Below are 57671 nucleotides of genomic sequence, written 5' to 3' on the forward strand. Positions count from 1 at the left end.
GCGCGAGGATCAGGATGCGTTTGCACTCGCTTCGCACCAGAAGGCGATTGCCGCCATTGCTGCCGGCGAGTTCCGCGACGAGATCACTCCGTACGAGATCCTCTCGCACCAGCCCGACCTGGCCGGCAATGTCATCGCACTGCGCAAGCGCCTGGTCGACACCGACGAAGGCCCGCGCCCGGACAGCTCGCTGGAAGGCCTGGCCAAGCTGCGCCCGGTGTTCCGCAATGGCCAGTTCGGCGGCAGCGTCACCGCCGGCAATTCCTCGCAGATGAGCGATGGCGCCGGTGCGGTGCTGCTGGCCTCGGAACAGGCGATCAAGGATTACGGCCTGACCCCACTGGCGCGTTTTGTCAGCTTCTCGGTGGCCGGCGTGCGTCCGGAAGTGATGGGTATCGGCCCGATCGCGGCAATCCCCAAGGCGCTCAAGCAGGCCGGCCTGACCAAGGACCAGCTCGACTGGATCGAGCTCAACGAAGCCTTCGCCGCGCAGGCACTGGCGGTGATCCGCGACAGCGAACTGGATCCGTCCAAGGTCAACCCGCTCGGCGGCGCCATCGCCCTGGGCCACCCGCTGGGCGCCACCGGTGCGATCCGTGCCGCCACCCTGGTGCACGGCCTGCGCCGTCGCCAGCAGAAGTACGGCATGGTCACCATGTGCATCGGCACCGGCATGGGCGCGGCCGGCATCATCGAAGCGCTTTAAGTCACGGATCGCGAGATCGGCTGCCAAGCCGATCTCGCAACGCTGACGCGGCTGTCAGTCAACCAAGGCGTGCGCAAGCACGCCTTCTTTATGCGCCAGTGCGGGCGGTCGTCAGCGGATGCAAGCGGAACCATGCATCCGTTGCACGCCCGATAGGCACGCTGGCCGAGCGTCACATTTGAGCAGGGCTCCCGATCGGCGCATTGACTGCCGCCCGGCGGCGTCTGCGGCAAGAACGCCCAAAACGTGCCAGCCGTTCGATAGCCAGCGTGGCGCGCACGCAATGCCAACGCATCCCGGTCTTCGCTTCACTCTCGCGAGCGCACAGCGGACGCAAGCCTAGCGCGCCACCAGCCACTGACCGGTACGCGCACCGGCAAACACCAGCGCCAGTCCGGCCACCAGCGTGATGGCCAGATACACGCCGATCATCGCGGACCGATCCGTGCGTGCAAACACCAGGCATTCCATCATCAGCGAAGAGAACGTGGTCAGCCCGCCGATCACGCCGACGATCAGCAAGGCCCGTAGCGGCCAGCTCGACGGGCCGCGCGCATCCAGCCAGACCAGCAGCACGCCGGCGACGAACGAACCGAGCAGATTCACCGTCAACGTGCCCCACGGAAATCCGTTGCCGAAGCGCTGCAGGAATGACGCGCCAATGGCAAAGCGCAGGCCGGAACCCAGCGCACCGCCGGTCATCGCCAACAGCAATTGCTGCCACCACACCGGTGCGTTCATGCGCGCACTCGGCAGGCGGCCGAAGGGGTTTTCAACGAAGTGTCGTGCATGGTCAGCAGCATCCAGTTCCTGAGCGAGAAAAGATGCCGGGGCACAGACCTGCCGCCCCGGCGGGGGTGGGCAGGCATCATCAGCGCGCAAGGTGCGTGCGGTTCAAGGAGGAATGCCATCTCCTGCACAGCCGATTATGCCGTGGGCTTGCCGACCTTGTCAGCCCGTGCCTGTTCGCGCGCGGCGCGCAGACGGTCGAGCTTTTCCTTGAGCTTGATCTCCAGTCCGCGCGGCACCGGGTTGTAGTAGACCCGCTCGCCCATCGCATCCGGAAAGCCGGTCTGGTCCAGCGCGATCCCGCCTTCGGCATCGTGGTCGTACTGATAGTCCTGCCCGTAGCCGAGCGTCTTCATCAGCTTGGTCGGCGCATTGCGCAGGTGCAGCGGCACCTCCTGCGTGCCGGTGGCGCGCACCTCGGCCTTGGCCTGATTGAAGGCGGCATAGCCGGCATTGGACTTGGCGGTACTGGCCAGGTACAGCACCAATTGTGCGAACGCCAGTTCGCCTTCAGGGCTGCCCAGACGCTCGTAGATGTCCCAGGCTTCCAGCGCCATGCTCTGCGCGCGCGGATCGGCCAGGCCGATGTCTTCGATCGCCATGCGGGTCAGCCGGCGTGCCAGGTATGCCGGGTCGCAGCCGCCGTCGAGCATGCGCGTGAGCCAGTACAGCGCGGCATCGGGATTGGAACTGCGCACCGATTTGTGCAGCGCCGAGATCTGGTCGTAGAACTGCTCGCCGTTCTTGTCGAACCGACGCGTGCGGTCGGCCAGCACCTGCAGCAGCGTCTGCGGGGTGATCTGGCCACCCTCGCCGCCTGCCAGTTCCGCGGCAATCTCCAGCAGGGTCAACGCGCGGCGCACGTCGCCGTCGGCGGCGCTGGCAATTTCCAGCAGCGAGGCATCGCTGACCTGGAGCGTTTCCTGCCCCAGCCCGCGCTCTGGATCATGCAGGGCACGTTGCAAGGCCTCGACGATGTCCTGCGGCGAAACGCCCTCCAGCACGTGCACGCGACAGCGCGACAACAATGCCGAATTCAATTCGAACGAGGGATTTTCGGTCGTCGCACCGACGAACAGGATCGTGCCACGCTCGATATGCGGCAGGAATGCATCCTGCTGCGCCTTGTTGAAGCGGTGCACCTCATCGACGAACAACACCGTGCGGCGTCCGCTGGCGAAACGCTGCGCGGCCTCGGCCAGGACCTGCCGCACCTCCGGCAAACCCGACAGCACCGCCGAGATCGCCTTGAATTCGGCATCGGCGTAATGCGCCAGCAGCAGTGCCAGGGTGGTCTTGCCGCAGCCGGGCGGGCCCCACAGGATCATCGAATGCACGCGACCGGATTCCACCGCGCGTCGCAATGCGCTGTCGGGCGCGAGCAGTCGCTTCTGCCCGACCATCTCGTCGAGGGTGCGCGGACGCATGCGCTCGGCCAGCGGGCGCAGATGCTCGCCGTCTACGCTGAGCAGATCGGCTTCGGGAGCGATGGGGAGCTTGGTTCGTGCCACGCGGCATTGTATCGCGTCAGCCAGCGACCTTCTGCGAAGAACGCCATTGGCTGTGCGGATGCTGCAGGCGACGGCTTAGTGCGCGTCGCCGACCACGTCCACGTCCTTGCCCGGCGTGTAGCGGAAGGTGTCGGCAGCGAATGCCGGATTGCGCTTCCAGCCGCTGAAGCTGATCGCAGTGCGCTGGCCGACCGCGTCCACCACTTCCATCCTGGCCAGGCCATCCTTGCCGAACCCCAGCGAGGCCATCTGGAAGCTGGCCTCGGTGTCGACCTTGGGCGTCAGCGACAGCCACTGCAGTCCGTCACGTGGCGCGGCCTCTTCGCTGACGTCGTACTGCTTGTCCAGGCGCGCCGGGTCGATCAACGCGACCAGGGGGCTGTTCTGTTCTTCGCTGCCCTGCGCGCGCACGGTCACCTGCTCCAGATCCGGGTCGAACACCCAGACCTTCTTGCCGTCGGCCACGATCAATTGCCGGTAGGGCTTGGCGTACTCCCAACGGAACTGGCGCGGCGCCGACAATGCCACCCGCCCGCTCGCGCGCTCCTTGACCCGACCATTGGCATCGGAAACCTGCTGGCTGAACTGCCCGTCCAGGCCTTTGAGGCCGCGCGTGAACGTATCCAGCTCCTGGCGCGCGCCGGCGAACGCGGTGCCGGCAAACAGAGCGGTGGCGAGGACGGCATAACGGAGCTGGCGATGCATCGCAGTTTCCAGAAAGGGAATGCGTCAATTCTGGTACTTCGTAGATGAATGGGCGAGCGCTATCGCGTGATGCGTTCAGATCGCGGCGGCGGCCGGTCAGTCCATTCCCTGTGCGGTCTGCACCCTGGACAGATCGCCATACACGATCTGCCCGCGAAAACCGCGCCGTACCTGCTGGTAGAGCTCGCGAAACGCGCGGTAATCCTGCGGCTGACACAGCGCCTGCGGCCCACGCACTGCAGCGCGCTGCAACCGGTGCACCGCCGTCACCGTCTGGCCCTGGCGCGTCCACTCGACCGCATACTCGCCAGCGGCATTGCGAAAGCGGCTGCTGCGCGGGATCGCGATGATCGGCACCGTCGCCGGAAAGCTCACCACATAGGTCTCTTCGCGCACGCTGTCGTTGCAGTAGAACGGGGTCAGGTTGTCTTCGGCCGAGGTGGTCGTGTAGATGCCACGGGTGGATTCAGCGCCGGGCATATCCGGCAAGGTCATGCCGCCGACCACCGAAAAATCCACTGCATCGTCGGCCTGGAACGCGTAGCGATAGTTGAACGGCGCATCCAGGTCCAGCGGGTCGCCCTGGATCAGCAGATCGCCGGTGCCATCGAAGCCGGACTGCGCAATGATCGACTCCTCGATGCGATTGCGGTTTTGCGCATTGAGCTGCACGAACATCGCCCGCAGCCCCACCTCGCCGGTCTGCCCGCTGTCGAGCGTGGTCAGGCCGTGCAGCCCACCCTCGTGGGTAAAGCGGTACTCGGTACGCGCGACATAGCGATTGACCTTGCGGTCGTTGGGCGGGGTATGCGTGACCTTGCCGTCCAGCGTATGCACCACCGGCGCGCCGAGATCGCCGGCCGGCAACTGGCCGAAGCGCGCATAGGGGTTGGTCGAATCCACATACAGGTCGAACGCCGGGATGTAGGTGATGGCGTGGTTGAAGCGGCCAAGCACCGGAATCGGCGGCAGTGTCGGCCCGCCTTCGGCACCGATCAGCACCGGCGTGCTGGCGATGCCTTTGGCCGCCAGCAAGGCTTCCAGGATCACGGTGTGGTCCTTGCAGTCGCCATAGTGGTTGGCCAGGATGCTGTCGGCGCTATTGGGCTCCAGCCCGCCGTTGCCCAGGTACACCGCCACGTAGCGGATATTGCGCGCCACCCACGCGTACAACGCGGCGGCCTGCGCGCGCGGCGCGTCGATACCGCGGGTCACTTCGTCGGCCAGCGCCTGGATCGCCGGCGTCACCGCGGCAGCGCGGCCGCCCTTGACGTGATAGGCCAGGCCCATCTGCGACCAGCTGTCGAAGGTGCTGGCCATCAGGGTGGGGCTGAATTCCCAGGTCGCCGCACTCCAGTTCTGGTTCTTCATCGGCGCGGTGCGCTGATAGCGCCACTCCCAGCGCGCCTGGTCGCCGCGCACCACCGGCCTGGTCCCGCCCTGCAGCCCGCGCACCGACAAATGCATCGGCAATGCCTTCGGCGCCACCAGGGTGACCACCGCATCGTCGTATTGCGCGAACACGCTGAAGGTTTCCCACAGGCTGAAGTACCCGGGGAAGTACGGCGTGTTCTGCGCCCGCCGCACGCGATAGACGATGCGCGCACCCGGCGCCAGATTCGGGAACACCACCACCTTGACCTTGCGGTCGGCATACATCGCCGCCGCGGCGCTGGAATAGCTTTCCTGGGTGTAGATCTTGTCGGGCGCCACGTCCTGGCGCAGTCCTTCGGCGGTGACGGTGTAGGCCTGCAGCACCTCCAGGGTCTCCATCTTCTCGCTGTAGCTCAGCCGCACCTGGCTGAACTGCTCCACCGCCGATTTGGTCTTCAGCAGGATCTCGTACTCGTCGGTTTCCACGCTGCTGGCGTCGGCACGCACTTCGTAGTCGGCGCGATAGCGCACGAAGCTGTAGTTGGTGTCGGCCTGCGCGCGCGCCGCAGCGGCAGCAGGGGCGGGCTGTTGCTGGGCCTGGGCCTGGGCCTGGGCCTGGGCCAGCAACGGCAATGAGATCAGCAGCAGGAGCAGCAACACGGAACGACGCAGCATGGGCCTTGAATCGCGGCGGACCGGAGCGGCCCTCGTGCAACAGGGTAGCCGGTGCACGCCGCAGCGTCAGGCACCGGCCTCCAACATCACCGCATCCCTGCGCGCGGGCACGCACAGGCAGCCCGGATCAGCGTGGAATCCCGCTCTGCCACCGGCAGGCGGACACGCGCCGCGTTGCCGGCCGCCGGTTACTTGGGCGGCGGCGGCGCCAGCACGGTGCGGTCGCCATTGTGCTCGGGTTGGCTGACCACGCCGGCCGCTTCCATCGCTTCGATCAGGCGTGCAGCGCGGTTGTAGCCGATCTTCAAGCGCCGCTGCACGCCGGAGATCGAGGCGCGCCGGGTTTCGGTGACGATACGCAAGGCTTCGTCGTACAAGGGGTCGGACTCGTCGCCGCCACCACCGCTGCTCTCAGGCAAGCCGGTCGCACCAACTACGGTGCCGTCGCCCATGGTCTGCACTTCGTCCAGCACGCCGTCGACATACGACACCGGCCCGCTGGCCTTGAGGTGCTCGACCACCCGATGCACTTCCTCGTCGCTGACGAAGGCGCCATGCACGCGGTCCGGCAGCGCCGTGCCCGGCGGCAGGTACAGCATGTCGCCGTTGCCCAGCAGCGCTTCGGCGCCGGACTGATCCAGGATGGTGCGCGAGTCGATCTTGGAGCTGACCTGGAACGCCACGCGGGTCGGGATATTGGCCTTGATCAGGCCGGTGATCACGTCCACCGACGGCCGCTGCGTGGCCAGGATCAGATGGATGCCGGCCGCACGCGCCTTCTGCGCCAGGCGCGCGATCAGCTCCTCGACCTTCTTGCCGACGATCATCATCATGTCGGCGAATTCGTCGATGAAGATCACGATGAACGGCAGCGTTTCCAACGGCCGCGGCGCTTCGCCCAGTTCGGGGTTGGGCTTGAACAACGGGTCCATCATCGGCTGGCCGGCGTCGATGGCGTCCTTGATCTTCTTGTTGAAGCCGGCCAGGTTGCGCACGCCCACCGCGCTCATCAGCTTGTAGCGGCGCTCCATCTCGGCCACGCACCAGCGCAGGCCGTTGGCGGCCTCCTTCATGTCGGTGACCACCGGCGCCAGCAGATGCGGGATGCCCTGGTAGACGCTCAGTTCCAGCATCTTCGGGTCGATCATCAGCATCCGCAGTTCCTTGTGCGAAGCCTTGAACAGCAGGCTCAGCACCATCGCGTTGACCGCCACCGACTTGCCCGAGCCGGTGGTACCGGCCACCAGCAAATGCGGCATGCGCGCCAGGTCGGCGACGGTCGGGCGTCCGGCGATGTCCTTGCCCAGGGCAAGCGTCAGCGGGCTGGCCGACTTGTCGTATTCCTTGGAGCGCAGCAGTTCGGACAGGAAGATCATCTCGCGGCTGACATTGGGGATCTCCAGGCCGATCACCGACTTGCCCGGGATCACATCCACCACGCGCACCGACTTGACCGACAGCCCGCGCGCGATGTCCTTGTCCAGCGAGCTGATCTGGCTGACCTTGATGCCCGGCGCCGGCTCGATCTCGAAACGGGTGATCACCGGGCCCGGATAGGCCCCGACCACCTGCGCCTCGATGCGGAAGTCCTTGAGCTTGAACTCGATCTGCCGCGACAACGTCTCCAGCGTCTCTTCCGAATAGCCCTTGGCCTGCGGCTTGGGATCGTCCAGCAGCGCGAGCGGCGGCAGGTCGGAACCGTCCGTGCTGACGCCCTGGAACATCGGGATCTGGGTATCGCGCTTGGCGCGCTCGCTCTTTTCCACCACCGGTGCCGGCGGCGGCTCGATCTTGACCGGCTCGCGCTTGGCCTGCTTGACCGCATCGACCTTGCGCACTTCCTCGCGCTCTTCGCGCATCACGCGGGTCTGCTGCCACTCGCTGGCCTGGTGGGTCTTGCGCTGCATCAACGGCCCCAGCGCCAGCACCCAGGTGCCGATACGCTCCATCACCGCAAACCACGACAGGCCGGTGGCCAGGGTGATCGACACCAGCAGCAGCACCAGCACGAACAGGTTGGCACCCAGCGCCCCGAACCCGGCGCTCAGCGAATTGCTGACCAAGCGCCCAAGGATCCCACCGGCCCCGGCCACATCGCCGTTGAACAGGCGCAGATGCAGGAAGCCGGTCGAGGCGATCAAGAACCCGACCATGCCGACCAGCCGCAATGCCGGCCCCAGATCGGCTTCGGCCTGCCCTTCCTTGTCCATGCCGAACAAGGCGATCCAGGCCACCGCTCCCAGTACCACCGGCAGCAGGAAGGCCACATAACCGAACAGCTGCAGCAGTACGTCGGCCGTCCAGGCGCCGACGCGGCCGCCCATGTTGTGCACCGGCGCGACCACGCTGCCGGTCTGCGACCAGCCGGGATCGGCGCTCGAATAGGTGAACAGGCTGGCCAGCAGATACAGCAGCAGCGGCGCCACCGCGATCAATGCCAGATCGCGCCAGAGCTTTTGCCGACGCGGATTGTCCGCCACCGCTGTCTTGCGCGAGGACGTCTTGCCCTCAGCGGGCTTGCTGCGTTCGGGAACCTGCTTTGCCACCTGTAGCCAGACCTTAGAAAAATGCTGTTAGTGGTTGATAATAAACGACCGAGGCCGCGGTTTCAGCTGTTGTATCAGCGTCGCCTGCCCGGGCACGCGCCGGTCAACAAAAAACGCCGCACGAGGCGGCGTCGATTACGCGTACGGGGTGGACCATGCCATCTGCGGTTCAAGCAGTTCCATCGCGCCGCCTTGATTCACCGGGTGGGGACCGCCACTCTATGCCGCCACAGGGGCGCGAATTCAGTCGCCTGCCCTGCCAATTCCTAGACCGCGAGTATACATGAGCGCCTCTTCTGCCAGTCCCGCCAAGCATTCCCGCCTGCTGATCCTGGGCTCCGGCCCGGCCGGCTGGACCGCCGCGGTCTACGCCGCCCGCGCCAACCTCAAGCCGGTGGTGATCACCGGCCTGCAGCAAGGCGGCCAGCTGATGACCACCACCGAAGTCGACAACTGGCCGGGCGACCCCCACGGCCTGATGGGCCCGGACCTGATGAGCCGCATGCAGGCCCATGCCGAGCGCTTCGAGACCGAGGTGATCTTCGACCACATCCACACCGCCGACCTGTCACAGCGCCCGTTCCGGCTGATCGGTGACGGTGCCGAGTACACCTGCGACGCACTGATCATCTCCACCGGCGCCACCGCCAAGTACCTGGGCATCCCCAGCGAGGAAGCCTTCAAGGGCCGCGGTGTGTCTGCCTGCGCCACCTGCGACGGGTTCTTCTACAAGGACCAGGACGTGGTGGTGGTCGGCGGCGGCAACACGGCAGTCGAGGAAGCGCTGTACCTGTCCAACATCGCCCGCAAGGTCTACCTGGTCCACCGCCGCGACACCCTGCGCGCCGAAAAGATCATGCAGGACAAGCTGTTCGCCAAGGTCGCCGCCGGCAAGATCGAGACAGTCTGGCACCACGCCATCGACGAAGTGCTGGGCAACGATGCCGGCGTCACCGGCGTACGGGTCAAGTCCACCCTCGACGGCAGCACCCGCGAGATCGTCGCGCACGGCTTCTTCGTCGCCATCGGCCATCACCCCAACACCCAGCTGTTCGACGGCCAGCTGGCGATGAACAACGGCTACCTGGAGATCCGCTCCGGCCTCAACGGGGCAGCGACCGAGACCTCGGTGGCCGGCGTGTTCGCTGCCGGCGACGTTGCCGACCAGCACTACCGCCAGGCGATCACCTCGGCCGGTTTCGGCTGCATGGCCGCACTGGATGCCGAGCGCTATCTCGACAAGAGCGCCTGAGGTGGCCGCTGACCGCCGGCCGCGCCGCGCGGGCAGCGCCGATGCCGGCGGGCCGGGCGCATGAGCGTCACCGCCCGCTGGTGCCGCCGGCTGGACGAGCTCCCGGCCGGTGCCTGGGACGCGCTGCACGACGGCGCGCACCCGTTCATTTCCTATGCTTTCCTGGAGGGCCTTGAACGGGAGGGCTGCCTGCGCCCCGACTGGGGCTGGAATCCGCTGCACCTGACGCTATGGGACGGCGACACGCTGGTCGCTGCGGCGCCGGGGTACCTGAAGAACAACTCGCACGGCGAGTTCGTATTCGACCACGCCTGGGCGCATGCGTATGCGCGTTATGGCCAGGAGTACTTCCCCAAGTGGCTGTGCGGGGTTCCCTACTCGCCGGTGACCGGCCCGCGCCTGCTGGGGGCACCGCGATGGCGCCCGCAGTTGCTCGCGGCGATGCGCGAGCTGGTGGAGCGCAGCGGGCTGTCGTCGGCGCATGTGAACTTCTACCCGGCCGACGAAGATGCGGCCTTCGATAGCGACTGGCTGGAGCGCAACGACCTGCAGTACCACTGGCATAACGCCAGCGACTGGAGCGACTTCGAAACCTTCCTGGCCGCGATGGACCACAAACGGCGCAAGAACATCCGCCAGGAGCGCGCCAAGGTGCAGCGGGCCGGTGTGCAGCTGCGCGTGGTCCATGGCGATGAAGCCAGCGCTGCCGACCTGGAAGCGATGTATGGCTTCTATCTCAAGACCTTCAACGAATACGGCAACTCGCCTGCGCTGACGCCGGAATTCCTGCGTCATCTGGCCCGGCACCTGCCGCGCCAGCTGGTGATGTTTCTGGCCGAGCTGGACGGGCGCCCGATCGCCGGCGCGCTGTGCCTGCGCGGGCGCGACACGCTGTACGGGCGTTACTGGGGCGGCGAAGCCCTGCCTGGGCTGCATTTTGAAACCTGCTACTACCAGGGCATCGACTACTGCCTGCGCGAAGGCCTGACCCGCTTCGAGCCGGGCGCGCAGGGCGAGCACAAGATCGCACGCGGCTTTCTGCCCACCCTGGTCCGCAGCCGTCACTGGATTGCCGACCCCGGCTTCCGCGAGCCGCTGGCGCACTGGTGCGCCGACGAACGCCGGGCGGTCGCCCGGCACGCACGCGAGCTGTCCGAGCACAGCCCGTTCCGCGATTGAACCCGCGCGGCAGCCAGGCCGGCTGCACCCGCCCTGATCGCAGGCTGGCCTCTTGCAGGCGACACGCGACGCGCCCCGTCCAAGGACAGTCGTCAGCCCGGTAAGAACTGCACGCCCGGCAGCGCGTGCTCGTGCACGCATGCCGCGGCGCGTATCGAGGACGCAGTGCAGCGTGCCGGGGACTGCGTGCCCCGGGTGCGCCATGGACGACAGGCTCTACACTGCGCGCATGTCCCGCGCCCTTCCCTACCTGCTGGCGACCGATCCGGCCGCGCCCTTCCCGCCGGCCGAACAGGCCTTTCGCGAGCCGGACGGCCTGCTTGCCATCGGCGGCGACCTGTCGCCGCAACGCCTGCTCAAGGCCTATGCCGGTGGCGTGTTCCCCTGGTTCTCGGACGGCCAGCCGATCCTGTGGTGGAGCCCGGACCCGCGCACGGTGTTTCGTACCGATGGCGTACGCCTGTCCTCGCGCTTCCGGCGCCAGTTGCGCGGCAGCCGCTGGATGCTGCGCGCCGATACCGCCTTCGCACAGGTGATCGCGGCCTGCGCGTCGATTCCGCGCGCCGGCCAGGACGGCACCTGGATCACCACCACGATGCAGCAGGCCTACCTCGAACTGCATCGGCTGGGCCATGCGCATTCGCTGGAAGTGTTCGATGGCCCACGCCTGGTCGGCGGTATCTACGGAGTGGCGATCGGCCAGATGTTCTTCGGCGAGAGCATGTTCAGTGCCGTCAGCGGCGGCTCCAAGGTGGCGCTGGCGGCGCTGGCCGCGCATCTGCACGCCTGCGGTTGGCCATTGCTCGATGCGCAGGTGGAAAATCCGCACCTGATGCGCCTGGGCGCGCAGCGCCTGCCACGTGCAGACTTCCTGCAGCAGGTACGGCTGCAGGTCGGCCAGACTGCGCTGCCGGGCAGCTGGTCCGAGCGCTACGGCGAGCGGCCTGCCAGCGCGCTTGCTGAAGTCCGCTTAACATAAAATTTGCACCGCGGGGAGATGGAGCGTAAAATGCTGTCCCTTACGGCCCTCCCGGGCCAGCCGTGATTGCACAGGATTACATGTCGAAAGACGACTCCATTGAATTCGAAGGCAGCGTCAGCGAGACGCTTCCCAACACCACGTTCCGGGTCAAGCTGGAAAACGGGCATGAAATCATCGCCCACATCTCCGGCCGCATGCGCAAGAACTACATCCGCATCCTGACCGGCGACCGGGTCAAAGTTGAAATGACTCCGTACGACCTGACCAAGGGTCGTATTACCTACCGCATGAAGTAAGCGGTTCTGGTGTGAGACGCGAGGCGGCCAATGGCCGCTTTTTGTCGTGGCCGGGATCTGGGCAGTTGGCAGACGTGGCTGGCCGATGTCGTCGGCTTGCCCTGCCGTCGCTGGTGTCATCGGCGTTTGTGCCCAGCCGATCCATTGCCTCGGTTCCGAGGTGTGCGGTTGTCGCTGGTGGTTTGCCGCTCCTCCGCGATCGCCGCGGCTGTGCGCCCTTCCGGCTGTGCGTCTCCAGGGACATAAAAAAACCGCTCCTTCGAGCGGTTTTTTCAATTCAGGACTGCAGAGCGATCAGTCGACGGTCGCCGGCAGCAGACGCTCCGGTTCCGGATGCGCCTCCACCACCAGCTCGCCGTCCTTGACGTCGATATTGACCCGACCGCCTTCCACCAGCTTGCCGAACAACAGCTCGTCGGCCAGCGGGCGCTTGATCTTCTCCTGGATCACTCGCGACATCGGGCGCGCACCCATCAGCGGATCGAAGCCGTGCTGGGCCAGCCAGTCGCGCGCAGTCGGCGTGGCCGACAACGACACGTGCTTTTCCTGCAACAGCATTTCCAGCTCGATGATGAACTTGTCCACCACGCGCAGGATGTGGTCAAAGCCCAGCGGCTGGAACTGCACGATCGCATCCAGGCGGTTACGGAACTCGGGCGTGAACCCGCGACGGATCGATTCCATCGCATCGGTGGAGTGATCCTGCTTGGTGAAGCCGATCGACCGCCGCGAGGCCTGGGTGGCGCCGGCATTGGTCGTCATCACCAGGATCACGTTCTTGAAGTTCGCCTCGCGCCCGTTGGTGTCGGTGAGGATGCCGCGATCCATGACCTGCAACAGGATGTTGAAGATGTCCGGATGCGCCTTCTCCACCTCGTCCAGCAGCAGCACGCAGTGCGGCGTCTTGACGATCTTCTCGGTCAGCAGGCCACCCTGGTCGAAACCGACATAGCCAGGAGGCGCGCCGATCAGGCGGCTGATCGAATGCGCTTCCATGTATTCGGACATGTCGAAGCGCACCAGCTCGATCCCCAATTGCAGCGCGAGCTGCTTGGTGACCTCGGTCTTGCCGACACCGGTGGGACCGGCAAACAGGAAGTTGCCGATCGGCTTCTCCGGATTGGCCAGGCCCGAGCGCGCGAGCTTGATCGAGCCGGCCAGCGTCTCGATCGCCGGGTTCTGGCCGAAGATCACCATCTTCAGATTGCGCTCCAGATGCTGCAGCACGTCCTTGTCGGTCGCGCTGACCTGCTTGGCCGGAATCCGCGCCATCTTGGCGACGATGGTCTCGATCTCCTCGATATCGATCAGCTCCTTGCGCTTGCCCTCGGGCAGCAGGCGCTGACGCGCACCGGCTTCGTCGATCACATCGATCGCCTTGTCCGGCAGCAGACGGTCGCCGATATGCTTAACCGACAGGTCCACGGCGGCCTGCAGCGCATCGTCGGCATAGGTCACGCCGTGGTGCGCTTCGTACTTGGGCTTGAGGCCCTGCAGGATTTCGAACGTCTCGCCCACGGTCGGCTCGACGATGTCGATCTTCTGGAAGCGACGCGCCAGCGCACGGTCCTTTTCGAAGATGCCGCGGTATTCCTGGAACGTGGTCGAGCCGATGCAGCGCAGCTCGCCCGACGACAGCGCAGGCTTAATCAGATTGGAGGCGTCCATCGTGCCGCCCGACGCCGACCCGGCACCGATGATGGTGTGGATCTCGTCGATGAACAGCACCGCATTGGGCACCTTCTTCAGCGCCGCCAGCACGCCCTTGAGGCGCTTCTCGAAGTCGCCGCGGTACTTGGTACCGGCCACCAGCGCGCCCAGGTCCAGCGAGAAGATCACTGCGTCGGCCAGCACTTCCGGCACGTCGTTGTCGACGATGCGCTTGGCCAGCCCCTCGGCAATGGCGGTCTTGCCGACACCGGCCTCGCCCACGTACAGCGGATTGTTCTTGCGGCGGCGGCACAGCACCTGGATGGTGCGCTCGATTTCGTCACCACGGCCGACCAGCGGGTCGATCTTGCCGTTGCGAGCCTGCTCGTTGAGATTGGTGGCGAACTCGGCCAGCGCATCGCCCTTGGCCTCGCCCTCCCCGCCCTCGCTCTTGGGCTCGCCATCGGAGGTGGACGGCTGCTCGCCGTCCTCACCCAGCTTGGCGATGCCATGCGAGAGGTAGTTGACGATATCCAGACGGGTGATGTCCTGCTGGTTCAGGAAATACACCGCGTGCGAATCCTTCTCGCCAAAGATCGCCACCAGCACATTGGCGCCGGTGACTTCCTTCTTGCCCGAGGATTGCACGTGATAGACCGCACGCTGCAGCACGCGCTGGAAGCCCAGCGTGGGCTGGGTGTCGCGGCCATCGTCTTCGGCCAGGCGCGAGACCGAGGCCTCGATCGCCTGCTCCAGATCGTTGTGCAGACGCACCTGGTCAGCGCCGCAGGCCTTGAGGACGGCCTGGGCGGACGGGTTGTCCAGCAGCGAGAGCAGCAGGTGCTCAACGGTCATGAACTCGTGACGCGCCTCGCGTGCTCGCTTGTAGCACTGGCCGATGGTTTGCTCTAGGTCTTTGCTGAACATTGGTAACTCCGAACGGCTGTTGCCAACAATATGCGGCTTTTGTTGGGATTTACCACAACCCTATCGGATAGGCATGTTCAGACGGCGTTAGCATGTGATTGCAGCCACAGTGTTGCGCTGCTGGAATGATCCAATCGATCCGTCAGGCCTGTTCCATCGTGCACAGCAGCGGATGCTGGTTCATGCGCGAGAATTCGTTGACCTGCGCGACCTTGGACTCGGCGACTTCGCGGCTGTAGACCCCGCAAACGCCACGTCCGCGGGTATGGACATGCAGCATGACCTGCGTGGCCCGCTCCAGATCGAGGTTGAAAAACTGCTGCAGCACCGTCACCACGAAGTCCATCGGGGTGTAGTCGTCGTTCAGCAGAAGCACCTGATAACGCGGCGGTGGCGCCACTTCAGGCTTGCTGGCTTCGACCGTGAGGCCGTGATCGTGTTCGTGTGAGGTCTTACGAGGCATCCGGGCATTATACGGTTCATCGCCGCACGCATTGGACGATTTACGCCGCGCCCCGCACAATTTGTCTCCGATTCCATGGCTGGCCCTTGATGACCGATTCCCTGACCGCGCCCTTGCTGGTGCCGTCGTTCACCGCCGACTTGTCCAGCTCCATGCGCGAAGCAGGGTCCAACGGCCGTCTGGGCCGGCGTCACGCCCTGACCCTCGCCGGCAAGGCGAGCAACCCTTCGATCGAGCAGGACCTGCAGCGATGAGCGCCTCCGGACAACGCTGGCATCCGGATGTCACCGTGGCCACCGTGGTGGTGCGCGACGGGCGCTTCCTGCAGGTCGAAGAGCACATCGGTGACCGGCTGCTGTTGAACCAGCCTGCCGGACACCTGGAACCGGACGAAAGCCTGCTCGACGCGGCGGTGCGCGAGACCCTGGAAGAGACCGGCTGGGATGTGCGCCCGACCCACTTCATCGGCACCTACCAGTGGGTCGCCCCGAGCGGCCAGTGCTTCCTGCGGTTTGCGTTTGTCGCCGAGGCCCTGACCCACCATCCCGAGCGCAGCCTGGACACCGGCGTGGTGCGTGCCTTGTGGATGACGCCGGAAGAATTGCGCAGCGCCACCGAGCGGATGCGCAGCCCGTTGGTGTGGGAGGTGGTGGCCGATTACTTGGCCGGCCAGCGCCATCCGTTGGCATTGGTGCGGCACGTCGCATGAGTACGCCGCGCATCGTGGTCGGTGTCTCCGGCGGCGTAGATTCGTCGGTGGCGGCCTGGCGGCTGGCCCAGCAAGGCGAGTCGCTCGCCGGACTGTTCATGCAGAACTGGGCCGACGATGGCAGCGGCGATTGCCGCGCCGAGGACGACCGCCGCGATGCGGTGGCGGTGTGCGGGGTGCTGGGCATTGCGTTCCATTTCCGCGATTTTTCCGGCGAATACTGGAGCGGCGTGTTCGAGCACTTCCTGGCCGAATACGCGGCCGGGCGCACGCCCAACCCCGATGTGCTGTGCAACCGCGAGGTCAAGTTCAAGCATTTCCTGGATGCGGCCCAGGCGCTGGGCGCCGAGCGCATCGCCACCGGCCACTACGCCCGGGTGGCGCACAGCGGCGGGCGCTGGCGCCTGCTGCGCGGCGCCGACCGCGGCAAGGACCAGAGTTATTTCCTGCATCAGCTGGGACAGACCCAGCTGGCCGCGACGCTGTTTCCGATCGGCGACCTGGAAAAAAGCACGCTGCGCCGGATCGCCCAGGATGCCGGCCTGCCGACGCATGCCAAGAAGGATTCCACCGGCATCTGCTTCATCGGCGAGCGCGATTTCCGCGAGTTCCTGGGCCGTTACCTGCCCGCGCGCACCGGCGAGATCCGCGACCCGCAGGGGCAACGCATCGCCGAGCATCCGGGGGTGTTCTATTTCACCCTGGGGCAGCGCGAAGGCCTGAACATCGGCGGCGTGCGTGGACGCGCCGCCGCGCCGTGGTACGTGGTCGGCAAGGATGTGGCGAGCAATGTGCTGTATGTGGACCAGGACCGTGACAGCCCGCTGCTGCAATCACGCTGGCTGCAGTCCGAGCAGGCCCATTGGGTCACCGGCGCGCCGCCGGCGCGCAGCTTCGCTTGCACCGCACAGACCCGTTACCGACAGCCCGACGAGCCGTGCACGGTGCAGGTGCAGGACGATGGCAGCGTGCAGGTGCGTTTCGAGCGGCCGCAGCGGGCGGTAACGCCCGGGCAGTCGCTGGTGTTGTACGACGGCGAGGAATGCCTGGGCGGCGCGGTCATTGCCGCCACCGATGCGCCGCTGGAACGCCAATTGGCGGGATCTTCTTTTTCACCTGAGGTAGTGGCTTGATGAGTTCTTCCATGGATCACCGCGTACTGGCGCTTGCCGGTGTCGCCCAGGCCTTGCAACAGGTGCGGCGGATCGCCGAAACCGGGCACTCGGAGGCTGCGACGGTGCGTACCGCCATGGACAGCGTGTTCCGGGTGGATGCGGCCTCGCCGGAGGCCGTGTACGGCTCGCCGGCGGACCTGGCACCGGGCCTGCGGCTGCTGCATAACTATTTCCACAATCAGGGCCAGGACGAGGTCCTGCCGCGGCTGGCGTTGGCGGTGCTGCAGCTGGAGCGCCGCTTCGTGCGCGACACCACCACCGTCGCCACGGTCTCCAAGGGCATCGAGGCGGCCGCGCGTCAGGCACAGAGCCTGGGCGACAGCGGCCATCCGGACGTGTTGAATTCGCTCGGCGGGCTGTATGCGCAGACCATCAGCCACCTGCGCCCCAAGGTCATGGTGCAGGGCAATCCGCATTACCTGGGCCAGGCCGGCGTGGTTGCGGAAATCCGCGCGTTGCTGCTGGCCGCTGTCCGCTCGGCGGTGTTGTGGCGGCAGATGGGTGGCAGCCTGTGGGATTTCCTGTTCGCCAAGCGCGCAATGATCGAGGCGGTGGACCGCGCGCTGCGCTAACCACCTGACAATTCGGGTTGCCACATGCGCCAGCGGTCGCTGGCGCGTGTCAACATCGGTTGAACGGGCGAGACGATGTGGCGATCGTCGCTAAAGACACAGGGGGGACGGCCGATACAGCAACCGTGACTCTGCCGAGAACGCCCATGTATTCACGTCCACTTATCCGTCTGGCCGCCCCTTTGGCCCTGACCTTGCTGTTTCCCTTCGCTGTCGGATTCGACTGGCCCGCTTCGGTGCGCTGGGCGATCCTGGCGACCATGACGCTCAGCTGGCTCGGTTTCGCTGCCTGGGTGACCTACTCCCAGTTCCGGCGTAATCCGGACCAGACCCGCATCCTGCGCGAGCAGGACCAGCTGCTCAACGAACTGCGTACGTTCGTCAGCAACGAAGTCGACGGTTCGCGCTCGGAAGTCGAGCGTGCCCGCGAACTGATCCGCCAGGCCGTGTCCGGTCTTGGTGGCAGCTTCGAAGCGATGAACCGCAAGTCGCGTCAGCAAAGCCAGGCATTGGCCCGCATCGTCGACCGTGCCGGTGACGACGGCAGCGCCGGTGTCGACGTCGCCCGCTTCGCCCAGCACGCCAGCTCCCGGATGGAGCAGCTGGTGGAAGCGCTGGAACAGGTGAGCGGCCAGAGTACCAATACGGTGCACCACATCGATGAGATGGCCCAGCACCTGGATGGCATCTTCGCGCTGCTGGAAGACGTCAAGTCGATCGCCGACCAGACCAACCTGCTGGCCCTGAACGCCGCCATCGAAGCAGCACGTGCCGGTGAAGCCGGTCGCGGCTTCGCGGTGGTCGCCGACGAGGTGCGCAATCTGTCCGAGCGTTCCACCACCTTCAACGAACAGATCCGCAAGCTGGCACACAGCTCCAAGGAATCGATCGCCAAGGTCCGTGAAACGGTCTCGCAGCTGGCCTCGCGTCACATGGATCGCTCCCGCGAAGCCCGGCATGAATCGGCGGCGATGCTGGAGAATGTCGCGCAGATCAACGCCTCGTTGGGCGACGGCATGCGCGAAATCTCCGAATGCGCGCGTTCCATCGACGGTAGCGTGGCCGAAGCGGTGCGTGCCCTGCAGTTCGAGGACATCGCCACGCAGACGCTGAGCGGTATCCATACCCACCTGGATCGTCTCACCGCGATCAACCGTGAAGCGGTGGCGCTGCAGGAACTTCTGCATCGTAACGGCGGCGTGTACGACAGCGATCTGGTCGCCGCGCTGCAGAAGGTGTCCACCCGCCTGCGCGATATGCGTGTGGAGTGGGAGCGCCCGCCGCACAAGCCGGTGGCGCAGCAAGGCATGGGTGCCGGTACGGTCGAACTGTTCTAAGACCGCTACCACGCACTGCCTGATTCCGACATTCCCCGGCCTTCCGGGGATTTGTCGTTCCGCAACAACCTGGTATTCCGCTCATGACGCTACTTGCCCCGCCCACCGATGCATCCACCGCCGTGCTCGAATCAGCCGCGCTGGCGGCTGCACATGCCCAGCGTATTGCGCAAAGCGACGCTGCCCGGCCTGCGCTGCGCAGCGTGCGCATGCCGGCCGCGCTGGAACGGCTGGAGCATGCCGCCCGTGCGGAAGTGCAGGCAATGCAGAACCCTCGCCGCAGTTGCAGCGAAGAAGACCTGCTGTTTGCGACCGTGGCCTGGGATCTGGGTCTGGATGGCGCCGCTGTCGGCGTGTCTGGAGCCTGACATCTGTGCGACGGCGGGGCGTGCCTCGGCAGGCGCCCCGCCGGTTGTTTCCACTGCCCGACCTGTGGCGCTGGTACGCCAGCCGTGCCACCAGGCGTGGCTCCGAGCATGGGCGACCATTCGATTGCAGCACCAGGGTGACCTCTCCCCTGCCCGTCTGCTCGACGACCTCTAAGAATCCCACGAAACAATGTCCCGCTTCGCTCGGCTGATCTACGGCCTGGCTGCAAGGCGCTTGCCCGCTCCCGGTCGCGAGACACGCCGCGAATCCATCGCTCCAGGCTCGTATGCGGTATCCATGCCGCAGGTTTCGAGGTAGTGAGCGGGCTACACCGAGACGCCCCTGCTGCTCGCAGCTGCCGCATGTGCCTTCGGTAGTTTGGCGCGTGATAGCTCAGGTGTAGAGCGCCTGGCGCTGTGGCTTGGCTGCAGGGCCCTTGTCTGCCCACCATGCGGGACACGCCATGACTCCGTTCCTGAAGTCGCTTCAGCGACATCCATGCCGCACAAGGTCCCCGCGATGGTAAGCGGGCTGCACCGGCACGACGCAGCTCCTGCTCTGAATTGCAGCGTGTGCCTTTCCGGTAGTCCGGTAGGTGAGGTTTAGAGCGCCTAGCTTTGTGGCTTGGTTGCAGGGCCCTTGCCCGCCCACCGTCGCGGGACACGCCGTGAATCCGTCCATGGAGGCTCTGGCGCGGCATCCATGCCGCTCAAGGTCCCGCGACGGTAGGCGGACAAGGACCAGTCGGGATGGTCGGTGTGCATGGCTGCAAGCGGGGCACAAGGTTGCTTTTTGTATAGCCGGGGGTTGGGCCATCTTCCCAACGAAAGCCGAGCAGCGGGCGAGCTTTTAAAGTAACCGCTTGGTGTGGCGTCCTCACCGGTTGCGGAACCCTTGGCGGCATGGATGCCGCCATGGAGCCTCCGCGGACGGATTCACGGCGTGTCCCGCAAGTGACGAAGGCATCACGCCCTCGACTCATCGAGCTTTTGACTTGCGTATGCGGACAGTCAGACGATTGAACAGCCGGACGACGCCAGGCGCTGCGACAGGTTGCGTCAGCCGGCAATGACCAGGCGTGCACCGAGGCGCATGCCGGCTTCGGCCTCGCGCAGCCACTGCGCCATGTCGCGCGGCGACAGCGGCCGCGAATAGAAGTAGCCCTGGATTTCGTCGCAGCCCTGCTGGCGCAGCAGTGCATCTTCCTGCACCGTCTCCACCCCTTCGGCCACCACCTGCATGCCGAGCGCATGGCCCAGATGCACGATGGCCTGGGTCACTTCGGCGGTGTTGGCGTCGTCGAGCATCCCCTGGACGAAGCTACGGTCGATCTTCAGGCGCTGCACCGGAAAGCGGTTGAGGTAATGCAGGTTGGAGAAGCCGGTACCGAAGTCGTCCACCGCCAACAGCACGCCATTCTGTTCGAACAGCTCGAAACAGCGGCGCAGCGCATCCGAATCGCGGATCAATGCCGATTCGGTCAATTCCAGTTCCAGGCGCGAGGGCGACCAGCCGTTGTCGCGGCAGATTTCCAGTACACGCTCGGCAAAGCCGCGCTCGCGCAGCTGCACCGCGGACACATTGACGGCGATGCGGCTGAAATTGAGCCCGGCGCGATCCCAGACCACGGCCTGGCGGCAGGCTTCGCCGATCACCCATTCGCCCAGGCGCACGATCTCGCCGCACTCCTCGGCAATGGGAATGAACTCGACCGGGCTGCACTGGCCATGACCGGGGCGATTCCAGCGCATCAGCGCTTCGATCGCAGGCGAGGATTCGCCCACCGTATTGACCAGCGGCTGGTAGACTAGGGTGAACTCTTCGCGCTCCAGCGCGCCTTGCAGTGCGTGTTCCAACTCCAGGCGGCGCTGCGCGCGCATCAGCACGTCCTGGCTGTAGTAATGGAAGGTGTTGCGGCCCGATTCCTTGGCTGCATACATCGCCGCATCGGCGGCGCGCAACAGGCTGTCGAAATCCGACAGGCCTTCGCCCTGCAGCGCGATGCCGATGCTGGCACCGAGCTTGAGGGTGACGTGGTCCTTGCGCAGCGGCTCGCCAAGGGCGCTGATCAACTTGCGCGCAACATGGCCGGCGTCTTCCGGTTCGGAGAGATCGCGCAGCAGCACGATGAATTCGTCGTCGCTGAAGCGACCGAACAGGTCGCTGTTGCGCAGATGCTGATGCAGGCGCGCAGAGGCCAGCTTGAGCAGGTTGTCGCCGGTGGCGTGACCGAACGAATCGTTGATGCTCTTAAAGCCATCCAGATCGATCAGCAGCATTGCCAGTACCTGGCCACGCTCGTGCGCCTCGCGAATCGCGTTCTCCGCCTGCTCGCGCAGCAGGAAACGGTTGGGCAGACCGGTCAGGCGATCGTAGTGGGCCAGCAGCTCGATGCGCTCGTTGGCCTCGCGTTCGCGGGTGACGTCACGGAACAAGGCGACGAAACGCGGCGGCAGGCCTTCGCGGCGGTCCAGCTCGATCAGCACCTGTACCCAGATCCGCTGGCCGGAATTGCGGTAGAAACACAGTTCCAGCTGTTCGGGCAGGCCACCGTCGGAGATACGCAGCAGCGCCGCCTCGAAGGCGTCGCGCGAATCCTGCGTGTACAGCGACAGCGCCTGCTCCAGGGTGATGTTTTCCTTGCGCAGGCCGTGGATGCGGTAGCACTCCTCGGTCCATTGCATGCGCCGGGTGTCGACCTCGATCTCGCAGCCGCCGATCTTGCCCAGCGCGGACACGCGGTTGAGCAGCTCGGTGCGCCAGCGGATCAATGCATCGGTCTGGCGCTGCTCGGTGACGTTCTGCAACTGGCCCAGCAGGCGCACCATGGCGCCATTGCCGTCGAACACCGGCTGCGCCCAGACCCGCAGGTGATGCGGATTGATGCTGGCAGGCCCGTTGATCTCCAGCTCGAAATGCACCGGTACGCCTTCGTGCTTGATCTTGCGCCAGGCACTGCGCAGATGTGCAACCGATGGCCGCCCCAGCAGACGCAGGATGTCGCGGATGCCCTGCAGGCGCAGTTCGGTCATGCCGAGCTGCTGCAGGAAATCCGGCGACACCCACAGCGCGTCCTTGAGCGTGTCCCAGCTCCAGCTGCCCATGCTGGCGATGCGCTGGGCCTCTTCGAGCTGGGCCTGCTGCTCGCGCAGCTGCTGCTCGAGCAATTTCTGGTGGTGCACGTCGGTATGCGTGCCGACCATGCGCAACGGGCGGCCGTCGGCTGTCCGCGAGACCACCCGGCCGCGGTCGAGGATCCAGCGCCATTGGCCATCGTGCTGGCGCAGGCGGAATTCGGCCGTATAGGTATCGGTGCGCCCGTCCAGGTGCGCCTGCACGGCAGCACTGACCTGCGCGTGGTCGTCCGGATGGATCAGCCCGGACAACGCGGTGAGATTGTTCGGTAGCGGCTGCTCGGAGTAACCGAGCATGCGGGTCCAGCGCTCGGAGCGGTAGACCACATCGGCCGGAATATCCCAGTCCCACAGTCCGTGATCGGCGCTGTCCAGGCCCATTTCCCAGCGGCTGGTGCCGTCGGCGCCCATCGGCTCGGGAATGCTCAGGGTGAAGGCCATGACCTGGCCATGCTCATCGCAGACCGCGCGGAGCCAGCCTTCCAGGCGCCCGCCGCCGGCCCCCGGCAGCACGCAGGCGGTCATGCCGCCGCTGCTGGCCACCTGGGCGCGACTGCTTTCCAAGACTTCCACGTAGGCGCCAAGGGTGGCCGGCAATCCCAGCGATTGCGCAACACGGTTGGCCGCCAGAGGCTGACCATGCGCATCCAACAACACCACCGCCGAGGTCAGCGGGTGCTGCAGCATGCTTGCAATGACGCCTGAGTCCACTCTGGAACACTCCGAAGAATCGACCCCTGCCTTCGGAGTCGCAATGGATAACGGCCGTTTCCTGGATTAGTTGAGGCGCGTGTTTCGGGCTCGACCGAACCGGGCCGAGTTACGGCTAAGATGGTTGCATCGCCAGCACCAAAGGTCGTCCGCGGACCCATGCCCCATCCTGTCGCCGCGCCCGCGTTTTCGTCCGCTCCCGTGTCCCGTCTTCGCCTCGCCGAGCGTCTGCAGCAAGGTCTGTGGACCTTGACTGGGCTGTATTTGCTGGTCGGCGTGATCTGGCTGCTGCTGGGCAACCGGCTGCTGCACCTGGCCGGCGCCGCCATGCCGGAGCGCTGGTCGGACGCGAGCTTTCTGCTGCTGTCCAGCGTGGTGATCCATCTGGTGCTGCGCCGTTTCGTGGCGCTGATCGTGGAAGAGCACGCACAACTGGCGCAGTCGGAGGCAGTGCTGCAGGCCAAGTTCCTGGCCTTGCCCAGCCCGGCCCTAGTCTACGACCTGGCCACGCTGCGCATCCTGGATGCCAACCCGGCGGCGCTGGAGTTCTTCGGCTGGGAGCGCGACGAATTTCTGCAGCAGACGCTGCAGGCGATCTGGCCCAACGCCGATGGCGCGCGCCTGGAGGAAATCATCACCCAGATCCGCGCCAAGGGCGACGCCACCTGCACCTTGCACGAGGATCTGCTGACCCGCAGCGGCTCGCGCCATGTCGAGATCCGCAGCAACCAGCTGCATCTGGCCAGCGGCCCCGCCCGCCTGGTGGTCACCGTGGACCGTAGCGAAGAACGCCAGGCGCAGCATTTGCGCGACGAGGCGCTGCAGCGGCTGGAAGAAGCGCAAGGCATCGCGCGGCTGGGCTCGTGGCAGCTGGATTGCGCAACCGGGTTGGGACGCTACTCGCCGGCGGTGTATCGCCTGCTCGGCCGCAGCGTGCCGATGCATCGGCGCGACCACCGGCTGGAAGAACTGTTGACCGCCTCGGACACCGCCACCCAGACGCGGATCGAACGCATGATCGAGGACATGTGCACCGGCGGCGAAGTGCAGATCGATGTGCTGCTACCGCTGACCGGCGGCGACTCGCAGCCGCGCACCGTCCATCTGCGCGCCGAGAGCGTGGCCAGCCCGAACGGCACCCGGCATATCCACGGCACGCTGCAGGACGTCAGCGAACGCGAGCAATCGCGCCGGTTGCTGCGCGAGCGCGAGGAGCAGTTCCGCGAGCTGGTCAGGGTACTGCCGGATGGCGTGCTGATCCTGGCCGACGAGCACGTGATGTATGCCAATGCCGCCGGGTCGGTGCAGTTCGGTTTCCAGGGCGAAACCATACTGGGCGAACCGCTGCAGACCCTGGTGAGCGACAGCGACCTGCCGGTGGTGCGCGAGTACCTGCGCGCGGGCAGCGATCGCAACGAGCCGGTGTCCAGCGCACGGGCGATGCGCCGTCGCGATGGAAGCACCTTCTATGCCGGGCTGTCGGCCGGTGACATCCGCTATGGCGGACGCAGCTGCAAGTTGCTGGTGGTGCGCGACCTGAGCGAACCCGAACGCATGCGCGATGCGCTGGCCGAGAGCAATGCCGAGCTGCAGGCGATGGCCAAGCGCCTGTTCTCGCTGCAGGAGGACGAACGCCGCGCGATCTCGCGCGATCTGCACGACGACATCGGCCAGGCCATCACCGCGATGAAGCTGTCCGCACATGCCGCACTGGACGAACCGGACCCGGACGCGCGCCGCGAGGACCTGCTGGAAGTGGTGTCGCTGGCCGACAGCACCGTGACCAAGCTGCGCAACCTGTCGATGCTGTTGCGTCCGCCGCAGCTGGATGCCCTGGGTCTGGAAGCGGCCTTGCGCTGGCAGGCCTCGATGTTGTTTCGCGCATCGCCGGTGCGGTTGGAGCTGGACATCCAGGCACTGGACGTGCGGCCGGGCAACGAGATCGAGCAAGCATGTTTCCGGATTGCGCAGGAAAGCCTGACCAATGCGCTGCGGCACGCCTGCGCAGGCGAAGTGCGCATGCGCCTGCACTCGATCGACAGCGAGAGCTTTCGCCTGGAAGTCAGCGATGACGGCGATGGCTTCGAACCGGAAGGCCCGCGCGGGCTCGGGCTGATCGTGATGCGTGAGCGTGCGCAAACCGTCGGCGGTGCGCTCGCGATAGAATCAGCCCCCGGAGCAGGCACGCGCGTGACGTTGCGCCTGCCCTATCACCCGGTCGGCGAGTCCGTCCACGACGATGGTGGACGTTAAGTCATGTGGAGCCCCGTAATCCCGCCCGGCCTGGAAATCATCAAGCCCACCCGCCTGGGCGCGGGCAATCCCGAACTGCTGCATCTGGTGGACGCTGCCGCCTCCGGCGGTCCGCCGTTGATGGTGTTCCATATCGATATCGACCACTTCGCCTCGATCAACGAGAACATGAGCGCCGAGGTCGGCGATCAGGCGCTGACGCTGGTCGCGCGCCGGCTGCAAGACTTCCTCGGTGCGCGTGGCAAGTTGTGGCGCCACGGCAGCGATGAGATGGTGGTGGTGGCGGTGCGGCGCGAAGACACCCCGCTGCCGGAAGATTTTGCCGAAGAGATCCGCCAGCAGCTGGAGCTGCCGTTGTCGGTGCTGCCGTACACCTTGTTCATGACCGGCAAGGTCGGCATCAGCCTGTGCCCCGAACACTCCACCTCGCTGTCGATCCTGCTCGACTACGCTGAGGAAGCCAGCTACCAGGCCGCACGCGAAGGCGGCAATACGGTGCGGCTGTATACCCGCAACTCGACCACCAACGCGCATAGCGAAAGCATCATCGCGCGACAGATCGTCGATGCGATCCCGCATGGCGAACTGCGCCTGCGCTACCAGCCGCTGGTGAGCGCGCGCGATGGCCGTATCGTCGGCATGGAGGCGCTGTTGCGCTGGCAATCGCCCACCCTGGGCATGCTGGTGCCGGAACGCTTCATGCGCACCGCCGAGCGCCTGGGCGTGATCGTGCAGATCGGCGAATGGGTGCTGCAGAACGCGGTGCGTCAGGCGCGGCTCTGGCGCGACCAGGGCTTCGACGATTTCAGCATCGCGGTGAACGTGTCCACGCTGCAGTTGCTGCGGCCGGGCTTCTTCAACGAAGTGATGGCGATGCTGCAGACCGCCGGCGTGCCGGCGCAGTTCGTGACGCTGGAGATCAACGAAAGCGCGTTGACCAACAACGTCAACTTCGTCCACGAGACGATGGCCAACCTGCGCAACGAAGGCATCAGCCTGAGCCTGGACAACTTCGGTACCGGCGATTCCAGCCTGAGTGCGCTGGTGCGCTATCCGGTGGACCGGCTGAAGATCGACCGCAGCTTCATCAAGAGCGCGCCGGCCGGCAGCCGCGAGGCGGCGATCGCGCGCGCGATCATCGCGATGGGTCACCAGCTCGGCATGACGGTGATCGCCAATGGCGTGGAATCGCAGGCGCAACTGGGCTTTTTGCGTCGCAACGATTGCGACATCTTCCAGGGCTATCTGTTCGGCGAACCGATGTCGGCCGAGTCGGCCGGCATGGCGCTACGCCGCCGCTATCTGCGCCCGGAATCGTTCGCCGAAAGCCGCCCGGACCGTACGCTGCTGCTGCTGGACGACGAAGAAAACGTGTTGCGCTCGCTGGTGCGCCTGTTCCGCCGCGATGGCTACCGCATCCTGGCCGCCGGCAACGTGCGCGACGCCTTCGACCTGCTCGCCACCAACGACGTGCAGGTGATCCTGTCGGACCAGCGCATGAGCGACATGAGCGGCACCGAGTTCCTGGGCCGGGTCAAGATGCTCTACCCAGACACGGTGCGCCTGGTGCTGTCCGGCTATACCGACCTGGCCACCGTCACCGAAGCGATCAACCGCGGCGCGATCTACCGCTTCCTGACCAAGCCCTGGAACGACGACGAGCTGCGCGAGCACATTCGCCAGGCCTTCCGGACGCACGATGAGCTGCGTAACGGCCGGGAATAGGGATTCGGGATTGGGGATTGGTAAAAGCAAAAGCCAGCAGCGATATTCCTGAGCCGCAATCGGAGATTCGCTGAGCAAGGCAGACGGCAAGAGCGTGGCAAAACCGCCCTTGCGAATCCCTAATCCCGACTCCCCAATCCCAGCGCGAAGCGCTGCGGCAAGAGCGCGGCAAAACCGCTCTTGCCAATCCCCAATCCCGACTCCCCAATCCCAACGGGCAGCGCTACCGCGGCTGCCGCACCGGCAATACGATCCTGAAACTGGCGCCCTGCCCCGGGACGCTTTCGACATCGATGCGGCCGTGGTGCTTGTTGATGATGCCGTAGGAAATCGACAGGCCCAGGCCGGTGCCGCTGCCGACCGGCTTGGTGGTGAAGAACGGGTCGAAGATGCGTTGCAGCAGGTCCGGGGCAATACCGGCGCCGCTGTCCTGGAACTGGATCCAGACGTTTTCGGCCTCGTCGCGGCCGGTGGTGACGGTGATCGTGCCGCGCTCGACAATTGCCTGGCCGGCGTTGAGCAGCATGTTCATGTAGACCTGGTTGAGCTCGGACGGCAGGCATTCCACCAATGGCAGCTCGGCGTAGTTGCGCTCCAGCGTCACCTTGTATTTGAGCTCGTTCCAGATGATGTTGATCGTGGATTCGAGCCCGGCATGCAGGTCGACCATCTTCCACGACTCGGAACGGTCCGAATACGAGAAGTCCTTGAGGTCGCGCACGATGCGGGTGACCCGCTCGATGCCTTCGCGCGACTCGGCCATCAACTGCGGCAGGTCGCGGCTGATGAAGTCGATGTCGGCGCGGTTGCGGATCTCGTCGATCTCCGGGATCAACGCCTTCGGATCCGGCGCCTGCAGCGCGCGCTCGTAGGCTTCGATCAGCGTGAACAGGCTGCGCAGGTATTCCTGCAGGCTGCCCAGATTGGAATGCACGTAACCGATCGGGTTGTTGATTTCGTGCGCCACGCCGGCGGCCAGCTGGCCGATGGAGGCCATCTTTTCCGATTGCAGCAGCTTGTCCTGGGCACCGTTCAGACGTAGATAGGCCTGGCGCAGTTCGGCGTGGCGCTGCTGCAGCTCGCGCTCGTAATCCTGCTGGCCTTCGATGTTGTGGAACAGCGCCAGAAAGTGTCCGACGCCCTGTTCTTCGTTGTAGTACAGATGCGCAATGACCACGCGATCGGCAACCGGCAGGCTGCCGGTCCAGCTGCCCTTGCTGCGCGCCTGATTCAGCGCATCCGAGGGCAGCACCTGGGAGATCCGCTCGCCGAGATTGCGGTCGTCGGCGGGATCTTCCCTGCACAGGCTCTGGCGTGCGATGGCGTTGGCCAGGATCAGCTGCCCGTCTGCGCGGAACAGCAACACACCCTCAAGCATCTGGTCGCCGAAAGCGCGCAGCATGGCCGAGGACGGTAATAAGGCTTGATTGAGAAAAAACTTGGCAGTCACGGGACAGGGCGGCGTAGAGGACGCTTCAATATACGCCGAACCGCCCAGGCCCCGTATTGCGCGGCGCCACGCTCCTGCACACCGGGCCCGTCAAGGCTGCACCACCACGCCGCCGGCGCGGCCTGTGCGTGCGCTCGGGCACGCTGTGGCGCGTCAGGCCACGGCCAGCGAACGACCGCCGCGCAGCACGCTCGACTGGCCCTTGGCATCGTAGGACGGCGCACTCTCGGTGCGGCCCAGATGACGCAACGCCCAGTTCACCTCGCGACGCCGGCGTGCCAGCAGCGCGCCGTTGGCGCGGTTGGCTTCGGCCAGTTCGCGCAGCCGCTCTTCTTCGCCCTGGGGCATTGCCGCTTCCAGCGCGCGCAGCGCCGACAGCTTGTCCTGCGTGTGCCGCATCAACCCATCGATGTCGTTCTCGAGTAATGCCTGGCGTTCGCCGGCCAGCGCATCGCTGAGACGTTGCAGGAACTCGTTCACATTCATCCTTTGGGTCGGGAATTAACCCGCCAGTTGCTGATTCAGATCCATCATGCGGCTGGCGATGGCATCCGGATTGATGGAATAGCTGCCGTTCTGCAACGCATCCTTCACGGCCTGGACGCGACCGGTGTCGATCGCCGAGGACTGCGACAGCGTGCGCTGCAAGTTCTGCAGGTTGGTCGCCTCACCGGTCAGCTTGACGCTGTCGGTCGGCGGCAATGCGGCGATCGGGGACGCGCGGTCTTCACCGGCCGAAGCGATCTTGCTGCTCGTGGCCGCGGTGCGAAGGGTGGCAGCGGTCGGTAGATTGCCTTCGATTTTCTGTGTCATGTCAGGAACTCCTCTACAGGTCGTAGGGGATAACGGCATGCCAAAAAAAAACTTTATAGCGAATTTCTATCTGGAGACCAAAACGGTCCCGCTCGCTTCGACAATCCCCTGCACCACCCGGCGCGACGAGGAATTTTCCACCGACACCCGCTCGTTCTCACCGGCATCGGACAGCGCGCGACCGCTCATGCGCACCTCCAGACCGCCGTTGCGCGACACCAGCGGGACCGTGTCGCCGCGCCGGACCAGCCGCTGGGTGACCAGATCGTTGGCCGAGAGCAGCGAACCGGCCGGCAGGATGCGCCGAGCGCTCTTGCCCACTGCGGCCACCGGATCGGCCAGCACCGCGCCGACGATGCGTGCGGCGTCACGCTTCTCGATACTGATATCGGCCAGCGAAATGACTTCTCCAGCGCTGATGCCGCGGCGCAGCACCAACACGTCCTGATTGCGGCGCACCTTCAGCGGCACGAACAGGCGCCAGCCAGCCGGCTGCGGACAGGCCACTTCCACCGTATTGGTGCCGGTCGGCTGCGCCTGCAGCGCAATCGGGCAGGCCGGCATGCGCAAGCCCGGATCGAGCGTGGCCTCGGCCTCGGCATCCGGGCCAACGGTGGCCAGTGCCGCAGCGCGGATGGAATCGACAGACTGATAGCTCTGGGCCCAGGCCGGAGCGGCAGCCAACAAGATGACAAGTAGGAGCAGGCGCATGGGACCAGATCCGGAGGAAGACGGAATAGGCAGTGCAAGTGGCGTGCCTGTTTTTTGCCGGGATTGGGGAGTCGGGATTGGGGATTGGTAAAAGCGGCTTGGCGGGCGATTCATTTATCCCGTTGGCGATGCCCTTACCGGCATCTATCTGACCAACTGTCGCTGAAGCTTTCAGGCACGCAGAGGTAGCTGCAGCGGCCTGACCAACTCGCTCATGCACCTTTGAGCCAATCCCCAATCCCAGTTCCCCCGATCCAGGCGCTTCTGCGAATCCCCAATCCCGACTCCCGAATCCCGACAGCGCCCCCGACCAACCATAAAGCCCTCAAGTTTCCAGCTGGCGCTGTCGATATCTGCCCCATGACCCACGATCTGCTCAACCGCATCGACCAGCGCACGCGTCTGGCTGGCCACAATCGACTGGCCCTGCTGCTGTTCCGGCTGGGCGGGCGCCAGCTTTTTGGCGTGAATGTCTTCAAGGTGCAGGAAGTGCTGCGCCGCCCGGAGTTGTTCCAGGTGCCCGGCCTGCCGACCGAGTTCGCCGGCGTTGCCGACGTGCGCGGGCGTTCGGTACCGGTGCTGGACCTGGGCCTGGCGATCGGCCACCCGGAGCGCGATGCGCACTCGGAGAACGGCCCCGGTTACCTGGTGGTGGCCGAATTCAACCGCTCGGTCCAGGGCTTTCTGGTCAGCGGCGTGGAGCGCATCGTCAATATCGCGGTGGAAGATATCCATCCGCCGCCGGAGCTGGGCGCCGAAGCCACTTATTTGACGGCGGTGACGCGGTTCCAGGGCGAGCTGATCCAGGTCATCGACGTGGAGAGCGTACTGGCCGACATCGCCAAGGTCAGCAAGGACGTGCAGCTGGATCCTTCGCTGCAGCTGGTCGCCTATGACCGGCAGTTCCAGGTGCTGGTGGTGGATGACTCGCGCGTGGCGCGTCAGCAGATCCGCAGCGTGCTCGACCAGCTCGGCGTGGCGGCGACCTTGTTGTCCGACGGCCGCCAGGCGCTGGACCACCTCTTGCAGGTGGCTGCATCAGGCGAGAATCCGGCCGACCGCTATGCAATGGTCATCTCCGACATCGAGATGCCGGCCATGGACGGCTACACGCTGACGACGGAAATCCGGCGCACGCCGGGGTTGCAGGGCCTGTACGTGCTGCTGCACACCTCCTTGTCGGGCGTGTTCAACAACGCCATGGTCGAACAGGTCGGCGCCAATGCCTTCGTGGCCAAGTACAGCGCGCACGAACTGGCCGATTACGTGCTGGCCCGCCTGAAAGTGGTCGCCGAAGCGGCCTGAGCAGGCCACAAAGCGGCGGCCTGGTCGGAGCCGACAATAGCGATGAGCGCCGCGCTGCAAAGGTGCGGCGTCATGGAAGATCGCGCGGTTGGGGTCGGTGGGTCGACACCTATTGAGATGACACCCCCGACTTGAAGTGACACCCCCGACGCCGGGCAGCGCTCAGGGTCATGCGGGGCCTTCCAGCCTGGCGCGCCTGAGTAAGCCAACGCTGCGACTTACACAGGTCCACCCTGTATCCCGGACGGCCAAGCTGCCGTTCGTCGGCGGCGCCAATAAGTCTCCAAGTTCTCCGACCCGCACCACCCCGATTGGCACAAACATTGCTTTCTCCCTGGTAACACTTCGCGGGAGAGCACCGTGTCCAATTCCATCTCGTCCTTTCTAGGCATCCACGGCGATGCCCTGCCGCTGCGCGAGCAGCGCATGAAGCTCATTGCCAGCAACCTGAGCAATGTGGACACCCCTGGCTACAAAGCCAAGGACATGGACTTCGAGGCCGCGCTGAAATCGGCCGAAGGCGTGCGCGACGGCACCCTGCTGCAGACCACCGACGCCAAGCATTTCGAGATCGGCAGCAGCGGCGGGCTCAACCCGTTCCAGATCACCCGCGAATCCGACCAGCCCAGCCTGGACGGCAATACCGTCGATCCCGATGCCGAACGTGCTGCCTACGGCCGCGCCGCGCTGGAATACCGCGCCTCGCTGAGCTTCCTCGAATCCAAGGTGCGCTCCATGCTCACCGCGATCACCGGCCAATAAGTCATGAGCAATCTTCCCATCTTCGATGTGGCCGGCTCGGCGCTGCACGCGCAGTCGGTCCGCCTGAGCACCATCGCCTCCAACCTGGCCAATGCGGACTCGGTCGCCGGCTCGGCCGAGGCGACCTACAAGCCGATCGAGCCGATCTTCCAGGCCCAGCAAAGTCGCCAGGACCCCAGCCTGACCTCGGTGAACGTCAAGGAGATCACCACCACCAACGCGCCGCCGATCCGTCGCTACGAGCCCGGCCATCCGCTGGCCGATGCCGACGGCTACGTGTTCTCGCCCGACGTGGATCCGGTCTCGCAGATGGTCAACATGATCTCGGCCTCGCGCAACTACCAGGCCGGCGTGGAAATGCTCAACACCGCCAAGGAACTGGCGCTCGCCACTCTGACCATGGGTCGCTGACCCGCCTAGCTGACCCTTCCCTTACGGACCTTTTCACATGAGCACGATCGGTAGTGACCTCTACACCAGCCTCGGGCTGACCTCCAGCAGCGCCACAGCGACCAAGAAAAAGGAGGAATCGCTCGGCCAGGCCGACTTCCTCAAGTTGATGACCGAGCAGCTGCAGCACCAGGACCCGCTCAAGCCGATGGAAAACAGTGCGTTTCTGGGCCAGTTGGCGCAGTTCTCCACCGTGCAGGGCATCGGCGACCTCAATACCAAGGTCAGCAGCTTCTCCGCAGCGCAGAGCAGCGATCAGGTGCTGAAGGGCGCCTCGCTGGTCGGGCACAACGTGCTGGTGCCCTCCGCGCAACTGGCCATCGATGCGACCAACTCGGCCAAGGGCGTGGTTGCGGCAACCTCGGCCGGCACCGTCAATTTCGAAATCACCGATGCCAACGGCGCGTTCGTCAAGCAGCTCAGCGTGCCGGCCAGCGCCGCCGGCGAGGTGTCGTTCGCCTGGGACGGCACCGATGCCAACGGCAACCGCATGGCCGCCGGCAAGTACGGCGTGACCGCCACCCAGACCGACACCGCCGGTGCCAAAAGCAAGTTGTCCACCTATGTCGACGCACCGGTGGACAGCGTCACGATCGGCTCGGACGGCCTGTATCTCAACCTGACCGGGCTCGGCACTTCCCCGCTCGCCAACGTGCTCCGCGTCAGCTGAGCCGGCAACCGACACTCAAAGGACCTCATCCATGGCTTTCAATACCTCGTTGTCCGGCATCAACGCAGCCAATGCCGATCTGAACGTCACCTCCAACAACATCGCCAACGTCAACACGACCGGGTTCAAGGAATCGCGCGCCGAGTTTGCCGACATGTTCCAGAGCACCAGCTACGGCCTGTCGCGCAATGCGGTGGGTTCGGGCGTGCGCGTCAGCAATGTGGCGCAGCAGTTCTCCCAGGGCAACATCGATCCGACCGGGCGCAGCCTGGATCTGGCAGTCTCCGGCGAGGGTTTCTTCACCGTGTCCTCCAACGGCGCCAAGATGTATACCCGTGCCGGCAACTTCCAGACCGACGCCAACGGCTATGTGATCAATCCACAGGGCGCGCGCCTGCAGGTCTTCGCCCCCAACCCGAGCGGCAACGGCTTCGACGTCGGTCGCCTGTCGGACCTGCAGCTGCTGACCACCGACAGCCCGCCCAAGTCGACCTCCACGGTCAACCTGGCCTTCACCCTGCCCGGCAACGCCACCGCGCCGGTGGTGACCCCGTTCAGCCCGGCCGACGACAAGACCTACAGCCACTCCACCGGCGGCATCAATGTCTACGATTCGCTGGGCGTCAGCCATGTGCAGACCTCCTACTTCGTCAAGACTGCCAACCCGAACGAATGGCAGGTGCACAACTACGTGGACGGTGCCGCGGTCGGCGCGCCGACCACGCTGCAGTTCTCCGATACCGGCGCACTGACCACCCCGGCCAACGGCATCATCACGATGGACCCGTTCACTCCGAGCACCGGTGCCGGCGTGCTGAGCATGCAGCTCAACGTCAGCGGCTCGACCCAGTACGGCGAGGCCTTCGCGCTGCGCGACACCCGCCAGGACGGCTATGCCAGCGGCAAGCTCAACGAGATCAGCATCGACACCAGTGGTGTGGTGTTCGCCCGTTATTCCAACGGTGCCGACAAGCCGCTGGGCCAGGTCGCGCTGAGCAGCTTCGTCAATCCGCAGGGCCTGCAGTCGCAGGGCAACAACATGTGGGCCGAAAGCTACACCTCCGGCGCCGCCCGCACCGGCGCACCGGACACCTCGGACCTGGGCCAGATCGAATCCGGCTCACTGGAATCCTCCACGGTGGACCTGACCGAGCAGCTGGTGAACATGATCGTGGCCCAGCGCAACTTCCAGGCCAACTCGCAGATGATCTCGACCCAGGATCAGGTCACCCAGACGATCATCAATATCCGTTAACGGCTGGGATTAGGGATTGGGGATTAGGGATTGGCAAGAGCGGGCATTGCATCCAACCGATGCCCGCAATGTCCCCTCCTCTCCCAGGTCATAACAGCCCGCGTTTACGAATCCCCAATCCCGACTCCCCAATCCCGGTGCCTCATGGACAAAGCTCTCTACGTTGCGATGACCGGCGCCCGCGCCTCCCTGCAGGCGCAGGGCACCGTGTCGCACAATCTCGCCAACGTCGATACGGTGGGGTTCAAGGCTGCGCTGGCCAACACCGAGGCGTTCAAGATCCAGGGCAAGGGTTATCCGTCGCGGATCGATGCGCTGCATGTGGACCAGGGCTTCGACCGCAGCCAGGGCCACCAGAAGGTCACCGGCAACCCGCTGGACGTGTCGCTGCAGCAGGACCGCTGGCTGGCGGTGCAGTCGCCCGACGGCAGCGAGGCCTATACCCGCAACGGCGAGCTGGCGCTCACTGCCAATGGCCAGCTGGTCACCGCCAATGGCCATGCGGTGCTGGATGAAGGCGGCAATCCGATGACGATCCCGCCGCACCAGGCGATGGAGATCGGCAGCGACGGCAGCATCTCGATCATTCCGCAGGGCGAAGGCCCGCAGACCATGGCCATCGTCGGCAAGATGAAGGTGGTCGACGCCCCCGCCGACCGTTTGACGCGGCGCCCGGACGGGCTGATGCGCAACACCAGCACCGATCCGGCGCAGGCGTTTACGGTGGCCACCGGCAAGACCATCAACAGCGGCATGCTGGAGGGCAGCAACGTGGACGCCGCCGGCGCACTGGTGGAGATGATCCAGCTGCAGCGCCAGTTCGAAATGCAGGTCAAGATCATCAAGAACGGCGACGACAACGCGCAATCGGCCAATTCGCTGCTGCGGGTCAGTGGCTAAGCGCCACTGACGCCCACTGCCGCAGCGCCGGTCGGTTTGCCGCGCTGCCGAGCACCTGGATGGCGACCGCCCGGGTTCGCTGCAGAGCGGCTGGTTTGTGACTTGGCTGCAGGGCCCTTGCCCGCCCACCCTCGCAGGACACGCCGCAAGTACGTCCGTATAGGCTCTTTCGCGGCATCCATGCCGCGTAAGGTCCTGCGACGGTGGGCGGGCAAGGACCTGTCGAGATGGTCGGCGTGCGTGGTGCAAACAATGCCTGACGTGGATTGCTTGGATAACGGCGCGTCCAATGATTTTCTCAATGCAAGCCGAGCAATGGACAAGCTTTAAGAAAGCGACCTTCAAACTCTCTGGTGCGGTGGCCTCGCCGATTGCGGGACCGTGTGGCGGCATGGATGCCGCCACCGAGCCCCCAGAGATGGGTTCACGGCGTGTCCCGCGAGCGGTGAGGCCACTGCGCGCTCGACCAACCAGCCTGTTGACTGCGTCGCAATGCCAGCCGGCAAATCCCGAGAACCCTTCCGCAGGCAGCGCCAAGGGTTCACACGTCGTCGAACACATCGCTGACCGGCGACCGATCTAGCGCGCCTGATCTGCCGCGCAGGGTTCCACCGCTTCGGCCTAGCCGCTGCCTGTCCGCCGCCAGCCCTGCCCCGCGCAGGCCGCCGCGCCCGCTTCGCGTGATCCAGCGCACAGCCGGCGAAAACCCGACGCGGGTTTGGCACGGCACGTGCATCTACCCAGCCGTACCCGGAACACATCCCCGGGTCTAACGAGGAATCGGGTCATGAATCAGGCTTTGTGGGTCGCCAAAACCGGACTGGATGCGCAGCAGACGCGCATGTCGGTCATTTCCAACAACCTGGCCAATACCAATACCACCGGCTTCAAGCGCGATCGTGCGGCGTTCGAAGACCTGTTGTATCAACAGGTGCGTGCGCCGGGCGGCTCCACCTCCGCGCAGACGCAGCTGCCGACCGGCCTGCAGCTGGGTACCGGCGTGCGGGTGGTCTCCACCTTCAAGGGCTTCGACCAGGGCAGCCAGCAGCAGACCGGCCGCGCGCTCGACGTGATGGTCAACGGCCGCGGCTTCTTCGAAGTGCAGATGCCTGACGGCACCTCGGCCTATACCCGCGACGGCACCTTCCAGATCAATGCGCAGGGCGAGCTGGTCACCAACAGCGGCTACCCGCTGCAGCCGGGCATCCAGATCCCCGAAGGCGCGCAGTCGCTGACCATCGGCAACGACGGCACCATCAGCGTGACGCTGGCCGGCCAGGCCGCCGCGCAGGAAATCGGTGCGTTGACGCTGACCGACTTCATCAATCCCTCGGGCCTGCAGTCCAAGGGCGAGAACCTGTTCGTCGAGACCACCGCCTCCGGCCCCGCGCAGAACGGCACCCCTGGCCTCAACGGCCTGGGCAACACCGTGCAGGGCGCGCTGGAAGGCAGCAACGTCAATACGGTGGAAGAGCTGGTGAGCATGATCGAGACCCAGCGCGCCTATGAAATGAATGCCAAGGCGATCTCCACCACCGACTCGATGCTCGGTTACTTGAACAACAACGTCTGATCGGCCCGCCGGTCGCTGCCCTCTCAGGAATCCACGCCATGTCACGCCTGCCTTCCCTTTCCTCCCTGTGCCTCGCCATCGCCTGCAGCGCGCTGCTGGGCGGCTGCGTGGCGGCCGGCGATGTGCGGCCGTTCGCCGAACTGGCGCCGATCGTGCCGGTGGTCGCGCCGGTGGCGCAGCCCACCGCCGGAGCGATCTATGCCGCCGGCCCGAGCCTGAATCTGTACGGTGACCGCCGCGCCCGCGATGTCGGCGATCTGCTGACGGTGAACCTGGTGGAAAGCACCACCGCCTCGTCCACCGCCAACACCAGCGTCAGCAAGGCCGACACCGTGGACATGAGCACGCCCACGCTGCTCGGCGTTCCGCTCACCGTCAACGGCACCGATGTGCTGCGCAACTCCACCAGCGGCGACCGCACGTTTGCCGGCAAGGGCAACACCGCGCAGAGCAACCGCATGCAGGGCAGCGTGACCGTCACCGTGATGCAGCGCCTGCCAAACGGCAATCTGGTGATCCAGGGGCAGAAGAACCTGCGCCTGACCCAGGGCGACGAACTGGTACAGGTACAGGGCATCGTGCGCGCCGCCGACATCGGCCCGGACAACACCGTGCCTTCGAGCAAGGTGGCCGACGCCCGCATCGCCTACGGCGGCCGCGGCGCGATCGCGCAGTCCAACGCGATGGGCTGGCTGAGCCGCTTCTTCAATTCCCGTCTGTCGCCCTACTGAGCCTGCGACCATGAATCTGTCTTCCCTGCCCTTCCGTCTGCTGGCTGCCGCTGTGGCGGTCTGTGCGATCGCCGCGCCGGCCTCGGCCGAGCGCATCAAGGATCTTGCCCAGGTCGGCGGCGTGCGCGGCAACGCGCTGGTCGGTTACGGCCTGGTGGTCGGCCTGGACGGCAGCGGCGACCGCACCAGCCAGGCCCCCTTCACCGTGCAGAGCCTGAAGAACCTGCTCGGCGAACTGGGCGTCAATGTTCCGGCGAACGTCAATCCACAGCTGAAGAACGTCGCGGCCGTGGCCATCCATGCCGAACTGCCGCCGTTCGCCAAGCCCGGCCAGCCGATCGACATCACCGTGTCCTCGATCGCCAACGCGGTGTCGCTGCGTGGCGGCTCGCTGCTGATGGCACCGCTGAAAGGCGCCGACGGCCAGGTCTACGCGATGGCGCAGGGCAACCTGGTGGTCGGTGGCTTCGGCGCGCAGGGAAAGGACGGCTCGCGGGTGTCGGTCAATATTCCCAGCGTCGGTCGCATTCCCAACGGCGCCACCGTCGAACGCGCCTTGCCGGATGTGTTTGCCGGCAGCGGCGAGATCACCCTCAACCTGCACCAGAACGATTTCACCACCGTCTCGCGCATGGTCGCGGCGATCGATAGCAGCTTCGGTGCCGGGACCGCACGTGCGGTGGACGGCGTGACCGTGGCAGTGCGCTCGCCGACCGATCCCGGCGCGCGTATCGGCCTGCTGGCGCGGCTGGAAAATGTCGAACTCTCTCCGGGCGACGCGCCGGCCAAGGTGGTGGTCAACGCACGCACCGGCACGGTGGTGATCGGCCAGCTGGTGCGGGTGATGCCGGCGGCGATCGCGCATGGCTCGCTCACCGTGACCATCAGCGAGAACACCAATGTCAGCCAGCCGGGCGCCTTCAGCGGCGGCCGCACCGCGGTGACCCCGCAATCGACGATCACGGCCACCTCCGAAGGCAGCCGCATGTTCAAGTTCGAAGGCGGCACCACGCTCGATCAGATCGTACGCGCGGTCAACGAAGTGGGCGCCGCTCCCGGCGACCTGGTGGCCATCCTGGAAGCGCTCAAGCAAGCCGGTGCGCTCACGGCGGAGCTGGAGGTGATCTGACATGCGTATCGCAGCCTCGCCCATTGATCTCAACCCGAGCACCAAGGCCGATCCCGCCAAGATCGACAAGGTCTCACGTCAGCTCGAAGGACAGTTCGCGCAGATGCTGGTCAAGAGCATGCGCGATGCGAGCTCCGGCGACCCGATGTTTCCGGGCGAAAACCAGATGTTCCGCGAGATGTACGACCAGCAGATGGCCAAGTCGCTGACCGACGGCAAGGGGCTGGGCCTGTCGGCGATGATCTCCAAGCAGCTGAGCGGCGACACCGGTGGCCCGGCGTTGAATACCTCGCTCAGCACCGCCGATGCCGCCAAGGCCTATGCGCTGGTGGCCGGCAAGCGCGACGCCTCGTTGCCGCTGCCGGCCCGTGATGGGGCTGCGGGCAGCGTCGGTGCAGGCATCGGCAGCGCGGCAGGCATCGGCGCAGGCGGCCTGGGCGGCATCGGCATGAGCCAGGTGCTGGATCTGATCGCCGGGCGTACCGGCAGCAGCGAAGCCGGCAGCGACGATGCGGCCGCACTGAGCTGGCCCTCGGCCAACGATCGCTGGGCCGACGTGGCCGCCAGCGACGCCGCCGATGCCAACGCCGCGGTCAATGCGAGCGCGGCGAGCAGCGCCGCTGCCAGCCTGGGCGAGCGCACCCCGGAAGGCTTCGTGGCCAAGATCTGGACGCATGCGCAGAAGGCCGCGCGCGAACTGGGCGTGGATCCGCGTGCACTGGTGGCGCAGGCAGCGCTGGAAACCGGCTGGGGCCGGCGCGGTATCGGCAATGCCGGCAACTCCAACAACCTGTTCGGCATCAAGGCCACCGGCTGGAGCGGCGACAAGGTCACCACCGGCACCCACGAATACGTCAATGGCGTCAAAACCACCGAAACCGCCGATTTCCGTGCCTACGGCTCGGCCGAGGAAAGCTTTGCCGACTACGTGCGGCTGCTGAAGAACAACAGTCGTTACCAGCCCGCGCTGCAGGCCGGCACCGATATCAAGGGTTTTGCACGCGGCTTGCAACAGGCTGGATACGCCACCGATCCGGGCTACGCAGCCAAGATCGCGGCGATCGCCAACGGTCCGACCATCGACCGTGCGGTAGCCGCGATCGGCAACGCGGCGGCCGACCTGTCCAACCGCTATGCCAGCACCGCCGAGCCTGCCGGGCTCGGCACCATCCGTCGTTGAGGTAAACGCCCATGTCCATCATGTCCACCGGGACCAGTGCGCTGATCGCCTTCCAACGGGCGTTGTCGACCGTTAGCCATAACGTCGCCAACATCAATACCGAAGGCTACAGCCGCCAACGTGTGGAATTTGCAACGCGCACGCCTACCGACATGGGCTACGCGTTCGTGGGCAATGGCGCCAAGATCACCGACGTCAGCCGTGTGGCCGACCAGCTGGCCACCTCGCGCCTGCTCGACAGCGGCGGCGAGCTCTCGCGGCTGCAGCAGCTGTCCTCGCTGTCCAACCGCGTCGACAGCCTGTACTCCAACACCGCCACCAATGTGGCCGGGCTGTGGTCGAACTTCTTCGATTCCACCAGCGCGGTGTCGTCCAATGCCTCGTCCACGGCCGAGCGGCAGAGCATGCTCGACAGCGGCAACTCGCTGGCCACGCGTTTCAAGCAGCTCAACGGGCAGATGGACAGCCTCAGCAACGAGGTCAACAGCGGCCTGACCTCCTCGGTGGACGAAGTCAATCGCCTGACCCAGCAGATCGCCAAGATCAACGGCACCATCGGCAGCAGCATCGACAGCGCCTCGCCCGACATGCTCGACCAGCGCGATGCGCTGGTGTCCAAGCTGGTCGGCTACACCGGCGGCACCGCGGTGATGCAGGACGGCGGCTTCATGAACGTTTTCACCGCCGGCGGCCAGGCCCTGGTGGTGGGAACCACCTCGTCCAAGCTGACCACCGTCGCCGACCCGTATCAGCCGACCAAGCTGCAGGTGGCGATGCAGACCCAGGGCCAGAATGTCAGCCTCAGCACCAGCTCGCTGGGCGGGCAGATCGGCGGCCTGCTGGAGTTCCGGACCAGCGTGCTGGAACCGACCCAGGCCGAACTCGGTCGCCTGGCCGTGGGCATGGCCAGCACCTTCAACGCCGGTCACGCGCAAGGCATGGACCTGTATGGCGCGATGGGTGGCAATTTCTTCAACATCGGCTCGCCCACCACCGCCGCCAACCCCGGCAACACCGGCAGCGCGTCGCTGAGCGCCAGCTTCAGCAACATGTCGGCGGTGGATGGGCAGAACGTCACGCTCAGCTTCGACGGCACTGCGTGGAAGGCCACCAATGCCAGCACCGGCTCGGCGGTGCCGCTCAGCGGCACCGGCACCCCGGCCAATCCGCTGGTGCTCAACGGCGTCAGCCTGGTGGTCGGCGGCACGCCGGCCAACGGCGACAAGTTCCTGCTGCAGCCCACCGCCGGGCTGGCCGGCACCCTGTCGGTGGCCATCACCGACCCCTCGCGGATTGCCGCGGCCACCCCGGTCAAGGCCACCGCCACGGTCGCCAACCTGGGTACCGGCAAGATCAGCGACGTCAAGGTCACCAATGCGCAGAACCCGGCGCTGCTGACCCCGTCGTCGGTGGAGTTCATCGACGCCAACCAGTACACCATCGATGGCAGCGGCCCGTTCGCCTACACCGCCGGCCAGACCATCAGCGCCAATGGCTGGAGCTTTGCGCTGGACGGCGCGCCCAAGGCCGGCGACACCTTCGGGGTCGGCCCCACCGGCGCCGGTTCCAGCGACAACGGCAACGTCAAGCTGCTGGCCAAGATCGACGACGCCAAGGCGCTCAGCGGCGGCACGGTCACGCTCAACGGCGCGCTGTCGGGCCTGACCACCTCGGTCGGCTCGGCTGCGCGCGCGGCCAGCTACGCCTCGGATGCGCAGAAGGTCATCAACGACCAGGCGCAGGCCAGCCGCGACTCGATTTCCGGCGTCAACCTCGATGAGGAAGCCGCCAACATGCTGAAGCTGCAGCAGGCCTACCAGGCCGCCGCACAGATGATTTCCACCGCCGACACCATCTTCCAAGCCATCCTGGGCGCCGTACGCTGATGACCGACCGTATCTCCACCAGCATGATGTACAGCCAGTCGGTGTCGTCGATGACGGCCAAGCAGTCCCGGCTGAGCCAGATCCAGGCCCAGCTCGCCAGCGGGCAGCGCCTGGTCACCGCCAAGGACGACCCGGTCGCCGCCGGCACCGCGGTCGGCCTGGATCGCGCGCTGGCGGCGATCACGCGCTTTGGCGAAAACGCCAACAACGTGCAGAACCGGCTCGGCCTGCAGGAAAACGCCCTGTCGCAGGCCGGCGACAAAATGGCGCGCGTCACCGAATTGGCGGTGCAGGCCAACAATTCCTCGCTCAGCCCCGACGACCGCAAGGCGATCGCCTCGGAACTGACCGCGCTGCGCGACAGCATGGTCAGCCTGGCCAACAGCACCGACGGCACCGGGCGCTATCTGTTCGGCGGCAGCGCCGATGGCAGCGCACCGTTCATCAAGAGCAATGGCGGCGTCACCTACAACGGCGACCAGACCCAGAAACAGGTCGAGGTGGCGCCGGACACCTTTGTCAGCGACACCCTGCCCGGCAGCGAAATCTTCATGCGTATCCGCACCGGCGACGGCACCGTGGATGCGCACCCCGACAACGCCAATACCGGCACCGGCCTGCTGCTGGATTTCAGCCGTGATGCCAGTACCGGCAGCTGGAACGGCGGCAGCTACAGCGTGCAGTTCACCGCCGCAGACACCTACGAGGTGCGCGACAGCACCAATACGGTGGTCGGGACCGGCACCTACAAGGATGGCGAAGACATCAACGCGGCCGGCGTGCGCATGCGCATCAGCGGTGCACCGGCGGTGGGCGACAGTTTCCAGATCGGCGCCTCCACCACCAAGGACGTGTTCTCCACCATCGACGACCTGGTCGGCGCGCTCAATTCCGACACCCAGACCCCGCCGCAGAAGGCGGCGATGATCAACACGCTGCAGTCGTCGATGCGCGACATCGCACAGGCCTCGTCGAAGATGATCGATGCGCGCGCCTCCGGCGGCGCGCAGCTGTCGGCGATCGATAACGCCAACTCGCTGCTCGAATCCAACGAGGTCACCCTCAAGACCACCCTGTCGTCGATCCGCGACCTGGATTTCGCCTCGGCGCTCGGGCAATACGAACTGGAGAAGGCCTCGTTGCAGGCCGCCCAAACGATTTTTCAGCAGATGCAGTCGTCGTCGTTGTTTAACCTGATCCGCTGATTTTCCGCAGAAAACCCACATTTTCTGCACGCCTGCGCGCGCGCACCTGCGCAGGCCGACGGAGTTTATTCGTCAAAAGTTATACCAACGCTAAAGATCGACGGGGTGCTGCCGAATAAACCAAACCCCTTGCTACACAACGCTTCCGTATTTCGTCCTGCAGCAGAAAGACAGCAAAAAAACACTGGATTTCGCTAAAGGTTCCCGACGCAACGCCGTTATTCATCTCAGCAGCGGCAACGGCCAACTTGATGGCCCCCCTGCGGAGGCTCCGGGCAAGTCCCCCTTGCCGGAAAAATCGCTTAGGAGAAATCAAAATGGCACAGGTAATCAACACCAACGTAATGTCGCTGAACGCTCAGCGTAACCTCAACACCAGCAGCGCGAGCATGTCGACGAGCATCCAGCGTCTGTCCTCGGGTCTGCGCATCAACAGCGCCAAGGACGACGCCGCAGGTCTGGCGATCTCCGAGCGCTTCACCACGCAGATCCGCGGCCTGGACGTTGCCTCGCGCAACGCCAACGACGGTATCTCGCTGGCCCAGACCGCCGAAGGCGCGATGGTCGAAATCGGCAGCAACCTGCAGCGTATCCGCGAGCTGTCGGTGCAGTCGTCCAACGCCACCAACTCGCCGACCGACCGTGACGCGCTGAACTCCGAAGTCAAGCAGCTCACCGCCGAAATCGACCGCGTCGCCAACCAGACCAACTTCAACGGCACCAAGCTGTTGAACGGCGACTTCTCCGGCGCGCTGTTCCAGGTCGGCGCCGACGCCGGCCAGACCATCGGCATCAACAGCATCGTCGACGCCAACGTCGATTCGCTGGGCAAGGCCAACTTCGCTGCCGCCGTTTCCGGCGCTGGCGTGAGCGGCACCTCCACCGCCTCCGGCTCGATCAGCGGCATGAGTCTGTCGTTCAAGGACGCCAGCGGTGCGGCCAAGAGCGTCACCATCGCGGACGTCAAGGTCGGCGTCGGCGAGAGCGCTGCCGATGTCAACAAGAAGGTGGCTGCCGCGATCAACGACAAGCTCGACCAGACCGGCATGTACGCCTCGATCAAGACCGACGGTACTGTGCAGATCGAATCGCTGAAGGCTGGCCAGGACTTCACCTCGCTGACCGCCGGTACCTCCAGCGCCGCAGGCATCACCGTCGGCGCCGGCATCACCACCGCCTCGGCCGCTTCCGGCTCCACCGCTTCGACCCTGAGCACCCTGGACATCTCCACGTTCTCCGGCGCACAGAAGGCCCTGGAAATCGTCGACAAGGCGCTGACCGCGGTCAACTCCTCGCGCGCCGACATGGGTGCGGTGCAGAACCGCTTCACCTCCACCATCGCCAACCTGAGCGCAACCTCGGAAAACCTGTCGGCCTCGCGTAGCCGTATCCGCGACACCGACTACGCCAAGGAAACCGCCGAGCTGACCCGCACGCAGATCCTGCAGCAGGCCGGTACCGCGATGCTGGCCCAGGCCAAGTCGGTTCCGCAGAACGTGCTGAGCCTGCTGCAGTAATCGGCAGCGCGTCGCAGCAAGTCCAAAGCCCCTCTCCGGAGGGGCTTTTTTGTGGTCGCAGATTTTCAGCCGCAGGGATTCGACACGATTGCGCAGCACGGGTTTCTGGCGCGGGTTTCCTGACGCATCGCCGGCATGGAAATTGCAACACCCAACCTCGTGAGCGAGACGGGCTCGCCGCCGCTAAAGTCCTCGCCGAGGCGGCCGATACCCGTCTCGTAATCCCATGCGTCCATCCTTGCTTGGACGCCCAGACGAGGAATGCAACATGGCATCGGTGATCAGCACTTCCGGCTCCGGTCTGGACATCCCCACCGTGGTGTCCACCCTGGTTTCCCGGCAGAAAGACCCGGAGCAGGCGCGCATCAACAAGGCCGGAGCCGCTGCGACGACGCAGCTGTCGGCGATCAGCCAGATCAAGAGCAGCATGACCACGCTCAAGTCTGCGCTGGACAAGGTCATCAGCAGCGCCGACACCAATGCCTACAAGGCAACGGTGCCTACCGATGCCGGCTTCACCGCCACCACCACCAGCTCGGCCGCGCCGGGCAACTACTCGGTGGAAGTGGTCTCGCTCGCCAGCGCGCAGAAGCTCGCCTCCGGCGCGTTCGTCGCCGATGCCACTGTCGGCAGCGGCACGCTGACGATCGGGTATGGCGACAAGAAGATCACCGTTGACATCAGCGGCACCGACAAGCTCACCGACATCGCTGCGGCCATCAACAAGGCGGCCGGCGGCAAGGGCGTCAACGCCAGCGTGGTGACCGCCAACGACGGCCAGCACCTGGTGTTCAACGCGGTCGACTCCGGGACCAAGGGCGCGCTGACCGTCAGTGCCAGCGACCCGAGCCTGAGCAGCCTCACCTACGGCCCCGGCGTCAGCGGCGGCCTGACCCAGTCCGTGGCCGCAACCGATGCGCTGGTGCGCGTGGACGGCTTCGAACGCACCTCCAGCTCCAACACCGTCACCGACATCGTGCCGGGCGTGGTGCTCAACCTCACCAAGGCCGCCGAAGGCACCAAGGTCACGTTGGGCGTTGCGGCCGACACCAGCAGCCTCAAGGCCAATCTGACTGCGTACGCCGCCGCCTACAACACCGCCAACACCTTGCTGGCCAAGAGCAGCGCCTACGACGCCACCACCAAGACGGCCGCGGCACTCACCGGCGACTCGCTGGTGCGCGGCCTGCAGCAGCAGCTGCGCGGCCAGGTCAGCGGCAACCTCATCGAACTCAAGGGGCTCGGCCTGACCATCGACAAGGATGGCGTGATGAGCTTCGATGGCGGCAAGTTCGATACCGCCATCGCCGAGGACGGTGGTGCCGCCGCCGAGGTGTTCGGCAAGGACAGCAAGTTCGGCTCGGCCATGACCAAGCTGCTCGACAGCAACGTCAACGCCAACGACGGCACCCTGACCATGCGCTCGGACAGCCTGAACAAGCAGATCAAGGGCTACGAGTCTGACCTGGACGACCTCGACGCGCGCATGACCAAGCTCAGCGATCGCTACACCGCCCAGTTCACCGCGATGGAAACCATGATCAGCAAGCTGCAGAGCAGCACCAGTTCGCTCAGCAGCCTGCTGACAGGCTGATTTTCGTGATCACGATCCTCAAGTCCCGCAATGGTCTTGCCGATACAAGAAGGGCCTATCGTGATATCGGCCTTGCCTTCCGGCAGGAGCGTCGTCGCCCGAGCGCAGCGCTCCGGGACCCGCGAAGGTCAGCCCATTGAGGAGTCATCCATGTACGGTTCCAATCGTCAGTATGCCGAGCAATACCGCAAGGTCGGCGTGTCCACCAGCGTGACCGAAGCCGACCCGCACAAGCTGGTGTCGCTGCTGTTCGCCGGCGCCTGCCAGCGCATCCGCCTGGCCCAGGCCTGCTTGGCGCAGGGCGACCAGGCGCGCAAGGGCAAGGCCATCGGCGAAGCCTGTGCGATCGTCGGTCACTTGAACGGTTCGCTCGATCACGAAGCCGGTGGCGAGATCGCTGGTAACCTGTCGGCGCTCTACGACTACGTGATGCAGCGGCTGACTGCCGCCAACCTGCACAACGACGAAACCGCGTTGACCGAAGCGCTGGAGTTGCTCAGCGAAATCGACTCGGCGTGGAATTCCATCCCCCTCGATCAACGCGGCCTTTCTGCCGTTTCGTGAGCCAGACCATGCATAACGCGCAGAGCCTTCAAGCCGAAATCGCCGACATCCGCCTGGCCATGGCGCAGGAGGAATTTGAGGTAATGCCGTTCATGCTGGACACCCACGATCTGCACCTGCGCGAGTACGCGCAACAGGCGGACCTGGGCCAGGACCGCGAGGCACTGCAGACGCTGCAGGCCATGCAGCAGGATCTGATGCGGATGATGCTCGAGCGCCGCCGCAAGTTGCTGGACCTGATCCGCGCGCAGCGTACGTCCTCCTCGGCCAGCCGCGCCTACGCACGGGTCGGGCGGATCTGATGCCCGTGCTCGGCACACTCGCGCCATCGGCCGATGCCGCGCTGTTCGCCGACACGCTCAGCTGCGAAGTGCGTCTGCCGGCCGGCTTCCGCGCCGGCAGCGATGCCGGCCCGCACGGCGCTGCGGAAACCCTGCTGCGCAGCCTGGGCCAGGTGGAAGACCTGCGCAGCGAAGACACAAGCGAAGACCGTGGCGAGCTGCCGCTGCTGGTGCAGCGCATGGACGCCAAGCTCGACCTGATGCTGGCCCTGATCGGCCGTCTGGTGCAGCAGGGCGACAGCGGACTGATCCAGGCGAACGTGCAGTGGTCGGTGCGCGGAATCCGCCTGAGCTGCGCAAGCAGCCATCCGCCGGGCACGTTGGGGAGTGTTTGCCTGCAACCGTCCGACTGGCTTCCTGAACTGGTACAGCTTCCTGCCGAGGTCCTGGCAAGCGCAAGTGATGGTCACGACCATTGGCTTTGGCTGCGGTTTGCGCCGCTTTCGCCAGGCTTGCAGGAGGCGCTGGAACGTCATCTGTTCCGTCTGCATCGCCGTCAGATCGCCGACGCCCGCCGCCAGCGCTGATACCGCCTGTTGGCGCGGGGCGCCGGGTCGGCTAAGGTGCCCTTTACTGAAAAAGGTCTCTTCTGCGCCGTGCGAGTCATCATCGTCGACGATCACACCCTTGTCCGTGCCGGCTTGTCCAGGCTGCTGCAAACCTTCGCCGGCATCGATGTCGTGGGTGAGGCCAGCAACGCACAGCAAGCCCTGGACATGACATCCCTGCACCGGCCTGATCTGGTGTTGATGGATCTGTCCCTGCCCGGCCGCAGCGGCCTGGATGCCATGACCGATGTGTTGCGCGCTGCGCCGCGTACGCACGTGGTGATGATGTCGATGCACGACGACCCGGTGCACGTGCGCGATGCGCTGGATCGCGGCGCGGTCGGCTTCGTGGTCAAGGATGCCGCGCCGCTGGAGCTGGAGCTGGCACTGCGTGCAGCGGCGGCCGGCCAGGTGTTCCTGAGCCCGCAGATTTCGTCCAAGATGATCGCGCCGATGCTGGGCCGCGAAAAACCGGTCGGCATTGCCGCCTTGTCGCCGCGCCAGCGCGAGATCCTGCGCGAGATCGGCCGCGGCCAGAGCAACAAGGAAATCGCCGCCGACCTCGGCATCAGCGTCAAGACGGTGGAGACCCACCGCGCGCGCATGATGGAATCGCTCGGTTGCCGGCGTGCCAACGATCTGGTGTTGCTGGCGGCCAAGCATCACAACGAACTGGTCTGAGCGCCGGCCGCCGGGCGATGACCGGAAACGGCCGCCAGCGAACAAAACAGTGACGGGATTCCGGCGAGCACGCTTGAGTCCGTCTTGTACGTCAGGGAATTCCCCACGCGCTGTCAGGAAAATCACGAATTGCCTCACGCGATTCCCTGATTAGAAACCCGTCGCCTTGTCCTGCAAGATGCGTTCCATCGCTGCCACGTGCGGCGCCTTCCGGAAGCGCTTCGATGAAGACGACCATTTCCGCCCAGCTTGGCCAGCAACTGCACCTGACCCCGCAGTTGCTGCAGTCGATCCGTCTGTTGCAGTTGGACGGCATGCAGTTGGAACTGGAAATCCGTCGCGCGCTGGAAACCAATCCACTGCTGGAGCTGGAAGAGCTGGCCGACAGCGACGCCGTCGCGAGCAGCGACGATGGCGCCTCCGATGTCGCCGCCTTCGACGAACTGCCGGAAAGCACGATGTGGGACGTGCCGAGCAGCAGCTGGAACGATGGCGACGACGACCGCATGCAGCGCGTGGCAGCCGGTGAATCCACCGACCCGCACGTGCGCATCCTGCGCGAGCTGGCGCTGGACCTGGACGAGGCCGCATTGGGGGCCGCCGCGTTCTGGCTGGAGCAGACCGACGACGCCGGCTATCTGACCGAGGCCCTGGCGACGCTGCAGCAGCTCGGCGCGACCCGTCTTGGTATGACCGTGCAGGCAGTGGAAGCGGTCCGCCAGCGCCTGCTGCACGGCGACCCGGCCGGCCTGGCCGCCTGCGACCTGCGCGAGTGCCTGCAGGCCCAGCTGAGCGCCCTGCCCGGCCGTGTGCCGGCGCGTCATCTGGCCGCGCGCATCCTTGCCGGCGACCTGGACCTGCTGGCCAGCCACGACTATCCGCTGCTGGCGCGCGCACACGATGCCGAAGTGGACGATGCACGCGAGGCGGTCCGGCTGATCCTGTCGCTGCAACCGCGCCCCGGCGATGACCTGCTGCAGGAAAGCAACGCCAGCGTGATTCCGGATGTGCTCGCCTGGCATGCCGACGGCAGCTGGCGGGTGGCATTGAACCCGGCCACCACCCATCGGGTGAGCATCAATCCCGTGCATGAGCGTGCACTGGCCGAGGCCGGCGATGCCGCCCAGCCGCTGCGCGACATGCTGCAGGAAGCGCGCTGGCTGACCCGCGGGCTGTCGATGCGCTACGAGACCCTGCTGCGTGCCACGCGCGCCATCGTCGAACGCCAGGCCACGTTCCTGGTGCGCGGTGAGGAAGCGATGGCACCGCTGACGCTGAAGGAAATCGCCGATGAGATCGGCATGCACGAATCGACGATTTCGCGCATTACCACCGGCAAATACATCCAGACCCCGCGCGGCACCTTCGAGCTCAAGCACTTCTTTGCGGTGCGCCTGGAAGGTGCCAGCGTTTCCGGCCAGGCGGTCAAGGCGATGGTGCGCCGGCTGATCGAAAGCGAGCCGGCCGGCCGGCCGCTGGCCGACGAAGCCATCGCCGGGCTGTTGTCGCGCCAGGGCGTTAACATTGCCCGTCGCACTGTGGCCAAGTACCGCGAACAACTCGACATCGCCCCGGCACGCGAGCGCCGCCGCACCAACAAACCGCCGCTTGCCCGGGCAGGATAAGGATTACTATGAGCAAACTCACCGTGCTGCTGGTCGACGACCACGAGGGCTTCATCAACGCTGCGATGCGTCATTTTCGCAAAGTGGAGTGGCTCGATATCGTGGGCAGTGCCGCCAATGGACTGGAAGCGATCGAGCGCTCTGAGTCGCTGCGCCCCAATGTCGTGCTGATGGACCTGGCCATGCCGGAGATGGGCGGGCTGCAGGCAACGCGTCTGATCAAGACGCAGGACGATCCGCCGTATATTGTCATCGCGAGCCACTTCGACGATGCAGAGCATCGTGAACACGCTCTTCGCGCGGGTGCTGACAATTTTGTTAGCAAGCTGTCCTATATCCAGGAAGTCATGCCAATCCTGGAGGGCCTGACGGTAAGGAGCCAGGAATGAGTGAGTCCCGCATTCTGTTGATCGACAGCGATGCCGTGCGCGCCGAGCGCACCGTCTCGTTGCTCGAGTTCATGGACTTCAATCCACGCTGGGTCACCGACGGCGCCGACATCAATCCTGGCCGCCATCGCCATGACGAGTGGATGGCGGTGATGGTGGGCTCGGCGCAGGATGCCGCACAGGCCGACAAGTTCTTCGACTGGCTGGCCGATGCCAAGCTGCCGCCACCGGTGTTGCTGATGGAAGGCAGCCCGAGCGCGTTTGCGCAGGCCCACGGCCTGCACGAAGCCAATGTCTGGACGCTGGACACGCCGCTGCGGCATACACAGCTGGAAGCCTTGCTGCGCCGTGCCAGCCTCAAGCGCCTGGATGCCGAGCACCAGGCCGGCGTGCAGCAGGACACCGGCCCGACCGGCAACAGCGAGGCGGTGACCCGCTTGCGCCGCCTGATCGACCAGGTGGCCGCCTTCGACACCACGGTGCTGGTGCTGGGCGAATCGGGGACCGGCAAGGAGGTCGTGGCACGCGCCATCCACCAGCATTCGCCACGGCGCGACGGACCGTTCGTGGCGATCAACTGCGGTGCGATCCCGCCGGACCTGCTGGAAAGCGAGCTGTTCGGCCACGAAAAAGGCGCCTTCACCGGCGCGCTGAGCACCCGCAAGGGCCGCTTCGAAATGGCCGAGGGCGGCACCCTGCTGCTGGACGAGATCGGCGACATGAGCCTGCCGATGCAGGTCAAGCTGCTGCGCGTGCTGCAGGAGCGCAGCTTCGAGCGCGTCGGCGGGGGCCAGACCATCCGTTGCAACGTGCGCGTGATCGCCGCGACCCACCGCAACCTGGAAACCCGCATCAGCGACGGCCAGTTCCGCGAGGACCTGTTCTATCGCCTCAACGTGTTCCCGATCGAGATGCCGGCACTGCGGGAACGCGTCGACGACCTGGCCATGCTGGTGCAGACCATCGCCGGGCAACTGGCACGCACCGGACGCGGCGAAGTGCGCTTTGCCGACGAGGCCCTGCAGGCGCTGCGCAGCTACGACTGGCCGGGCAACGTACGCGAGCTGACCAATCTGGTGGAGCGCCTGGCGGTGCTGCATCCAGGCGGTTTGGTACGCGTGCAGGACTTGCCGGCACGCTACCGCGGTGATTTTGCCTCGGCCATTGCGGTCGAGCCCGTGCCGGAGCCGGCACTGTTTGCCGCCCCCGTCGAAGCCGTCGCGCTGCCGGGCAATGTGGTGACCCTGCAGCCTGCAACCGCCGATGCCGAGCCGGCGACCAGTTCCAGCCTGCCTGACGATGGCATCGACCTGCGGGGCCACATGGCCAACATCGAGCTGGCGTTGATCAACGAGGCGCTGGAACGCACCCAGGGCGTGGTGGCACATGCAGCGCAGCTGCTCGGCCTGCGCCGCACCACGCTGGTGGAAAAGCTGCGCAAGTACGGCATCGATCGCGAGCAGACCGAGCTGGCGAACTGAGCGGGGCGCATTCCTGGCCCCGCTTGCTGGCACGGCACTTGCTTCAGCAGGATCACACCGTCCGCAGCTGTCGGCTGCGGCGCAATCCCGACATTCACCAGCACCTGCCGAGGCATTGATGCCCATCCCCGTCACCAGCCCGCTGCTGCCGCCGCTGGAAGAATTTCTGCCCTACCTGGAGCAGATCTGGGACAGCCGCATTGTCAGCAATGGCGGTGACATGCATCACGCCTTCGAACGCGCGTTGTGCGAGTACCTGGGTGTGCCGCACCTGGCCTTGCTCACCAACGGCACCACCGCGTTGATCACAGCGCTGCAGGCGCTGCGCATCACTGGGGAGGTCATCACCACGCCCTACTCGTTCGTGGCCACTGCGCATTCGCTGCTGTGGAAAGGCATCACGCCGGTGTTCGTGGATATCGACCCGGTGACGCTCAACATGGATCCGTCCAAGATCGAGGCGGCCATCACCCCCCAGACCACCGCCATCATGCCGGTGCACTGCTACGGCACTGCCTGCGAAACCACCGCCATCACCCGCATCGCCGACATCTACAACCTCAAGGTGATCTACGACGCGGCGCATGCGTTCGGGGTGCGCGACGAGGGGGGCTCGATCCTGCGTCACGGCGACCTGAGCGCGTTGAGCTTCCACGCCACCAAGGTATTCAATACCTTCGAAGGTGGCGCCATCGTCTGCCCCGACGAACGCACCTACCAGCGCATCGGGCATCTGAAGAATTTCGGCTTCGTCGATGAGACCACGGTGGTGGCACCCGGCATCAACGGCAAGATGAATGAGATCAGCGCGGCCTTCGGCCTGCTGCAGCTCAAGCACATCGACCATGCCATCGCCCAGCGCAGCGCCATCGACGCGCAGTATCGGCAGCGCCTGAGCGATGTCCGCGGCGTGCGCTGCGTGGCGCGGCCAGATCATGCCAGTGCCAACTACGCGTACTTTCCGATCCTGGTGCAGGACGACTACCCGTTGTCGCGCGATGCGCTGTATCAGTTGATGCGCGAGCACGGCATCCTGGTACGGCGCTATTTCTATCCGTTGATCAGTGATTTCCCGATGTATCGCGCCCTGCCCTCCTCGGCGCCGGCACGGCTGCCGGTCGCGCGCTCGGTGGCCGCACAGGTACTGTGCCTGCCGATCTTTCCTGGCCTGACCCGCGACCAGGTCGATACCATTGCCGATCTGATCGCCAGGCAACAGGCGACATGACGGCAACCCGCTCCACGCTTTTTTCAGACTCCCGCATCTTCAACAGGCAACCAGGCGAGATCGCATGACCCAGGCAACGTTTATCGAGAACTTCATCGCCGCCACCGACTTCCAGGAGCCGGTCGAGGTCACCGCCGACACCGTGCTGCTCGAACTCCCGGAATGGGATTCGCTGGCCGCACTGGGCGTGATCGTGATGTTCGACATGGAGTACGGCAAGACCATCACCGGCGAGGACCTGACCGCCGCCGTCACCGTCGGCGATCTCTACAAACTGACCGAGGCGTAAGCAGCATGCCGACCTCCACGCTGCACAACGTCCGCTTCGCCGGCATGGCGACCTGCGTGCCGAAGCGGGTCGTGTCCAATCTCACCGATTGCCGGCCGCAGATCCGCTCCGAGCGCGAGCGGCTGGTGCGCAACATCGGCATCGAGACGCGCCGCATGGCGTCGGAGTGGCAGTGCTTTTCCGACATGGCCTTCGATGCGACGCAAGTGCTGCTGGAAAAGCTGCAGTGGAAGCGCGAGGAGATCGATGCGTTGATCGTGGTGACCCAGTCGCCGGATTATCCGATCCCGGCCACCGCGATCATCCTGCAGGACCGGCTGGGGCTGTCGCACGCCACGGTTGCCTTCGACGTCAACCTGGGTTGCTCGGCCTACCCGTTCGGCATCAACCTGCTCGGCTCGATGATCGCCGCCGGCGGCGTCAAAAAAGGGCTACTGTTGGTCGGTGACCGCAGTGCCACGCTGGAAGACCCGATCTTCTCCGATTCCGGCACCGCCACCGCGCTGGAATTCAGCGCCGACGCGCCGCCGATGCATTTCGACCTCAACAGCGATGGGAGCGGCTACAGGGCGATCATCCTGCCGGTGGGCGGCCACCGCGAACCGGTCGGCATCCAGCACTTGGTGCCGTACCGCGACGAGGCGGATGGTGCCTGGAAGCGTGGCGTGGACCTGATCCTGGACGGCGTGGCAGTGCTGAGCTTCTCTACCCAGCGCATCCCGCCGGCAGTGCAGAAGCTGCTTGAGTATGCGGGCGTGTCCAAGGAGGAGATCGATTACTTCGTGTTCCACCAGGCCAACCGCATGATCAATGAGACCATCCGCAAGAAGCTCGGCCTGCCGGTGGAAAAGGTGCCCTCGACGTTGCGCGACTTCGGCAATACCAGCGGCGCCTCGCTGCCGGTGACCATGACCGCACGCATCAACAAGGACCTGGAATCAGGGCGCAAGCGCGTGCTGCTATGCGGCTTCGGCATCGGGCTGTCGTGGGGCACCTGCCTGCTCGACATCGAAGGGGCCACTTTTCCAGATCTCATCGAATCGTGAGCATTGCTCCCGACCCCTTCGCGCTTGCCGGCAAACGCATCCTCGTCACCGGCGCTTCCTCGGGTATCGGCCGCCAGATCGCGATTTCCTGCGCCGAGCTGGGTGCCCAGCTGGTGATCAACGGACGTGACCGTGTGCGGTTGACGTCGACCCTGGAGGCGTTGCCAGGCGACGGCCACATGGCAATCGCGGCAGACCTGGACCGGCAGGAGGACATCGACCGTCTGGTCGCCGAGGTCGGCGTGTTGGACGGGATGGCACATGCGGCCGGGATCTCCCGGCTGGTGCCGCTGCGCCTGGTCAACCGGGCGCATCTGGACACCATCTTCTCCAGCAACACGTTCGCACCGATGCTGCTGACACGCGGCCTGCTGGCAAAGAAGCGCATCGCCGCAAACGGCTCGCTGGTGTTCGTCGCTTCGGTCGCTTCGCACATCGGGCCAATGGCGAGCAGCGCGTACGCGGCCAGCAAGAGTGCCCTGCTCGGCATGATGAGATCGCTGGCGCAGGAAGTTGCCAAGAACGGTATCCGTGCCAACTGTATCGCCCCGGGCTACGTGCGCACACCGCTGCTGGACGGCCTGCAGGGCAGCGGCGGCAACATGGAAGGGCTGTTCGAACTGACACCGCTGGGTATGGGCGAGCCGGAGGATGTCGCTTACGCCGCCACGTTCCTGCTGGCCGATGCGAGCCGCTGGATCACGCGTACCTATTTCGTGGTGGACGGCGGCCTCACGGTGCCGATGGATATCTACGCATGACTACACCGGCACGCACTGCGTTCTCGCTTGAGGGCAAGACGATCCTGGTGACGGGAGCGTCGTCGGGGCTCGGCCGGCAGATCGCCATTGCCTGCGCACAGCGAGGCGCCCGCATCATCCTGGCCGGCCGCGACACGGACCGCCTCGCGCAGACCCAGGCGCAGTTGCAGGGCACGGGCCATGTCGGCGTGCTCGGCGACCTGACCAGCGCCGCCGACCGCGAGGCGCTGGTTGTCTCGGCAGGCGCGACGGTGCATGGCGTGGTGCACTGCGCGGGCATGCAGAAGCATTGCCCGATCCGGCAGCTGACCGAGGCGGCGATGACCGAGATGTACACGGTCAATTTCCTCGCTCCGGTAATGCTGACGCAGCGCCTGCTGCAGGCAAACGCCATCGCCCCGCAGGGCTCGATCGTGTTCATGCTGTCCACTGCCGCGCACCTTGGCACGCGCGGCGTGGGGCCGTATTCGGCGATGAAGGCCGGCCTGATCGGCATCATCAAGTGCCTGGCGCTCGAACAGGCAAAGCGCAGGATCCGGGTCAACGGCATTTCCCCCTCGGCCGTGGTCACGCCGATGTGGGGCGCCGCCCAACTCGAGGCGCAGAAGGCGCGGCATCCGCTGGGCCTGGGCGAGCCGCAGGACGTCGCCAACGCCGCGATCTACCTGCTGGCCGACGCCAGCCGCTGGGTCACCGGGACCAGTCTGGTCATGGACGGCGGCTCGATCCTATGACCCATCCGGTCTTGATCATCGGTGCCGGCGGATGGGGTCGCGAGGTCTTGGCGCAGATGCAGGGCGATCCGGCGTGCGGAACGCAGTGGCGTCCGGTGGGCTTTCTCGACACGCGCCCGCAGATGCTGGACGGCCACGGCTGCGATCTGGCCATCGTCGGCAGCCCGCTCGCGTACCAGCCGCGGGACGAAGAGCGCTTCGTCTGCGCGATCGGCGATCCGCATGCGCGCCAGCGCTATGCGCAGCCGCTGCTGGCGCAAGGCGCGCAATTCATTCCGGTCCTCACCGGTGCATTCCTGAGCCCGCGCGTGCGCATCGGCCACGGCTGCTTCCTGTGCCATCGCGTACAGCTCAGCCCCGACGTGTGGCTGGGCGACTTCGCCAATGTGCATGCCAACACCATGCTTGGGCACGACGTCCATGTCGGTGACTACGCGCAGATCGGTGCGATGACCTTCATCGGCGGCGGCGCGCGGATCGGTGAGCGCGCCATCGTGCACCCGCACGCCACCATCCTGCCCGGCATCCACATTGGCGTCGGCGCCGTGGTCGGTGCCGGCGCGGTGGTGGTCAAGGACGTGCCGGCCGGCGCCAGCGTGTTCGGCAACCCGGCCCGGGTCATCTACCACAAGGATTCCTGAGGAAGCCGCGCCGATGCGATCGCGAATGCGCCCAAGCTACTACCTGTCGACGGACATCTTCGCCCGCGAACAGCGCAAGATCTTTCGCAAGGCCTGGTTGTTTGCCGGGCTGAAGACGCTGCTGCCCGACAACAACTGCTTCATCACCCGCAGGCTCGCTGGCATTCCGGTGCTGATCCAGAACTTCCAGGGCCGCCTGCGCGCGTTCGAGAACGTCTGCCTGCACCGCAGCGCGCTGCTGCAGACCACTGCGGTGGGAAAGCGCCCGTTGGTCTGTCCCTACCATGCATGGAAGTACGACGCAGACGGTCGGGTTGAGAACATCCCCGAATGCGCGGCTGTGTATGGCTTCGACGAGGAAGAAAGACGCGGCCTGAAATTGCGGGAGTTCGCCCTGCGCGAGGTGGGCAACCTGCTGTTCGTCAACCTCGATCCCGACCCGATGCCGATCGAGGAACAGTTTTCGGCAGACTTCATCGCCTTGCTGGAAAGCAGTTCCAATGCCTATGACACCGAGGTCATGGTGACCACGTGGCGTGGCCGGTACAACTGGAAACTCGCTTACGAAAATCTTCGCGATGCCAATCACCCGCGCTTCGTCCACCCCAAGACACTGTCCAAGAGCGTCAGCTTCACTCCCGAGGTAAACGAGGAACAAGCCAGGGAGTCCATGGAAGCGTTGCGAGACAGCTCGCCCGCTGCCTTGAGGCGTGAGATGCGCCGCTTCAGTTTCGGCGGCCCGGAAGCCGCCATCCCCAGCCTTCAGCATTTTGGCTGGCACGAGAAAGTGGAACGCTGGGGCAAGCAGGACGCCTACTTCAACTGGCTTGCCTTCCCAAACCTGCATATCGCCAGTGCTAACGGCGGCTATTCCTTCACCCTGGAACACCACATTCCCGTCGCGCCGGACCAGACCGACCTGGAAATCTACTGGTTTAGCGCACGCAGGAAACAGCCTTACGGTTCCTCCAGCCAAGTGCTACTGGCACAGATGCACGGCAGCAAGGTGGTGGTAGGCGAAGACGTGGACATTATGGAGCGGGTGCAGGCGGCCTTGCACACAGACGCTCCGCTACCTACCCAGGGAGCCTATGAATCCATGAATCGCCTGGTCGAACGCTGGTACACGACGCTGATGGAGACCGAACATGAAATCTAGGTGGATCATCGGC

At 65.5% G+C, this 57671-nt stretch carries 54 protein-coding genes and 1 riboswitch (2 of these 55 running past the window's edge); of the genes, 42 read left to right on the plus strand and 12 right to left on the minus strand.

Annotated features, from left to right (window positions below):
* Positions 1-706 carry the 3' portion of an acetyl-CoA C-acyltransferase gene (locus EO170_RS13905; RefSeq protein WP_016901771.1) on the plus strand. 500 nt of this gene lie to the left of the window's left edge, so 706 of the gene's 1206 nt are visible here — the last part of the coding sequence; its start codon lies beyond the left edge, outside the window; the stop codon is at positions 704-706.
* A gap of 339 nt (positions 707-1045) precedes the next feature.
* On the opposite strand, the gene crcB is transcribed toward EO170_RS13905, so the two are convergent.
* The 5 genes from crcB to EO170_RS13930 form a co-directional block, all read right to left on the minus strand.
* Positions 1046-1447 (minus strand): fluoride efflux transporter CrcB, encoded by a 402-nt coding sequence (gene crcB, locus EO170_RS13910; protein WP_126945752.1) that lies wholly within the window; start codon positions 1445-1447, stop codon positions 1046-1048.
* Between the two features lie 114 nt (positions 1448-1561).
* Positions 1562-1630: riboswitch (Fluoride riboswitch) on the minus strand.
* A 2-nt stretch (positions 1631-1632) separates the two neighbouring features.
* The gene (locus EO170_RS13915; protein WP_232087975.1) at positions 1633-2922 is read right to left on the minus strand and encodes a replication-associated recombination protein A; all 1290 of its coding nucleotides are present in this window, start codon (positions 2920-2922) and stop codon (positions 1633-1635) included.
* 159 nt (positions 2923-3081) lie between these two features.
* Positions 3082-3711, minus strand: coding sequence for an outer membrane lipoprotein chaperone LolA (gene lolA / locus EO170_RS13920; protein ID WP_126945755.1), 630 nt, complete (start codon positions 3709-3711; stop codon positions 3082-3084).
* Between the two features lie 96 nt (positions 3712-3807).
* Entirely contained in the window at positions 3808-5760 is a 1953-nt protein-coding gene (locus tag EO170_RS13925) for a DUF3857 and transglutaminase domain-containing protein (RefSeq protein WP_126945758.1), read from the minus strand.
* A 188-nt stretch (positions 5761-5948) separates the two neighbouring features.
* A complete protein-coding gene (locus tag EO170_RS13930) occupies positions 5949-8306 on the minus strand; it encodes a DNA translocase FtsK (RefSeq protein WP_104582660.1) in 2358 nt (785 codons plus the stop codon).
* 283 nt (positions 8307-8589) lie between these two features.
* Between EO170_RS13930 and trxB the strand changes: the two genes are divergently transcribed.
* From trxB to infA, 4 genes are all read left to right on the plus strand, one after another.
* A complete protein-coding gene (gene trxB, locus EO170_RS13935) occupies positions 8590-9558 on the plus strand; it encodes a thioredoxin-disulfide reductase (protein WP_104582661.1) in 969 nt (322 codons plus the stop codon).
* 60 nt (positions 9559-9618) lie between these two features.
* Entirely contained in the window at positions 9619-10737 is a 1119-nt protein-coding gene (locus EO170_RS13940; protein ID WP_126945761.1) for a GNAT family N-acetyltransferase, read from the plus strand.
* Positions 10738-10966: 229 nt separating this feature from the next.
* Positions 10967-11716: a leucyl/phenylalanyl-tRNA--protein transferase gene (gene aat, locus EO170_RS13945; protein ID WP_126945764.1), complete on the plus strand. Its 750-nt coding sequence runs from the start codon at positions 10967-10969 to the stop codon at positions 11714-11716.
* 80 nt (positions 11717-11796) lie between these two features.
* Complete coding sequence (gene infA, locus EO170_RS13950) at positions 11797-12015, plus strand: translation initiation factor IF-1 (RefSeq protein ID WP_002813418.1); 219 nt, start codon at positions 11797-11799, stop codon at positions 12013-12015.
* A 294-nt stretch (positions 12016-12309) separates the two neighbouring features.
* Here infA and clpA read toward each other — a convergent pair whose 3' ends face one another.
* Positions 12310-14592, minus strand: a complete 2283-nt coding sequence (gene clpA / locus EO170_RS13955) for an ATP-dependent Clp protease ATP-binding subunit ClpA (protein WP_104582663.1) — start codon at positions 14590-14592, stop codon at positions 12310-12312.
* Positions 14593-14734: 142 nt separating this feature from the next.
* Positions 14735-15055, minus strand: a complete 321-nt coding sequence (gene clpS, locus EO170_RS13960) for an ATP-dependent Clp protease adapter ClpS (RefSeq protein WP_104582664.1) — start codon at positions 15053-15055, stop codon at positions 14735-14737.
* Positions 15056-15144: 89 nt separating this feature from the next.
* Here clpS and EO170_RS21530 point away from each other — a divergent pair, with 89 nt between their 5' ends.
* The 6 genes from EO170_RS21530 to EO170_RS13985 all read left to right on the plus strand — a co-directional run bounded on the left by EO170_RS21530 (position 15145) and on the right by EO170_RS13985 (position 19216).
* Positions 15145-15309, plus strand: a complete 165-nt coding sequence (locus tag EO170_RS21530) for a hypothetical protein (protein WP_164741047.1) — start codon at positions 15145-15147, stop codon at positions 15307-15309.
* Complete coding sequence (locus tag EO170_RS13965; protein ID WP_104582665.1) at positions 15306-15764, plus strand: NUDIX hydrolase; 459 nt, start codon at positions 15306-15308, stop codon at positions 15762-15764. Before EO170_RS21530 ends, EO170_RS13965 begins: the two co-directional genes overlap by 4 nt.
* Positions 15761-16897 carry a tRNA 2-thiouridine(34) synthase MnmA gene (gene mnmA / locus EO170_RS13970; protein WP_119131999.1) on the plus strand — a complete coding sequence of 379 codons (1137 nt, stop codon included), beginning with the start codon at positions 15761-15763 and terminating at the stop codon, positions 16895-16897. The genes EO170_RS13965 and mnmA overlap by 4 nt, the downstream gene beginning before the upstream one ends.
* Positions 16897-17511: a high frequency lysogenization protein HflD gene (gene hflD, locus EO170_RS13975; RefSeq protein ID WP_104582667.1), complete on the plus strand. Its 615-nt coding sequence runs from the start codon at positions 16897-16899 to the stop codon at positions 17509-17511. The genes mnmA and hflD overlap by 1 nt, the downstream gene beginning before the upstream one ends.
* A gap of 59 nt (positions 17512-17570) precedes the next feature.
* Positions 17571-18848, plus strand: coding sequence for a methyl-accepting chemotaxis protein (locus EO170_RS13980; protein WP_180496970.1), 1278 nt, complete (start codon positions 17571-17573; stop codon positions 18846-18848).
* A gap of 83 nt (positions 18849-18931) precedes the next feature.
* Positions 18932-19216, plus strand: coding sequence for a hypothetical protein (locus EO170_RS13985; protein WP_104582668.1), 285 nt, complete (start codon positions 18932-18934; stop codon positions 19214-19216).
* A gap of 1059 nt (positions 19217-20275) precedes the next feature.
* On the opposite strand, the gene EO170_RS13990 is transcribed toward EO170_RS13985, so the two are convergent.
* A complete protein-coding gene (locus EO170_RS13990) occupies positions 20276-23062 on the minus strand; it encodes an EAL domain-containing protein (protein ID WP_181116226.1) in 2787 nt (928 codons plus the stop codon).
* Positions 23063-23182: 120 nt separating this feature from the next.
* Between EO170_RS13990 and EO170_RS13995 the strand changes: the two genes are divergently transcribed.
* A complete protein-coding gene (locus EO170_RS13995) occupies positions 23183-25315 on the plus strand; it encodes a PAS domain S-box protein (RefSeq protein WP_164739794.1) in 2133 nt (710 codons plus the stop codon).
* Positions 25316-25318: 3 nt separating this feature from the next.
* A complete protein-coding gene (locus EO170_RS14000) occupies positions 25319-27040 on the plus strand; it encodes an EAL domain-containing protein (protein ID WP_126945767.1) in 1722 nt (573 codons plus the stop codon).
* A gap of 223 nt (positions 27041-27263) precedes the next feature.
* On the opposite strand, the gene EO170_RS14005 is transcribed toward EO170_RS14000, so the two are convergent.
* From EO170_RS14005 to flgA, 4 genes are all read right to left on the minus strand, one after another.
* Complete coding sequence (locus EO170_RS14005; protein ID WP_104582670.1) at positions 27264-28490, minus strand: ATP-binding protein; 1227 nt, start codon at positions 28488-28490, stop codon at positions 27264-27266.
* A 153-nt stretch (positions 28491-28643) separates the two neighbouring features.
* On the minus strand, positions 28644-28976 hold the full coding sequence (locus tag EO170_RS14010; protein ID WP_024939614.1) for a hypothetical protein: 333 nt from the start codon (positions 28974-28976) through the stop codon (positions 28644-28646).
* 15 nt (positions 28977-28991) lie between these two features.
* Positions 28992-29303 carry a flagellar biosynthesis anti-sigma factor FlgM gene (flgM, locus tag EO170_RS14015; protein WP_104582672.1) on the minus strand — a complete coding sequence of 104 codons (312 nt, stop codon included), beginning with the start codon at positions 29301-29303 and terminating at the stop codon, positions 28992-28994.
* 66 nt (positions 29304-29369) lie between these two features.
* A complete protein-coding gene (flgA, locus tag EO170_RS14020; protein WP_104648710.1) occupies positions 29370-30014 on the minus strand; it encodes a flagellar basal body P-ring formation chaperone FlgA in 645 nt (214 codons plus the stop codon).
* Between the two features lie 360 nt (positions 30015-30374).
* On the opposite strand from flgA, the gene EO170_RS14025 reads away from it, so the two are divergent.
* From EO170_RS14025 to EO170_RS14170, 29 genes are all read left to right on the plus strand, one after another.
* Complete coding sequence (locus EO170_RS14025; RefSeq protein ID WP_104582674.1) at positions 30375-31319, plus strand: chemotaxis protein; 945 nt, start codon at positions 30375-30377, stop codon at positions 31317-31319.
* Between the two features lie 360 nt (positions 31320-31679).
* Positions 31680-32081 carry a flagellar basal body rod protein FlgB gene (gene flgB, locus EO170_RS14030; protein ID WP_104533384.1) on the plus strand — a complete coding sequence of 134 codons (402 nt, stop codon included), beginning with the start codon at positions 31680-31682 and terminating at the stop codon, positions 32079-32081.
* Between the two features lie 3 nt (positions 32082-32084).
* Positions 32085-32492 (plus strand): flagellar basal body rod protein FlgC, encoded by a 408-nt coding sequence (gene flgC / locus EO170_RS14035; protein ID WP_005914451.1) that lies wholly within the window; start codon positions 32085-32087, stop codon positions 32490-32492.
* A 37-nt stretch (positions 32493-32529) separates the two neighbouring features.
* Positions 32530-33201 carry a flagellar hook capping FlgD N-terminal domain-containing protein gene (locus EO170_RS14040; RefSeq protein WP_104582675.1) on the plus strand — a complete coding sequence of 224 codons (672 nt, stop codon included), beginning with the start codon at positions 32530-32532 and terminating at the stop codon, positions 33199-33201.
* A gap of 31 nt (positions 33202-33232) precedes the next feature.
* Positions 33233-34456, plus strand: a complete 1224-nt coding sequence (flgE, locus tag EO170_RS14045; protein ID WP_104582676.1) for a flagellar hook protein FlgE — start codon at positions 33233-33235, stop codon at positions 34454-34456.
* A gap of 144 nt (positions 34457-34600) precedes the next feature.
* Positions 34601-35356 carry a flagellar basal-body rod protein FlgF gene (flgF, locus tag EO170_RS14050; protein ID WP_126945770.1) on the plus strand — a complete coding sequence of 252 codons (756 nt, stop codon included), beginning with the start codon at positions 34601-34603 and terminating at the stop codon, positions 35354-35356.
* 787 nt (positions 35357-36143) lie between these two features.
* On the plus strand, positions 36144-36929 hold the full coding sequence (flgG, locus tag EO170_RS14060) for a flagellar basal-body rod protein FlgG (RefSeq protein ID WP_016901723.1): 786 nt from the start codon (positions 36144-36146) through the stop codon (positions 36927-36929).
* Between the two features lie 38 nt (positions 36930-36967).
* Complete coding sequence (gene flgH / locus EO170_RS14065) at positions 36968-37660, plus strand: flagellar basal body L-ring protein FlgH (RefSeq protein WP_104582678.1); 693 nt, start codon at positions 36968-36970, stop codon at positions 37658-37660.
* Between the two features lie 10 nt (positions 37661-37670).
* Positions 37671-38789 carry a flagellar basal body P-ring protein FlgI gene (locus tag EO170_RS14070; protein ID WP_104582679.1) on the plus strand — a complete coding sequence of 373 codons (1119 nt, stop codon included), beginning with the start codon at positions 37671-37673 and terminating at the stop codon, positions 38787-38789.
* A 1-nt stretch (position 38790) separates the two neighbouring features.
* Positions 38791-39969 carry a flagellar assembly peptidoglycan hydrolase FlgJ gene (flgJ, locus tag EO170_RS14075; protein WP_104582680.1) on the plus strand — a complete coding sequence of 393 codons (1179 nt, stop codon included), beginning with the start codon at positions 38791-38793 and terminating at the stop codon, positions 39967-39969.
* Positions 39970-39980: 11 nt separating this feature from the next.
* Positions 39981-41855 (plus strand): flagellar hook-associated protein FlgK, encoded by a 1875-nt coding sequence (gene flgK / locus EO170_RS14080; protein WP_126945773.1) that lies wholly within the window; start codon positions 39981-39983, stop codon positions 41853-41855.
* On the plus strand, positions 41855-43060 hold the full coding sequence (gene flgL, locus EO170_RS14085) for a flagellar hook-associated protein FlgL (RefSeq protein WP_115677162.1): 1206 nt from the start codon (positions 41855-41857) through the stop codon (positions 43058-43060). The genes flgK and flgL overlap by 1 nt, the downstream gene beginning before the upstream one ends.
* A gap of 317 nt (positions 43061-43377) precedes the next feature.
* Positions 43378-44577 carry a flagellin gene (locus tag EO170_RS14090; protein WP_104648707.1) on the plus strand — a complete coding sequence of 400 codons (1200 nt, stop codon included), beginning with the start codon at positions 43378-43380 and terminating at the stop codon, positions 44575-44577.
* Between the two features lie 268 nt (positions 44578-44845).
* A complete protein-coding gene (fliD, locus tag EO170_RS14095; RefSeq protein ID WP_104582684.1) occupies positions 44846-46171 on the plus strand; it encodes a flagellar filament capping protein FliD in 1326 nt (441 codons plus the stop codon).
* A gap of 150 nt (positions 46172-46321) precedes the next feature.
* A complete protein-coding gene (gene fliS, locus EO170_RS14100) occupies positions 46322-46735 on the plus strand; it encodes a flagellar export chaperone FliS (protein WP_104537438.1) in 414 nt (137 codons plus the stop codon).
* 8 nt (positions 46736-46743) lie between these two features.
* Positions 46744-47037: a hypothetical protein gene (locus tag EO170_RS14105; protein ID WP_126945844.1), complete on the plus strand. Its 294-nt coding sequence runs from the start codon at positions 46744-46746 to the stop codon at positions 47035-47037.
* Positions 47037-47603: a PilZ domain-containing protein gene (locus EO170_RS14110; RefSeq protein WP_104582685.1), complete on the plus strand. Its 567-nt coding sequence runs from the start codon at positions 47037-47039 to the stop codon at positions 47601-47603. The genes EO170_RS14105 and EO170_RS14110 overlap by 1 nt, the downstream gene beginning before the upstream one ends.
* A 69-nt stretch (positions 47604-47672) precedes the next feature.
* The gene (locus EO170_RS14115; RefSeq protein ID WP_003482986.1) at positions 47673-48305 is read left to right on the plus strand and encodes a response regulator transcription factor; all 633 of its coding nucleotides are present in this window, start codon (positions 47673-47675) and stop codon (positions 48303-48305) included.
* 224 nt (positions 48306-48529) lie between these two features.
* On the plus strand, positions 48530-49930 hold the full coding sequence (rpoN, locus tag EO170_RS14120) for an RNA polymerase factor sigma-54 (RefSeq protein ID WP_104582686.1): 1401 nt from the start codon (positions 48530-48532) through the stop codon (positions 49928-49930).
* 8 nt (positions 49931-49938) lie between these two features.
* Complete coding sequence (locus EO170_RS14125) at positions 49939-50319, plus strand: response regulator transcription factor (protein ID WP_104582687.1); 381 nt, start codon at positions 49939-49941, stop codon at positions 50317-50319.
* Positions 50316-51800 (plus strand): sigma-54 dependent transcriptional regulator, encoded by a 1485-nt coding sequence (locus tag EO170_RS14130; protein ID WP_126945776.1) that lies wholly within the window; start codon positions 50316-50318, stop codon positions 51798-51800. Before EO170_RS14125 ends, EO170_RS14130 begins: the two co-directional genes overlap by 4 nt.
* A 118-nt stretch (positions 51801-51918) precedes the next feature.
* Positions 51919-53028 (plus strand): DegT/DnrJ/EryC1/StrS family aminotransferase, encoded by a 1110-nt coding sequence (locus EO170_RS14135; RefSeq protein ID WP_126945779.1) that lies wholly within the window; start codon positions 51919-51921, stop codon positions 53026-53028.
* A gap of 64 nt (positions 53029-53092) precedes the next feature.
* On the plus strand, positions 53093-53317 hold the full coding sequence (locus tag EO170_RS14140; RefSeq protein ID WP_104582690.1) for an acyl carrier protein: 225 nt from the start codon (positions 53093-53095) through the stop codon (positions 53315-53317).
* 5 nt (positions 53318-53322) lie between these two features.
* The gene (locus EO170_RS14145) at positions 53323-54363 is read left to right on the plus strand and encodes a ketoacyl-ACP synthase III (RefSeq protein ID WP_104582691.1); all 1041 of its coding nucleotides are present in this window, start codon (positions 53323-53325) and stop codon (positions 54361-54363) included.
* Complete coding sequence (locus EO170_RS14150; RefSeq protein ID WP_126945782.1) at positions 54360-55124, plus strand: SDR family oxidoreductase; 765 nt, start codon at positions 54360-54362, stop codon at positions 55122-55124. The genes EO170_RS14145 and EO170_RS14150 overlap by 4 nt, the downstream gene beginning before the upstream one ends.
* Positions 55121-55858 carry an SDR family oxidoreductase gene (locus EO170_RS14155; RefSeq protein WP_126945785.1) on the plus strand — a complete coding sequence of 246 codons (738 nt, stop codon included), beginning with the start codon at positions 55121-55123 and terminating at the stop codon, positions 55856-55858. The genes EO170_RS14150 and EO170_RS14155 overlap by 4 nt, the downstream gene beginning before the upstream one ends.
* The gene (locus EO170_RS14160) at positions 55855-56499 is read left to right on the plus strand and encodes a NeuD/PglB/VioB family sugar acetyltransferase (RefSeq protein ID WP_126945788.1); all 645 of its coding nucleotides are present in this window, start codon (positions 55855-55857) and stop codon (positions 56497-56499) included. Before EO170_RS14155 ends, EO170_RS14160 begins: the two co-directional genes overlap by 4 nt.
* Before the next feature lie 13 nt (positions 56500-56512).
* A complete protein-coding gene (locus tag EO170_RS14165; protein ID WP_126945791.1) occupies positions 56513-57658 on the plus strand; it encodes an aromatic ring-hydroxylating dioxygenase subunit alpha in 1146 nt (381 codons plus the stop codon).
* Positions 57648-57671: the beginning of a UDP-3-O-(3-hydroxymyristoyl)glucosamine N-acyltransferase gene (locus EO170_RS14170; RefSeq protein ID WP_126945794.1), read on the plus strand. The gene runs 600 nt beyond the window's last position; 24 of the gene's 624 nt are visible here — the first part of the coding sequence; it begins with the start codon at positions 57648-57650; its stop codon lies beyond the right edge, outside the window. The genes EO170_RS14165 and EO170_RS14170 overlap by 11 nt, the downstream gene beginning before the upstream one ends.

It is taken from the genome of Xanthomonas sp. BRIP62409 (genome assembly GCF_003992965.1).
Classification (GTDB): Bacteria; Pseudomonadota; Gammaproteobacteria; order Xanthomonadales; family Xanthomonadaceae; genus Xanthomonas; species Xanthomonas euroxanthea.

Coding starts and splice junctions, on each gene's coding strand:
- crcB (WP_126945752.1), bottom strand. CDS start 1,447: ATGAACGCACCGGTGTGGTGGCAGCAATTGCTGTTGGCGATGACCGGC.
- EO170_RS13915 (WP_232087975.1), bottom strand. CDS start 2,922: ATGCGTCCGCGCACCCTCGACGAGATGGTCGGGCAGAAGCGACTGCTC.
- lolA (WP_126945755.1), bottom strand. CDS start 3,711: ATGCATCGCCAGCTCCGTTATGCCGTCCTCGCCACCGCTCTGTTTGCC.
- EO170_RS13925 (WP_126945758.1), bottom strand. CDS start 5,760: ATGCTGCGTCGTTCCGTGTTGCTGCTCCTGCTGCTGATCTCATTGCCG.
- trxB (WP_104582661.1), top strand. CDS start 8,590: ATGAGCGCCTCTTCTGCCAGTCCCGCCAAGCATTCCCGCCTGCTGATC.
- EO170_RS13940 (WP_126945761.1), top strand. CDS start 9,619: ATGAGCGTCACCGCCCGCTGGTGCCGCCGGCTGGACGAGCTCCCGGCC.
- aat (WP_126945764.1), top strand. CDS start 10,967: ATGTCCCGCGCCCTTCCCTACCTGCTGGCGACCGATCCGGCCGCGCCC.
- infA (WP_002813418.1), top strand. CDS start 11,797: ATGTCGAAAGACGACTCCATTGAATTCGAAGGCAGCGTCAGCGAGACG.
- clpA (WP_104582663.1), bottom strand. CDS start 14,592: ATGTTCAGCAAAGACCTAGAGCAAACCATCGGCCAGTGCTACAAGCGA.
- clpS (WP_104582664.1), bottom strand. CDS start 15,055: ATGCCTCGTAAGACCTCACACGAACACGATCACGGCCTCACGGTCGAA.
- EO170_RS21530 (WP_164741047.1), top strand. CDS start 15,145: ATGACCGATTCCCTGACCGCGCCCTTGCTGGTGCCGTCGTTCACCGCC.
- EO170_RS13965 (WP_104582665.1), top strand. CDS start 15,306: ATGAGCGCCTCCGGACAACGCTGGCATCCGGATGTCACCGTGGCCACC.
- mnmA (WP_119131999.1), top strand. CDS start 15,761: ATGAGTACGCCGCGCATCGTGGTCGGTGTCTCCGGCGGCGTAGATTCG.
- hflD (WP_104582667.1), top strand. CDS start 16,897: ATGAGTTCTTCCATGGATCACCGCGTACTGGCGCTTGCCGGTGTCGCC.
- EO170_RS13985 (WP_104582668.1), top strand. CDS start 18,932: ATGACGCTACTTGCCCCGCCCACCGATGCATCCACCGCCGTGCTCGAA.
- EO170_RS13995 (WP_164739794.1), top strand. CDS start 23,183: ATGGTTGCATCGCCAGCACCAAAGGTCGTCCGCGGACCCATGCCCCAT.
- EO170_RS14000 (WP_126945767.1), top strand. CDS start 25,319: ATGTGGAGCCCCGTAATCCCGCCCGGCCTGGAAATCATCAAGCCCACC.
- EO170_RS14010 (WP_024939614.1), bottom strand. CDS start 28,976: ATGAATGTGAACGAGTTCCTGCAACGTCTCAGCGATGCGCTGGCCGGC.
- flgM (WP_104582672.1), bottom strand. CDS start 29,303: ATGACACAGAAAATCGAAGGCAATCTACCGACCGCTGCCACCCTTCGC.
- flgA (WP_104648710.1), bottom strand. CDS start 30,014: ATGCGCCTGCTCCTACTTGTCATCTTGTTGGCTGCCGCTCCGGCCTGG.
- EO170_RS14025 (WP_104582674.1), top strand. CDS start 30,375: ATGACCCACGATCTGCTCAACCGCATCGACCAGCGCACGCGTCTGGCT.
- flgC (WP_005914451.1), top strand. CDS start 32,085: ATGAGCAATCTTCCCATCTTCGATGTGGCCGGCTCGGCGCTGCACGCG.
- EO170_RS14040 (WP_104582675.1), top strand. CDS start 32,530: ATGAGCACGATCGGTAGTGACCTCTACACCAGCCTCGGGCTGACCTCC.
- flgE (WP_104582676.1), top strand. CDS start 33,233: ATGGCTTTCAATACCTCGTTGTCCGGCATCAACGCAGCCAATGCCGAT.
- flgF (WP_126945770.1), top strand. CDS start 34,601: ATGGACAAAGCTCTCTACGTTGCGATGACCGGCGCCCGCGCCTCCCTG.
- flgG (WP_016901723.1), top strand. CDS start 36,144: ATGAATCAGGCTTTGTGGGTCGCCAAAACCGGACTGGATGCGCAGCAG.
- flgH (WP_104582678.1), top strand. CDS start 36,968: ATGTCACGCCTGCCTTCCCTTTCCTCCCTGTGCCTCGCCATCGCCTGC.
- EO170_RS14070 (WP_104582679.1), top strand. CDS start 37,671: ATGAATCTGTCTTCCCTGCCCTTCCGTCTGCTGGCTGCCGCTGTGGCG.
- flgJ (WP_104582680.1), top strand. CDS start 38,791: ATGCGTATCGCAGCCTCGCCCATTGATCTCAACCCGAGCACCAAGGCC.
- flgK (WP_126945773.1), top strand. CDS start 39,981: ATGTCCATCATGTCCACCGGGACCAGTGCGCTGATCGCCTTCCAACGG.
- flgL (WP_115677162.1), top strand. CDS start 41,855: ATGACCGACCGTATCTCCACCAGCATGATGTACAGCCAGTCGGTGTCG.
- EO170_RS14090 (WP_104648707.1), top strand. CDS start 43,378: ATGGCACAGGTAATCAACACCAACGTAATGTCGCTGAACGCTCAGCGT.
- fliD (WP_104582684.1), top strand. CDS start 44,846: ATGGCATCGGTGATCAGCACTTCCGGCTCCGGTCTGGACATCCCCACC.
- fliS (WP_104537438.1), top strand. CDS start 46,322: ATGTACGGTTCCAATCGTCAGTATGCCGAGCAATACCGCAAGGTCGGC.
- EO170_RS14105 (WP_126945844.1), top strand. CDS start 46,744: ATGCATAACGCGCAGAGCCTTCAAGCCGAAATCGCCGACATCCGCCTG.
- EO170_RS14110 (WP_104582685.1), top strand. CDS start 47,037: ATGCCCGTGCTCGGCACACTCGCGCCATCGGCCGATGCCGCGCTGTTC.
- rpoN (WP_104582686.1), top strand. CDS start 48,530: ATGAAGACGACCATTTCCGCCCAGCTTGGCCAGCAACTGCACCTGACC.
- EO170_RS14125 (WP_104582687.1), top strand. CDS start 49,939: ATGAGCAAACTCACCGTGCTGCTGGTCGACGACCACGAGGGCTTCATC.
- EO170_RS14130 (WP_126945776.1), top strand. CDS start 50,316: ATGAGTGAGTCCCGCATTCTGTTGATCGACAGCGATGCCGTGCGCGCC.
- EO170_RS14135 (WP_126945779.1), top strand. CDS start 51,919: ATGCCCATCCCCGTCACCAGCCCGCTGCTGCCGCCGCTGGAAGAATTT.
- EO170_RS14140 (WP_104582690.1), top strand. CDS start 53,093: ATGACCCAGGCAACGTTTATCGAGAACTTCATCGCCGCCACCGACTTC.
- EO170_RS14145 (WP_104582691.1), top strand. CDS start 53,323: ATGCCGACCTCCACGCTGCACAACGTCCGCTTCGCCGGCATGGCGACC.
- EO170_RS14155 (WP_126945785.1), top strand. CDS start 55,121: ATGACTACACCGGCACGCACTGCGTTCTCGCTTGAGGGCAAGACGATC.
- EO170_RS14160 (WP_126945788.1), top strand. CDS start 55,855: ATGACCCATCCGGTCTTGATCATCGGTGCCGGCGGATGGGGTCGCGAG.
- EO170_RS14165 (WP_126945791.1), top strand. CDS start 56,513: ATGCGATCGCGAATGCGCCCAAGCTACTACCTGTCGACGGACATCTTC.